Annotated in this window: 48 protein-coding genes, 1 tRNA gene and 2 pseudogenes (2 of these 51 cut by a window edge); 28 read left to right on the forward strand and 23 right to left on the reverse strand. The window is 71.8% G+C overall.

The genetic code is table 11. The features are described from left to right. Positions 1–133, forward strand: the end of a protein-coding gene (locus tag ACZ4Z2_RS25665) for a sugar phosphate isomerase/epimerase family protein (RefSeq protein ID WP_468079005.1). 908 nt of this gene lie to the left of the window's left edge; the window shows 133 of its 1041 coding nt (coding positions 909–1041); the start codon falls outside the window, past its left edge; it ends in the stop codon at positions 131–133. Between the two features lie 258 nt (positions 134–391). Continuing rightward, a tRNA-Leu gene (locus ACZ4Z2_RS25670) sits at positions 392–479 on the forward strand. A 57-nt stretch (positions 480–536) separates the two neighbouring features. Here the strand turns inward: ACZ4Z2_RS25670 and ACZ4Z2_RS25675 are convergent. Then, on the reverse strand, positions 537–1523 hold the full coding sequence (locus ACZ4Z2_RS25675) for a phosphotransferase family protein (protein ID WP_468079006.1): 987 nt from the start codon (positions 1521–1523) through the stop codon (positions 537–539). 193 nt (positions 1524–1716) lie between these two features. On the opposite strand from ACZ4Z2_RS25675, the gene ACZ4Z2_RS25680 reads away from it, so the two are divergent. Beyond that, complete coding sequence (locus tag ACZ4Z2_RS25680; protein ID WP_468079007.1) at positions 1717–2970, forward strand: MupA/Atu3671 family FMN-dependent luciferase-like monooxygenase; 1254 nt, start codon at positions 1717–1719, stop codon at positions 2968–2970. A 3-nt stretch (positions 2971–2973) separates the two neighbouring features. On the opposite strand, the gene ACZ4Z2_RS25685 is transcribed toward ACZ4Z2_RS25680, so the two are convergent. The 5 genes from ACZ4Z2_RS25685 to ACZ4Z2_RS25705 all read right to left on the reverse strand — a co-directional run bounded on the left by ACZ4Z2_RS25685 (position 2974) and on the right by ACZ4Z2_RS25705 (position 8074). Further along, the gene (locus ACZ4Z2_RS25685; RefSeq protein WP_468079009.1) at positions 2974–4041 is read right to left on the reverse strand and encodes a hypothetical protein; all 1068 of its coding nucleotides are present in this window, start codon (positions 4039–4041) and stop codon (positions 2974–2976) included. Between the two features lie 114 nt (positions 4042–4155). Then, entirely contained in the window at positions 4156–5244 is a 1089-nt protein-coding gene (locus tag ACZ4Z2_RS25690; RefSeq protein ID WP_468079010.1) for an SPASM domain-containing protein, read from the reverse strand. A gap of 39 nt (positions 5245–5283) precedes the next feature. After that, positions 5284–6612, reverse strand: a complete 1329-nt coding sequence (locus tag ACZ4Z2_RS25695) for a hypothetical protein (RefSeq protein WP_468079011.1) — start codon at positions 6610–6612, stop codon at positions 5284–5286. Between the two features lie 23 nt (positions 6613–6635). Beyond that, on the reverse strand, positions 6636–6872 hold the full coding sequence (locus tag ACZ4Z2_RS25700) for an acyl carrier protein (protein WP_468079013.1): 237 nt from the start codon (positions 6870–6872) through the stop codon (positions 6636–6638). 2 nt (positions 6873–6874) lie between these two features. Next, positions 6875–8074, reverse strand: coding sequence for a radical SAM protein (locus tag ACZ4Z2_RS25705; RefSeq protein ID WP_468079015.1), 1200 nt, complete (start codon positions 8072–8074; stop codon positions 6875–6877). 279 nt (positions 8075–8353) lie between these two features. Here ACZ4Z2_RS25705 and ACZ4Z2_RS25710 point away from each other — a divergent pair, with 279 nt between their 5' ends. Then, positions 8354–9763 (forward strand): MATE family efflux transporter, encoded by a 1410-nt coding sequence (locus ACZ4Z2_RS25710; RefSeq protein ID WP_468079017.1) that lies wholly within the window; start codon positions 8354–8356, stop codon positions 9761–9763. Between the two features lie 59 nt (positions 9764–9822). Here the strand turns inward: ACZ4Z2_RS25710 and ACZ4Z2_RS25715 are convergent, their stop codons facing one another. Then, positions 9823–10803 carry a ParB/RepB/Spo0J family partition protein gene (locus ACZ4Z2_RS25715; RefSeq protein WP_468079019.1) on the reverse strand — a complete coding sequence of 327 codons (981 nt, stop codon included), beginning with the start codon at positions 10801–10803 and terminating at the stop codon, positions 9823–9825. Positions 10804–11223: 420 nt separating this feature from the next. On the opposite strand from ACZ4Z2_RS25715, the gene ACZ4Z2_RS25720 reads away from it, so the two are divergent. Further along, positions 11224–12537 carry a condensation domain-containing protein gene (locus ACZ4Z2_RS25720; protein ID WP_468079020.1) on the forward strand — a complete coding sequence of 438 codons (1314 nt, stop codon included), beginning with the start codon at positions 11224–11226 and terminating at the stop codon, positions 12535–12537. A 39-nt stretch (positions 12538–12576) separates the two neighbouring features. On the opposite strand, the gene ACZ4Z2_RS25725 is transcribed toward ACZ4Z2_RS25720, so the two are convergent. After that, a complete protein-coding gene (locus tag ACZ4Z2_RS25725) occupies positions 12577–13365 on the reverse strand; it encodes an SDR family NAD(P)-dependent oxidoreductase (protein ID WP_468079022.1) in 789 nt (262 codons plus the stop codon). Between the two features lie 558 nt (positions 13366–13923). Between ACZ4Z2_RS25725 and fusA the strand changes: the two genes are divergently transcribed. After that, positions 13924–16005, forward strand: a complete 2082-nt coding sequence (fusA, locus tag ACZ4Z2_RS25730) for an elongation factor G (RefSeq protein ID WP_468079024.1) — start codon at positions 13924–13926, stop codon at positions 16003–16005. Positions 16006–16076: 71 nt separating this feature from the next. Here fusA and ACZ4Z2_RS25735 read toward each other — a convergent pair whose 3' ends face one another. Next, complete coding sequence (locus tag ACZ4Z2_RS25735; protein WP_468079025.1) at positions 16077–17429, reverse strand: glycoside hydrolase family 43 protein; 1353 nt, start codon at positions 17427–17429, stop codon at positions 16077–16079. A 373-nt stretch (positions 17430–17802) separates the two neighbouring features. Between ACZ4Z2_RS25735 and ACZ4Z2_RS25740 the strand changes: the two genes are divergently transcribed. The 6 genes from ACZ4Z2_RS25740 to ACZ4Z2_RS25765 all read left to right on the forward strand — a co-directional run bounded on the left by ACZ4Z2_RS25740 (position 17803) and on the right by ACZ4Z2_RS25765 (position 25266). Next, on the forward strand, positions 17803–18177 hold the full coding sequence (locus ACZ4Z2_RS25740; protein ID WP_468079026.1) for a hypothetical protein: 375 nt from the start codon (positions 17803–17805) through the stop codon (positions 18175–18177). Between the two features lie 181 nt (positions 18178–18358). After that, the gene (locus ACZ4Z2_RS25745; RefSeq protein ID WP_468079027.1) at positions 18359–22279 is read left to right on the forward strand and encodes an nSTAND1 domain-containing NTPase; all 3921 of its coding nucleotides are present in this window, start codon (positions 18359–18361) and stop codon (positions 22277–22279) included. Between the two features lie 189 nt (positions 22280–22468). Next, positions 22469–23350, forward strand: a complete 882-nt coding sequence (locus tag ACZ4Z2_RS25750; RefSeq protein WP_468079028.1) for a C40 family peptidase — start codon at positions 22469–22471, stop codon at positions 23348–23350. 181 nt (positions 23351–23531) lie between these two features. Then, positions 23532–23990, forward strand: a complete 459-nt coding sequence (locus ACZ4Z2_RS25755; protein WP_468079029.1) for a MarR family transcriptional regulator — start codon at positions 23532–23534, stop codon at positions 23988–23990. Between the two features lie 194 nt (positions 23991–24184). Next, complete coding sequence (locus tag ACZ4Z2_RS25760; RefSeq protein ID WP_468079031.1) at positions 24185–25075, forward strand: helix-turn-helix domain-containing protein; 891 nt, start codon at positions 24185–24187, stop codon at positions 25073–25075. Beyond that, positions 25072–25266, forward strand: a complete 195-nt coding sequence (locus tag ACZ4Z2_RS25765; protein ID WP_468079033.1) for a DUF397 domain-containing protein — start codon at positions 25072–25074, stop codon at positions 25264–25266. Before ACZ4Z2_RS25760 ends, ACZ4Z2_RS25765 begins: the two co-directional genes overlap by 4 nt. Before the next feature lie 107 nt (positions 25267–25373). Here the strand turns inward: ACZ4Z2_RS25765 and ACZ4Z2_RS25770 are convergent, their stop codons facing one another. After that, complete coding sequence (locus tag ACZ4Z2_RS25770; protein ID WP_468079034.1) at positions 25374–25664, reverse strand: hypothetical protein; 291 nt, start codon at positions 25662–25664, stop codon at positions 25374–25376. A gap of 249 nt (positions 25665–25913) precedes the next feature. On the opposite strand from ACZ4Z2_RS25770, the gene ACZ4Z2_RS25775 reads away from it, so the two are divergent. Both ACZ4Z2_RS25775 and ACZ4Z2_RS25780 read left to right on the forward strand, forming a co-directional pair. Next, entirely contained in the window at positions 25914–26732 is an 819-nt protein-coding gene (locus ACZ4Z2_RS25775) for a phytanoyl-CoA dioxygenase family protein (RefSeq protein ID WP_468079036.1), read from the forward strand. Next, positions 26729–27004: a hypothetical protein gene (locus tag ACZ4Z2_RS25780; RefSeq protein WP_468079037.1), complete on the forward strand. Its 276-nt coding sequence runs from the start codon at positions 26729–26731 to the stop codon at positions 27002–27004. The genes ACZ4Z2_RS25775 and ACZ4Z2_RS25780 overlap by 4 nt, the downstream gene beginning before the upstream one ends. 57 nt (positions 27005–27061) lie before the next feature. Here the strand turns inward: ACZ4Z2_RS25780 and ACZ4Z2_RS25785 are convergent, their stop codons facing one another. After that, positions 27062–28027 (reverse strand): glycoside hydrolase family 6 protein, encoded by a 966-nt coding sequence (locus ACZ4Z2_RS25785; protein WP_468079039.1) that lies wholly within the window; start codon positions 28025–28027, stop codon positions 27062–27064. A 321-nt stretch (positions 28028–28348) separates the two neighbouring features. On the opposite strand from ACZ4Z2_RS25785, the gene ACZ4Z2_RS25790 reads away from it, so the two are divergent. Continuing rightward, entirely contained in the window at positions 28349–29362 is a 1014-nt protein-coding gene (locus ACZ4Z2_RS25790; RefSeq protein WP_468079040.1) for a LacI family DNA-binding transcriptional regulator, read from the forward strand. A 148-nt stretch (positions 29363–29510) separates the two neighbouring features. Here ACZ4Z2_RS25790 and ACZ4Z2_RS25795 read toward each other — a convergent pair whose 3' ends face one another. After that, positions 29511–30959, reverse strand: a complete 1449-nt coding sequence (locus ACZ4Z2_RS25795) for an MFS transporter (protein WP_468079041.1) — start codon at positions 30957–30959, stop codon at positions 29511–29513. Positions 30960–31200: 241 nt separating this feature from the next. Here ACZ4Z2_RS25795 and ACZ4Z2_RS25800 point away from each other — a divergent pair, with 241 nt between their 5' ends. Further along, complete coding sequence (locus ACZ4Z2_RS25800) at positions 31201–32085, forward strand: helix-turn-helix transcriptional regulator (protein ID WP_468079043.1); 885 nt, start codon at positions 31201–31203, stop codon at positions 32083–32085. A 99-nt stretch (positions 32086–32184) separates the two neighbouring features. Here ACZ4Z2_RS25800 and ACZ4Z2_RS25805 read toward each other — a convergent pair whose 3' ends face one another. Beyond that, positions 32185–33195 carry a Gfo/Idh/MocA family protein gene (locus ACZ4Z2_RS25805; RefSeq protein WP_468079044.1) on the reverse strand — a complete coding sequence of 337 codons (1011 nt, stop codon included), beginning with the start codon at positions 33193–33195 and terminating at the stop codon, positions 32185–32187. Between the two features lie 344 nt (positions 33196–33539). Between ACZ4Z2_RS25805 and ACZ4Z2_RS25810 the strand changes: the two genes are divergently transcribed. After that, positions 33540–34568 (forward strand): LacI family DNA-binding transcriptional regulator, encoded by a 1029-nt coding sequence (locus ACZ4Z2_RS25810; protein WP_468079046.1) that lies wholly within the window; start codon positions 33540–33542, stop codon positions 34566–34568. Between the two features lie 32 nt (positions 34569–34600). On the opposite strand, the gene ACZ4Z2_RS25815 is transcribed toward ACZ4Z2_RS25810, so the two are convergent. Next, complete coding sequence (locus ACZ4Z2_RS25815) at positions 34601–35563, reverse strand: GlxA family transcriptional regulator (protein WP_468079048.1); 963 nt, start codon at positions 35561–35563, stop codon at positions 34601–34603. A 125-nt stretch (positions 35564–35688) separates the two neighbouring features. On the opposite strand from ACZ4Z2_RS25815, the gene ACZ4Z2_RS25820 reads away from it, so the two are divergent. Further along, positions 35689–36621: an NADP-dependent oxidoreductase gene (locus tag ACZ4Z2_RS25820; protein WP_468079161.1), complete on the forward strand. Its 933-nt coding sequence runs from the start codon at positions 35689–35691 to the stop codon at positions 36619–36621. Positions 36622–36646: 25 nt separating this feature from the next. On the opposite strand, the gene ACZ4Z2_RS25825 is transcribed toward ACZ4Z2_RS25820, so the two are convergent. Next, positions 36647–37465, reverse strand: a complete 819-nt coding sequence (locus ACZ4Z2_RS25825) for a CDP-alcohol phosphatidyltransferase family protein (protein WP_468079050.1) — start codon at positions 37463–37465, stop codon at positions 36647–36649. A 108-nt stretch (positions 37466–37573) separates the two neighbouring features. On the opposite strand from ACZ4Z2_RS25825, the gene ACZ4Z2_RS25830 reads away from it, so the two are divergent. The 5 genes from ACZ4Z2_RS25830 (at position 37574) to ACZ4Z2_RS25850 (ending at position 42989) form a co-directional block, all read left to right on the forward strand. Continuing rightward, positions 37574–38554, forward strand: coding sequence for a zinc-dependent alcohol dehydrogenase (locus ACZ4Z2_RS25830; protein WP_468079052.1), 981 nt, complete (start codon positions 37574–37576; stop codon positions 38552–38554). Positions 38555–38720: 166 nt separating this feature from the next. Continuing rightward, positions 38721–39119 carry a 6-pyruvoyl trahydropterin synthase family protein gene (locus ACZ4Z2_RS25835; RefSeq protein ID WP_055519615.1) on the forward strand — a complete coding sequence of 133 codons (399 nt, stop codon included), beginning with the start codon at positions 38721–38723 and terminating at the stop codon, positions 39117–39119. Beyond that, positions 39116–40357 carry a glycosyltransferase family 4 protein gene (locus ACZ4Z2_RS25840; protein ID WP_468079054.1) on the forward strand — a complete coding sequence of 414 codons (1242 nt, stop codon included), beginning with the start codon at positions 39116–39118 and terminating at the stop codon, positions 40355–40357. Before ACZ4Z2_RS25835 ends, ACZ4Z2_RS25840 begins: the two co-directional genes overlap by 4 nt. Positions 40358–40536: 179 nt before the next feature. Continuing rightward, on the forward strand, positions 40537–41403 hold the full coding sequence (locus ACZ4Z2_RS25845) for a class I SAM-dependent methyltransferase (RefSeq protein ID WP_468079162.1): 867 nt from the start codon (positions 40537–40539) through the stop codon (positions 41401–41403). Between the two features lie 230 nt (positions 41404–41633). After that, positions 41634–42989, forward strand: a complete 1356-nt coding sequence (locus tag ACZ4Z2_RS25850; protein ID WP_468079056.1) for a lysylphosphatidylglycerol synthase transmembrane domain-containing protein — start codon at positions 41634–41636, stop codon at positions 42987–42989. Here the strand turns inward: ACZ4Z2_RS25850 and ACZ4Z2_RS25855 are convergent. Further along, a complete protein-coding gene (locus ACZ4Z2_RS25855) occupies positions 42872–43654 on the reverse strand; it encodes a creatininase family protein (protein ID WP_468079058.1) in 783 nt (260 codons plus the stop codon). The genes ACZ4Z2_RS25850 and ACZ4Z2_RS25855 overlap by 118 nt on opposite strands. Positions 43655–43732: 78 nt before the next feature. On the opposite strand from ACZ4Z2_RS25855, the gene ribA reads away from it, so the two are divergent. The 4 genes and pseudogenes from ribA to ACZ4Z2_RS25875 all read left to right on the forward strand — a co-directional run bounded on the left by ribA (position 43733) and on the right by ACZ4Z2_RS25875 (position 47964). Then, positions 43733–44392, forward strand: coding sequence for a GTP cyclohydrolase II (gene ribA / locus ACZ4Z2_RS25860; protein WP_468079060.1), 660 nt, complete (start codon positions 43733–43735; stop codon positions 44390–44392). 206 nt (positions 44393–44598) lie between these two features. Next, a pseudogene (locus ACZ4Z2_RS25865) lies at positions 44599–45762 on the forward strand (NAD(P)/FAD-dependent oxidoreductase); the annotation flags it as partial. Beyond that, positions 45759–46802 carry a saccharopine dehydrogenase gene (locus ACZ4Z2_RS25870; protein ID WP_468079062.1) on the forward strand — a complete coding sequence of 348 codons (1044 nt, stop codon included), beginning with the start codon at positions 45759–45761 and terminating at the stop codon, positions 46800–46802. The pseudogene ACZ4Z2_RS25865 and the gene ACZ4Z2_RS25870, both read left to right, overlap by 4 nt. A 4-nt stretch (positions 46803–46806) precedes the next feature. Continuing rightward, a complete protein-coding gene (locus ACZ4Z2_RS25875; RefSeq protein WP_468079064.1) occupies positions 46807–47964 on the forward strand; it encodes a saccharopine dehydrogenase family protein in 1158 nt (385 codons plus the stop codon). An 89-nt stretch (positions 47965–48053) separates the two neighbouring features. On the opposite strand, the gene ACZ4Z2_RS25880 is transcribed toward ACZ4Z2_RS25875, so the two are convergent. The 3 genes from ACZ4Z2_RS25880 to ACZ4Z2_RS25890 are packed head-to-tail and all read right to left on the reverse strand — an operon-like array spanning position 48054 to position 51314. Continuing rightward, on the reverse strand, positions 48054–49280 hold the full coding sequence (locus ACZ4Z2_RS25880) for a serine hydrolase domain-containing protein (protein ID WP_468079066.1): 1227 nt from the start codon (positions 49278–49280) through the stop codon (positions 48054–48056). A 25-nt stretch (positions 49281–49305) separates the two neighbouring features. Then, positions 49306–50739: an MFS transporter gene (locus ACZ4Z2_RS25885; RefSeq protein ID WP_468079068.1), complete on the reverse strand. Its 1434-nt coding sequence runs from the start codon at positions 50737–50739 to the stop codon at positions 49306–49308. After that, positions 50736–51314, reverse strand: a complete 579-nt coding sequence (locus ACZ4Z2_RS25890; protein WP_468079070.1) for a TetR/AcrR family transcriptional regulator — start codon at positions 51312–51314, stop codon at positions 50736–50738. The genes ACZ4Z2_RS25885 and ACZ4Z2_RS25890 overlap by 4 nt, the downstream gene beginning before the upstream one ends. 183 nt (positions 51315–51497) lie before the next feature. On the opposite strand from ACZ4Z2_RS25890, the gene ACZ4Z2_RS25895 reads away from it, so the two are divergent. Further along, the gene (locus ACZ4Z2_RS25895) at positions 51498–51929 is read left to right on the forward strand and encodes a TIGR03618 family F420-dependent PPOX class oxidoreductase (RefSeq protein ID WP_468079072.1); all 432 of its coding nucleotides are present in this window, start codon (positions 51498–51500) and stop codon (positions 51927–51929) included. Between the two features lie 4 nt (positions 51930–51933). Here the strand turns inward: ACZ4Z2_RS25895 and ACZ4Z2_RS25900 are convergent, their stop codons facing one another. The 4 genes and pseudogenes from ACZ4Z2_RS25900 to ACZ4Z2_RS25915 form a co-directional block, all read right to left on the reverse strand. Next, positions 51934–52476, reverse strand: a complete 543-nt coding sequence (locus ACZ4Z2_RS25900) for a hypothetical protein (protein WP_468079074.1) — start codon at positions 52474–52476, stop codon at positions 51934–51936. 88 nt (positions 52477–52564) lie between these two features. Beyond that, positions 52565–52714, reverse strand: a pseudogene (locus ACZ4Z2_RS25905) (TetR/AcrR family transcriptional regulator); the annotation flags it as partial. A gap of 231 nt (positions 52715–52945) precedes the next feature. Continuing rightward, positions 52946–54445: a hypothetical protein gene (locus ACZ4Z2_RS25910; protein ID WP_468079076.1), complete on the reverse strand. Its 1500-nt coding sequence runs from the start codon at positions 54443–54445 to the stop codon at positions 52946–52948. A gap of 67 nt (positions 54446–54512) precedes the next feature. Then, a protein-coding gene (locus tag ACZ4Z2_RS25915; RefSeq protein ID WP_468079078.1) for a peroxidase family protein crosses the window boundary here: on the reverse strand, positions 54513–56093 show its 3' portion. 1308 nt of this gene lie beyond the right edge of the window; only the last 1581 of its 2889 coding nucleotides appear in the window; the start codon falls outside the window, past its right edge; its stop codon occupies positions 54513–54515.

The following is a 56093-nucleotide window of genomic DNA, read 5'->3' on the forward strand; positions in this document are numbered from 1 at the left end:
CTCGGCCGTCACCCGGCTCAAGGGCCACCGCCTCGCCCACCACTGGCAGGCCGAGCACGACAACCCGACCGAGTCGTTCACCTTCGCCCGCCGCTCCAGCGAGCACCTGCACGCGCTGCGGGAGAAGTGCTGACCCGGACGGACACGACAACGGCAGCAGGCGGCCGCCCCGTGGTGCGGGACCACGGGGCGGCCGAGTACCAGGTCATGGGGGTGACCATCCGACCGTGACCGCCCGATCACTCCTGGTGAGAGCGGTGCGGGGCCTGCTCGGCGAGGCCCGCCCGACCTCCCCCGGGGCCCGGATATGCAGGTGAGAGCCACTGCGAAACCTTGGTATTGTTGTCCATGTCGCCGCGGGGAACACCCCCGGCCAGGCGGCAGACACCTGGTCCGGGTGGCGGAATGGCAGACGCGCTAGCTTGAGGTGCTAGTGCCCTTTATCGGGCGTGGGGGTTCAAGTCCCCCCTCGGACACCAGCAGGGGCGATCATGTGATCGCCCCTGATTCGTTTGTCGAGGACGCCGCCCCCGCCGTCAGCGCGGGGGCTCGGCGAAACGGGCCACCGTCTCCCGCAGCCGCTCGCACGCCCAGTCGTACTGCTCGGTGCCGGTGTGGGCCCGGAAGGTCGTCTCGATGATCTGGACCAGGGCGAGGTGGAGGTTGTACAGCCGCCGGCGGGTCCGCTCGGTGCCCGTGAGCGGGCGGTGCCCGTAGCCGCGGACGAAGGCCGTGGCGTCCCTGAAGGCGCCCGACTCGATCCCGGTGAAGCCGAACTCCATCAGCGGATCACCGTAGAACGCCCGCTCGTGGTCGACGACCGCCACGATCCGCCCGTCGCGCACCATGCAGTTGCCCGGCCACAGGTCCCACTCGACGAACCGGGGCTCGGTCACCTCGTCCAGCGCGTCGGCGTGGGCGGCCACGAGCTCGCGGACCGCGTCGTAGCCGTGGGGGAGGGCGACGCCACGTCGCTCGCCGTCGGCCAGCAGCTCCTCGACCATCCGCAGGAAGGCCGCGCGCCACGTGCTGTCGCCCGGCCCGGCCAGCGGACCGAAGGCGGTGCCCGGGATGGTGTTGAGTTCGCGGGTGATCGCGCCGAGCGCCTCGTCGTACGCGCCGGTCTCCGCGTCCGTCAGGGTGTCCCTGATGACGTGGAGGTTGTCCGCGTCGATGTACGTCATGAAGAAGTAGTCGGCGTCGCACACCTCGTGCGTCCGGTCCGCGAAGTGGACTTCCGGCACCGGCACCTTCGTGTGCTCCCGGATCAGCCGCAGCGCCTCCAGCTCGGTGGCCATGGCTCCCCGCTCGTAGGTCATGACCTCGACCTCCGGCGGCGGCGCGATCTTCAGGACCACCTGCGGGCCGGAGCGCAGCCGGATCCGGTAGGCCACGTTGAACCATCCGTCGCTCAGCTCGCTGACCCAGTCCTCGCCGGGGCACACCTCCTCCGGGCCGTAGGCGCGGGCGACCATGGTGCGCAGCGCCTCGACGGGCTGCCGGTTCTTCGTGATGCTCTCCATCAATCCTCCGCCCCAAGCATGATCGGACCGTAGCACCAAGGGGAGTTGTGCACTCGGGGCCCGTGGGACGCCTTGTCACCGCTGGTCTGCCGGCGGCGTCGATTGCTACGGTGACGAGGAAGCGGGCGCACCTTATATGTGATTTGTCCAAGCCTTGGCGAGCCTTGGCGTCAGAGCGCTGACGGGGGAGACCGTGGACTTCAGCCTGTTCTACTTCGCCGACGACGGGGAAGCCGAGGGCGATCGCTACCGCCTGCTGATGGAGGGGGCCCGCTTCGCGGACGAGCACGGGCTCACCGCCGTCTGGACACCGGAGCGGCACTTCCACCGCTTCGGCGGCCTGTTCCCGAACCCGTCGGTGACGGCCGCGGCGGTGGCGGCCGTGACGTCGCGGGTGGGAGTGCGGGCGGGCAGCGTGGTGCTGCCGCTGCACCATCCGGTGCGGGTGGCCGAGGAGTGGGCCATGGTGGACAACCTCTCGCACGGCAGGGCCGGCGTCGCCCTCGCCTCCGGCTGGAACCCCCGGGACTTCCTCTTCGCCCCCGACGCGTACGCCGACCGCCGGGAGCGCACCGCCGCCGCCGTGGACACCCTGCGCCGGCTGTGGCGGGGCGAGGCGGTCGACGCCGGACCGGAGTGCCGGGTCTACCCGCCGCCGGTGCAGACGGAGATCCCGCTGTGGCTCACCAGCAGCGGCAACCCGGACACCTTCGAGACCGCGGGGCACGTCGGCGCCGGTGTGCTGACCAACCTGCTCACCCAGAACATGGAGACGCTGGCGCGGAACGTCGCGGCCTACCGGCGCGCCTACGCCGACTCCGGCCGCGACGGCCGCGGACACGTCGTCCTGATGCTGCACACCTGCCTCGGCACGGACCTCGCCTCGGTGGAGCGCGTCGTGCGCGAGCCGCTGCGGCGCTATCTGATGTCAGCGCTGGACCTCAACCTCCGCTCGACCGGGTCCTCCACGGGCGACACGACCGTCACGGGCGACGGGCCTTCCGCAGGCAACGGGTCCTCGGCGGGCGACAGGTCCTCCACGGGCACCGGGTCCTCCACGGGCGACACGACCGTCACGGGCGACGGGCCTTCCGCAGGCAACGGATCCTCCGCAGGCAACGGGTCCTCCGCGGTCGACGCGACCGCCACGAGGCGGCCGTCCGCGGAGGAGCGGGCCCGGGCCTGGGCCAGGAAGACGTTCGCCCCGGCGGCGGTAGACGGCGCCTACCGGCGCTACCTCACCTCGGACGGCCTGTTCGGCGCGGTCGCGGACGTGCTTCCCGTCGTGCGGCGCGTCCAGGAGGCCGGCGTCGACGAGATCGCGTGCCTCATCGACTTCGGGGTGCCCGCCGAGGCGGCGCTGGACGGGCTGGCGCACCTCGACCAACTGCGCGCCGCGGTGGACGGCCGGGAGGCTCAGCGGTCGGTCGAGGCGAGCACCCGGTAGGCATCAGCGGCCGCGCCGCCCGAACCCCCGGGAGACCATGCGCTCCGGATAGGAGGCGGCTCCGTCGCGGGCGGCGCGCAGGCGCTCGTGCATGGCCTTGAGCAGCGCCGGATCACGCTCGTCCAGCCACTCCGACAGCCGCATCCCGAACCCGAGCGCGCACCACACCTCCTCGTTGGCGAGTTCCCACCCGCCCAGCGCCTCCGTGAACAGCACCGGTGTCGCGGCGTTGAACGAGTCGAGGAGCGTGCCCGCGCCCGGCTTGCTGACCACCGCCCGGCTGCGCCGGGTCAGCTCGAAGGTGTCGGCCCAGTGCTCCCGGGCGTCGAACGGGGGCGCTTGCGTGCCCGCACCCGGGAGCAGGCGCGGAAAGCCCCTGTCCCGACCGGGTTCCCAGCCGGGGTCCTGGTGGTAGGCGCTCAGCCCGGCCGGCGGATCGCTCCAGGGCTCCGGCAGGATCAGGCTCACCGCCTCCCCCTCCTCGACGAGCCGCGCGGCGGCGGCCGTATGGGTACCCATCCCCCAGCCGCCGCCGTGGGCGAGGAAGGTGATGGTCCGCGCCTCCCAGGGGAGCCGCGCGCCGGCCCTCGTCACCGGGATCGTCTCGTTCACCGTGTTCGTCCGCGCGTCGAGCAGCCATGTGTGGGTGCTCCCGGCGATCTCCGACGCGTGGCGGTGGGACGGCGAGGGCACCGCGTCGACATGGCACACGTCGACGAGGACGTCCGGACGCCGCTCGGCGTAGGCCGCGACGATCTCCGTCCAGAACCCGGAGAAGACGGTGATCGAACCCACGCCGGCCGCGTCCCACTCGTCGTGGAGCGCGGCGAGCGTCTCCGGGGCGATCAGCTCCGCGTGGTCGGTGGCCAGCGCGTGGGCCGCCTTCGCCAGCCGGTAGTCACGGCTGTACCGGCCCTTGGCGATCCGGATGCGCTGTCTGACCTCGTCGGGGAAGTACCTCTCCAGCACGTACACCCTGCTCGCCAACCCCCGGGCCGACAGGGCCCGGTCGAGCAGCAGCCCGGGTATGTGCGTTCCCAGTGCCACTCCGGACGTCAATGCGATGTTCATGGCCCTCGTCGCTTCACCCTCGTCGCTTCACCCTCGTGGATTCGCCCTCGTCGCCTGCCCGTCGCCTCGCCCTCGTCGCCTGCCCGTCGCCTCGCTCTCGCCGTGTCGCCCTGGTCAGACCGGGTGGGTCTCCAGCGAGTAGTACCGCGTGCAGGTGGGGCAGATCGGCCACAGCGAGGAGCGCAGATGCTTGCGGATCTTGGTGGCCTGCTCGCCCTGCCAGATGTCCAGCAGCGAGGTCTCGTTGATGTTCCCGAGCGGGATGTCGTAGAACGTGTGGCAGGTCGTGACCTCGCCGCGCGCCGAGATCTCCGCGTAGCGCCACGGGACGGCGCAGCGCTCGTGGAAGTCCTTCATCGCGGTCCAGTCGGCCCGCAGATAGGCCCCGACGGTCTCCACCTCCAGCGCCGCCGGCCGGGAGAAGAACTTCACGCCGGCCTGCTCGCAGGCGTCCCGTGCCTCGGTCATCTGCCGGACGAGATCCTCCACGTCGATCGACTCGAAGAACTGGGGGCTGCGGATGTACGGCGCCGAGTGCCGCACCGCCGGGATGCCGAAGCTGTCGCGGGCCACGCGTCCGTAGTGCCGGTGCATCTCGGCCGTCGCGAAGCTCTGCAACTCCAGGCTCACCGCGCCGAGTTTGCCGAGGTCGATCTCCTTGAAGAACTCCGTGATGTGCGCGGCGTTGTCCGGCGTGACGAGATAGGTGATGCCGATCTCCGGGAACCGCACGCCGCGGCGGCGCTTGAGGCTGTCGATCGCGTCGATCCCGGCCATGGCCTTGTCGTAGACCCCGGCGCCGCGCTGCACGTCGTTGACCTCGCGGGGCCCGTCCACGGACACCCACACCCTGATGTGACGGTCGGCCACCAGCCGGTCCGCGTGGCTGCGCAGCGTCGTCCCGTTGGTGGGGAAGACGAGCTGGCTCCCGCCGGCGTGGATCGCGTCGATGACCTGCCAGACCCCCTTGTAGAGCAGCGGCTCCCCGCCGAACAGCTCGACGTACGGCCGGATCGGCCGGCACTCCTCAAGGGTGCGCAGGACCACGTCGAGGTCCAGCTCGGCCAGTTCGGGCAGGATGTGGAAGGACCCTCCGTCGCCCCACTCGTAGCACATGTGGCAGCGCAGGTTGCAGCGTTCGAGCAGTTGCAGCACCAGCCAGGACGGGCCTGCTTTGGGGGAGCGCGCGATCGTCTGGGACATGGGTTCTTCTCTCCAAGTGGGGTGGGCGGCCTGGGGCCGTCATCGCTCCGGGGCGTCGGCGGGCCGTGCGTGGCAGGGGTGGCGCTGATCCTCCGGGTGGATTCCGCACGCGCAAGCGACCCCGACGGCCCCGCGCAGTACGTCCGCCGCACCGCCGGGCGGGTGGAACACACCGAGGACGAGGCGGCCGCGCTCACCCCGGGTGAGCGTGTTGGCCGTGATGGGCACGACCCCCGGTCCGCGGCGCCGGTACAGCAGGCCCGCGTCGTCCAGCCGGTCCACCAGCGAAGGGAAGGGGCGGGCTTCGGCGTCCAGTCGCACGTTGACGAACTCGAGGGTCGCGTGCAGGCCCTGCCGTGCGGCATGGCGGGTCAGGGCCAGCGCGACGGTGCCCATCGAGACACGGGCGTTGACCTCCAGACACGGCACGACCGTGCCGTCCGCCGCGATGAGCCCGTCGATGTCCACCGGGCCGAAATATCCGGCGGCGAAGAGTTCCTTGCACAGCGTCCTGCCCGCCGTGTCGATGTGCTCCAGGTCCTCCTGGCGGAAGGAGGCAGGGTCCACGAGGGACGAGCCCCGGTAGCGGAAGCCCTCGACGTCGTTCTCCAGGAGACCGGCGCTCCGTACGGAGCCGTCCGGGCCGATGTGCCAGTGCGACGAGAAGTCCCGGTGCTTGTCGAACAGGGGCTGGACGAGCAGTTCGAGCCGCTTGCCGCGGTCGACCTGCCGGGCGAGGTGCCGGGCCACGGAGCGGAACGCGGTCGGTGAGCGGATCGCCAGGGTTCCCTGGCCGGACACGCCGTACGGGTCCTTCAGCAGGGCCACGGCGCCGGCCTGCGCGACCCTGCGCTCCAGGTCGGCGAGCGACGTGACGGGCCACGCCGCCCCGTTCCACCCGTACGCCCGGACCACGTCGTTGGACCACGTCTTGGAGTTGACCCGCCTCGCGCACTCCGCGGAGGGCGCCGGGTAGGCCAGCTCCAGCGCGGCGGCGAGATCCTCGTACTCCGGGCGGGCGGCGTACGGCCGCAGGGTCATCCCGGCGACCCGGGGACGGACCGCGTCCGCCCGGGCCAGCGTCCGCGCGACGACGTCACCGCCGCCGCCCTCGGCGGGAGGCAGGGGCACGGGGTCCACCGGGAAGCCCGCCGCCCGCATCGCCTCGACGAAGCCGTGCGGCAGCTCGAACGCCGTGATCAACCGGTCCCCCTCCTCGCTCAGCGCGGAGAGGACCTCGTCCAGGGCCCGCGCGATGGCGGAGCCGTGGGCGGACCCGAAGCGGGGCAGCACGGCGAGGTCGGCGGGCCGCCAGGCATCCTCCACCCCCACCGGGCCGATGTGCAGGGAACTCGTCCGCGGTTCCACGGCTCGCATCCGATCCCCGACCCTCAGCCCCTGCTGGCCACGAAGCGGCAGAACGCGTCCACGGACTCCAGGCAGTCCATGTCCATGCTCTCGAAGTCCAACTCCACCTGGAGGGCGTCCTCGACGGTGAGCAGGAACTCGATCATCTGCAGGGAGTCGAGGCCGAGATCGGAGATGATGCTCGTCTCCGGCTCGATTGGCACCTCGCGCGCCAGGACCTTGTGCAGGCACGTCACTACGGTGCTGAAGATCGTGTCCACGCCTAGACTCCATTCAGATACAGAAGTACGCACTTGGAACACACCGGCATGAGGCCCCTGCTCCGCAGAATTTCCCGCACCCGTCGGAAACGCTCGCTGTGCCAGAGTTCGAGGACATCCGTCTCGTGCAGATTTCCCACCACGAACTCGGGAAAGAACTTGCAGGAGCTGACGTTTCCGTCGGCGTGGACCTCCATGCGGTTCGACACCGCGAGACAGCGCCGCCGCCCCTGGGCCGGTTTCGAGGTGCCCCGGACGAAGTCGTCCACCTCGTCCATGCCCACCTGCGGCTGATATCGGATCCGCGACTTCCAGCGCCGCCCCGCCAGTTTCGTCATCGAGTCCAGCAGGGTCGGAATGGCCTCGGGCTGAAGGCGGTACGTGTACGAGTGCCAGGTCGCGGGCTTTCCCGGTTCGGGCGGATTGAGCCAGGAGAACTCCTCCCGGTACAGGTCGTCCATCTCGGCGGCGACGTCCTCGTTGATGTACCAGGGGAACTGGAAATAGACGCTGTCCACGCCCAGTTCCTCGGCCCATTCCATGAACTCGTACATCTGCCCCACGGTCTCGTTGCTGACCATGCAGGAAAGCGAGATGGTGCCGTCGAAGCGACCGGAGCGCTGAAGGTCGATCATGTGCTGGATGTTGCGCATCGTCCGGCCGAAGCTGCGCGGCCCGCGCAGCGCCTCGTGGTGGTCCTTGAGCCCGTCGAGGCTGATCAGAAGGCTGAGGTTCTTCCCGATGCGCATCAGGTCGTCCGCGTGGCGCTGCATGAGCAGGCCGTTGGTGCACATCGTCACCGGGCGCGGATCGGCGGCCAGCGCGTCGGCGAACTCACCGAACTTGGAGTACATGAGCGGCTCGCCGCCCCAGACGAACAGCTTCGACTTCCGCTCGGACGTCGCCGCGAGCACCCGCCGCACGATGTCGATGCCGAGTTCGGTCTTCTGCTCGGCGGCGCTGAACTCGTGGAAGAAACCCTGTTCGCTCCACTGATAGCAGTGCAGACAGCGGAGATTGCATTTGTAGGTGAGCTGGAGGCTCACCTCGTCCGGTACGTCCGAGGCGTACCTGGGATCTTCCTCAAGGGCGTGAAGTGTCTTCGACCGCACCGCGACCGTCCGGCGCAGATCGAGGAACTCGCGGTTGTCGAAATTGCGCGAAGTCTGGGGTCCGGACGCCCCCGTGCCGGTTTCTGCCATGCCGCGACCTACTCTTTCCCTGCGCTATTGACCGCCGCCGCGCGCATGCATTCCCCGGCGGCGACGCCGAATGGACTGGGATGTGCTGTGCCTGGATTGAGCCTTGGCCGAGAGAAGTACGGGATCTCCACTGTGGCCGACGCCCCGCCGGGCGTCAAACAGGTCCAAGCGGGGGGTGTGGAGCACGAGTTGTGCGCGGTCAGCGGTCCCGTTCCGGCCGTTCAGACGCTCGGGGCCCACGGAATGTGAACCGGTCGCGCCCGTGGTTTCCTGCTGGGCGTGAAGAGCCCCGCCAAGCGCTCGAAAACGCCGGAGACCGCGCCCGCCGCGGCCGAGGACGCCGTGGGCCGTATGGCGACCCGCCCCGTGGGCAGGCTGCTGTGGGAGAACTGCGTACAGACCATCGCGTCCGTCGGCATGTTCGGCTTCTACGCCCTGACCAACGCCTGGTTCGTCAGCCACGGGGTCGGCGATCAGGCGATGGCCGCCGTCAACCTCGTCGCCCCGTTGCTGCTCCTGCTCGGGGCCGTCTCCACCACCGTGGGCGCCGGCGGCGCCGCGCTGGTGTCCCGGGCGCTGGGCGCCGGCGATCAGCGCGCGGCCTCCCGCGCGGCGGGCAACGCCTTCACGCTGTTCTGGGTCACCGCCGCCGTCACCACCGTGGCCGGGCTCGTCCTCGTCGACCCGCTGCTCGACGCGCTCGGCGCCACCGGCGCACTGCACGGGTACGCCCGGGAGTACGCGGTGATCCTGCTGTGCGGGTCACTGTCGTACACCGGGTTCTCCAGCCTGGTGCGCGCCGAGGGTCGGGTCGGGTTCTCCACGCGGATGTGGATCGGCGCCATCGTGGTGCAGATCGTCCTCGACCCGCTGCTGATCTTCGGCTTCGACCTGGGCGTGAGCGGGGCCGCCCTGGGCACCGTCGGCGGGCAGACCGTGTCCGCCGTGATGGCCTGGTGGTTCTTCTTCGCCCGGCGCGACCGGCCGTACCGCGTCCGCCTCGCCGACCTGCGCCCCCATGCAGTCACCCTGCGCACCCTGGTGGGCATCGGACTGCCCTCCTTCCTGGCCAACATCGGCCTCACCCTGCTCGCCGTGCTGGTCAACGCCACCCTCGCGGCGACCGGGGGAGCGGTGGCGCTGACCGCGTACGTCGTCTGCTCCCGGCTGCAGACCTTCGCCGTGATGCCGCACACCGGTATCAGTCAGGGTCTGCAACCCATCGTCGGCTACAACGCCGGGCGCGGCCTGGACGCCCGGGTGGCGCGGACGCGGACGCTCGCGCTGCGGGCCTCGTTCGTCTACGGCGCGGCCACCGCGATCCTGCTGACGGTGTTCGCCGAACCCCTCGTCGGCATCTTCGTCAGCGGCGGCGAGGCCGCCGGGGAGGCCCGGTTCGCGCTGTGCGTCATAGCGGTCGGCGGGATCGTCATCGGTGTCGCCCCGCTGAGCGCGGCCTACTTCCAGGCCCTGGGACGCCCGTCGCCCGCGTACGTCCTGACCATCGGGTCGCTGGTGCTGCTGAAGGCGCCCCTCGTGGTGGTGTGCGGCCTGGTCTGGGACACCCGCGGCGTGTGGTTCGGCCTCGCCGCCGGGGAGTTGGCCACCGCGGCGAGCGCCCTGCTGCTGTTGCGCCGCTACGGCCGGCGCACGCCGTCCCCGGCGCCGGTGTCCCCCGCCGCCTCCTGAGTGAGCCGCCGGATCGCCGGGCGGACGGACGCCGTCCGCGGGGCGCCCGTGGCCTCCGCTCAGCCCGGGCTGTCGACCGGGTCGCCCTCCGGCCCTTCCAGTCGCTGTGCGAACTGCCCCCACGCCTGGGCGCACTCCCGGGCCAGCAGCGCGACGTTCCGCGAGCAGTGACTCGGCACCGCCTGTGCCATCTGCGCGACGGAGGAGTGGGCTCTGAGCAGGCGCAGTAACTGTCGTCCGTGACTGGTGTACCGCAGTGAGGGATCGCGGGTGAGCTGCCGCCAGGAGGCGGTCACATCGACGCGGGGGGCGGCCGCGTCCCCGGCGTCCGCTTCGGGCAGGTTCACCGTGACCGCGTGCCCCGACTGGCCGGCCGGGACCGGGGAGTCGCCGCGCAGCACTCGGCGGCGCACGTCCGCGACGGTGCCGAGCGAGAGCCCCGTCTCCTTCGCGACCTCACGCAGGGTCGCGTCGGGCCGTGCCGCCATGATCTCCGCGGCCTTGCGGCGCCCGTCGGCGGTACTCACCGGCCGTACCCGACCGTCCCTGCCCACGCGGCTGTTCAACTGCGCAGTCTGCTCAGTTGAACAGCGCACGGCGGCGACGGTGCGGGCCGAGACGCCCACGATCGCGGCGATCGCGCGGTCCGACGACTCGGGACGCAGCGCGAGCAGCCGGCCCGCCGCCGCGCGCCGGTCCGCGGCGGTGAGCGGCAGGCCGTGCGCGTTGTTGGCTGTCACCGAGAGGATGAACGCGGCTTCCGGGCTGCCGTGGAAGAACGTGACCCGGATGCTCTTGTCGCCCCTGAGGGTCGCCGCCCGCAACCGGTGCATACCGTCGATCACCCGCATCGTGGCCTTGTGCACGACGATGGGCGGCATGCACAGTTCGGAATCGGCGATGAGGGCGACGTGCTCCTCGCTGATGCCGTCGAGTCGGATCAGGTCGGCGGGGAGAAGCTGATCGATTTCCACTGTGGTGACCCGGCCGATGAACTCGTCCCCGGAGACCAGGTCGTTCTCGCTGGAAACGGAAAGCACTGACACCATCGCACCTCTCGACTCCGTGATGGCACGTGACAGCGTGTTTGAAATGTCGAACATTAGCGCCGTTGTCAATGCAAACAAGTATGCGCTTTCTCTCAAGGGATCAATAGGGGGTATGGCTGATACACGCACCTTGCGCGGACGCGTCTTTCCGTGGTCGAGGCGGGCATCGGCTCCCAGGTGACTCGGTACTCACCAGGGGCGGGTGAGGGCGCCGGGATGATCTGCGGGTCAGTCCCCAACGCCCTTTGCCCGTCCGCCGCTTGGCCGATTCTGGTCGCCCTCGGATGACGTGGGTGACCGGGTGTTGACGGTGCGACAGAAAGCGCATACTGTGCGCGCCCCGGGAGGGTCCCGAGTGATGCGTTGCGCTGGTGAACGAACGAGTATCTCAACGTCAGCGGGAGTCAGTGAATGGACCAGTGCACGTTCGATTTCTCCGGGAGCCGCTCCGCCTCGGGGCCCCTGACGTGGGGCCAGCAGGAGCAATGGATCACCATTCGGAAAAACGCCCCCAAGGACGCGAGGTTCAATCTCCCGTTCCTCTGGCCGGTAGCGAGCGGGTATTCCGTGCGGGGCGTCGTCGAAGCCCTGAGAGGGCTCGTCGAGCGGCATGAGGCGCTGCGGACCACGATCAGCTCCGAGACCGTCGAGCGGCCGTCCCAGATCGTCCACCGGACCGGTGCGGTGACCGTCTCCGTGCGCGACGCGGGCGAGGAGGACGAACCCCCCTCCCTGACCTCGGCACGTGTGCGGGAACTCGCCGGCCGCAGGTTCGAGTCGGCCGAGGAGTGGCCCGTACGGTTCCGGATCCTGACGGGGCGGGCGAACCGGCCCCTGTGGGTGTGCGGTGCCGTGTCCCACATCGCGGCGGACGCCACCGCCGTGACGATCATGGAGCGCGACTGGAACGTCCTGCTGGGCGCCGACAGCCGGACCGCGCTCGTACCGCATCCGCTCCAGCCGCTGGACCGTGCCGCATACGAGAACTCGGCAGCCGGCCGGGAGGCGCTGGACACGGCGGTGGCGCACTGGCGGGAGACCCTGCACGGGGTGCCGCGGCTGGAGTTCGCCGAACGCGCCCTCCCCGAGGGCGACATCAGGTTTCCGAGGATGACCCTCCACGCCAAGTCGCTCGGCGACATCGCCCGCGAGGTGGCGAACGACCTGGGCGTCTGGGAATCGGCCGTCCTCATGTCCGGTGCCGCCCGCGCCTTCCTGGAGATGACGGGACAAGACGCGTTCCCGTTGGTCGTCACGTGCTCGAACAGACAGGGGCGCACGGCCCGTGAGTACGTCGGGACCATCGCTCAGCAAGGAGTCGTGCCCGTCACCGCCGGCATGCCGTTCCCCCGGGCGGTCAAACGGCTCTGGGCGGCCCTGGTCAGGATGCCGCGGCACAGCATGTACGACCCGGACCCCGTCCAGGACGTGGTCGAGAAGTCCAGCGCCGGCGAGTTGTCCTGGCTCGATCACTTCGTCAACCATCTCGGACTCCCGCTCACGGCGGACGTCGTGAAGGCGTCCGAGGGGATCGAGGGCCTGCGCGGCTTCCTTCCCGAGACCCAGGTGGAGTCCAGCTTCCTGCGCTTCGGCCTCATGCTCCGCACATACGGGCCGGACGCCCAGTTCAAGCTCTTCGCCGACAACCGTCACATCTCACGGGAATCGATGAGGACCGCGCTCCTGCGCATGGACGACCTGATCCGTGAGCAAGGGGACCGGTGACCCCGGGTCATGCTGATCGGCGCCCGATATGCCCGATAATCACCGGCTGACCGCCTGCGACGCCTGCTGCTTCGCCCTGAGCAGTGACATCGTCGCGTCGACCACGTTCGCCCGGCCCGGGATGCACAGTTCCGCCCCGCGGTCCAGGGCGTCCACCGCGACCGCGGCGACATCGTCGGCGGACTTCCACATGATCGACGGGACGGCCGCGATCTCGTCGGCGGTGAACCCCGCGCGCCGGTCGAAGTCGGTGCGCACCGGACCGGGGCACAGCGCGGTCACGGTCACCGCCGTCTCCCGCAGTTCGCGCCTCAGCGTGCGTGTGAAGGACAGCACGAACGCCTTCGAGGCCGCGTACGCGCCCTGTCCGTCCATCGGCTTGAAAGCCGCCGTCGAGGCGATGTTGAGGATCGCGCCGGAGTTCCGGTCGGTCATCCCGGCGACGAACGTGCGGCACAGATCCACGACGCTGACCACGTTCAGCTCCAGGTGCCCGAGCTCCACGTCCAGGTCGCACTCCGCGATGCCGCCGCGGGTGGCCGCGCCGGCGCCGTTGACCAGGACGTCTACGGTCAGTCCGGTCCGCTCGACGCGGGCCTTGAGGTCCGCCCGGTCCGTCCGGCTGGTGAGGTCGGCCTCGATGGTCTCGACACGGGTACCGTGCGCGCGCAACTCGTCCGCGGTGCGTCGCAGTACCTCCCCGTCGCGGGCCACCAAGGTGGTGCCGTACCCGCGTGAGGCGAGCGCGCGTGCCATGGCCGCGCCGATGCCCGAGGAGGCTCCGGTGATCAGCGCGGTCCCCCGCGGAGACGGTGGCGGAAGTGACATGACACCAACCCATCCTGACTGCCCGACGTGCATTCCGGATTCGTGACCGCGACCGGCCGGCGGGGAGAACCCGCCTGACCGGTCCGGTCATCGTAACCGCGTCGGGCGGGGGAACCAGCCGGGCCACTTGTTCAATTGGGCCCGCGCGACGGACCGTTGGGCGGACGTGTGCCGGGGCCGTCCGGGGAGAAAATGCCGTGCCCCTCCCGCGTCGCCTTGCTTAGACTCGCTCCGCACCACGCGCCGCCCGCATCGCGGCGCGTGCCGTGCGACGAGTGAAGAGTGACGTAGGACGACAGAGGGGAGCCCGGCCGTGTGTGACCGCACCGCTGTCGTCGTCCCCTCTTCCCTGTACGAGGTGATCCTCGTGTCCTCGTCCGTCCGGTGCCCGCTGCGCGGCCGGTACCGGATGCCCGTGACACGGGCCTGACGTCGACTCCACGCGCCGAGCCGCGGGACAGCCCTGTCCCCGCCCGGTCCTCGGCATGCCCTCGTCGTTCCCCGCCCGGCACGGGAATCGCGCTGCCCTGATACAGCTCAGCTGAAAGGCCACGGGCCATGCGCACCTTCGACACCACCGCTCTGACCGCCGTCCGCAACCTGGGCATCCTCGCCCATGTCGACGCCGGCAAGACCACCGTCACCGAGCGGATCCTCTACGCCACCGGGACCACGCACAAGCGGGGCGAGGTCCACGACGGGACCACCGTCACCGACTTCGACCCGCAGGAACGCGACCGCGGCATCACGATCTTCTCGGCGGCCGTGAGCTGCGCCTGGGACGGCCATCGGATCAACCTGATCGACACCCCGGGCCACGTCGACTTCGCCGACGAGGTGGAGCGCTCGCTCCGGGTGCTCGACGGCGCGATCGCCGTGTTCGACGCCGTCGCGGGGGTGGAGCCGCAGAGCGAGTCGGTGTGGCGGCAGGCCGACCGGCACGGCGTACCGAGGATCGCGTTCGTCAACAAACTCGACCGCGCCGGAGCCGACCTCGACAGCGCGGTCGACTCCATCCGGCGGCGGCTGCACCCCGCGCCGCTGGTCGTGCAGCTGCCCATCGGCACGGAGGACGGCTTCACCGGCGTGGTGGACCTCCTCCGCATGCGGGCGCTGACCTGGGCCGACGGCAGTGACGAGATGCGGGAAGGGCCCGTGCCCGACGCCCTGCGCGACGAGGCGCGGCGCCGACGGCGCATGCTGGAGGAAGCCGTGGCGGAACTCCACCCCACCGCCCTCGACGAGTTCTGCGCCGAGTCCACGCTCTCCGCGCCGACGCTCGCCGCGGCGCTGCGCGACCTGACCGCCACCGGTGACGGCGTGGTCGTCCTGTGCGGCTCCGCCTACCGCGACCGTGGCATCGAACCGCTGCTCGACGCGGCCGTGGCGTATCTGCCCTCACCGCTGGACGTACCGCCCGTACGCGGCACGCACGACGGCAGGGAGCAGGAACGCGCCGCCGATCCGCAGGCACCTCTCGTCGCGCTGGCGTTCAAGGTCAGCGCGACGGCCACCGGGCGGCTGACCTACCTGCGGCTGTACGCGGGAACGATCCGCAAGGGGGACACGGTCATGGACGCGGGCACCGGGCGCACCGAGCGGATCGGCCGGATCCTGCGCGTGCGGGCCGACCGGCACGCCGAGCTGGACCGCGCGTCGGCCGGTGACATCGTCGCCGTGATCGGCCTCAAGGCGGCCCGGGCGGGCACGACCCTGTGCGCGCCGGCCGCTCCGCTGCTCCTCGAACCGCCGTCCGTCGCCGACCCCGTGGTGGCGGTGGCCGTCGAGGCCCGCCGGAGCACGGACACCGACCGGCTCGCGTCGGCGCTGGCCCGGCTGGCGGAGGAGGACCCGTCGCTGGTGGTGCGGACCGACCCGGAGACCGGGCAGACCGTGCTGTCCGGGATGGGGGAACTGCATCTGGAGGTGGCGGTGGAGAAGATCCGGCAGACGTCCGGCGTGGAGGTCACGGTCGGTCGGCCGCGGGTGGCGTATCGCGAGACGGTCGTCCGGGGCGTGTCCGGGCTGGTGTTCCGGCACGTCAAACAGGACGGCGGCGCCGGGCAGTTCGCCCATGTCGTCCTCGACGTGGCACCGCTGGAGGCGGCGGACGGCGGCCCGGCCGGCGCCGTGACCGGCTTCGCCTTCCGTTCGACGGTCGTCGGCGGGCGGGTGCCGCAGGAGTTCGTGCGCGCGGTCGAGGCCGGGTGCCGGGACGCCCTGGCGGAGGGGCCGCTCGGCGGTCATCCGGTGACCGGGCTGAGCGTCACCCTCACCGACGGGGCGACCCACTCCAAGGACTCCTCGGAGATGGCGTTCCGTACGGCCGGGCGGCTCGGGCTGCGCGAGGCGCTGCGGGGCAGCGCCATGGCGCTGCTCGAACCGGTCGCCGAGGTCACCGTGACGGTGCCCGCGGACGCGGTCGGCGGGGTCCTCGGGGACCTCGCGGCGCGGCGCGGGCGGGTGTCGGACTCGGTGGCGCGGGCGGGGTCGGTGCTGGTCACCGCCACCGTGCCGCTGGCCGAGCTGTTCGGGTACGCCACGCGGCTGCGCAGCCGTACCCAGGGGAGGGGGACGTTCACGACCCGGCCCGCCGGCTACGCGGTCGCGCCGGCCGCCGTGGCGGTGAGTGAGCGGTAGGGCGTCCCTTTCTGCCCTGAAATGCGGGATTCCCCGCGCCCCTGTCGGAGGGCGCGGGGAATCGGCCTGGATCAGGCCCAGGGGGTCACCGCGGTGAAGGAGCTGTCGGCCTTGAAGGTGGCCGTGTCCTGGAAGGGGTCGATGCGGAGTGCGTAGTTGTAGTGGCGGAGGAAGCGGCCGGGGTAGTTGTACGACTCCAGGCTGACCGAGCCGGACGCGCTGCCCTGGCGGGCGCAGAAGGTGGCGTCCTTGTTGAAGACGTCGGTGCCGTTGCTGGCGTCGAAGCGGATCCGGTAGTCCCAGTGGCGCATGTAGCGGCCGGCGGAGTCACGGAAGGAGTAGCAGGTGGCGTCGGCGAGGCCGGGCACGATCGTGAAGGTCGCGCTCTGCTTGACGGCGGCGGTGCTGGAGCCGCTCACCGGGTCGATGTAGCCGAGGCTGTCGGAGCGGACCACGGCGTAGCGGTCCGGGAAGTTGACGGACTGCAGCGACCGGGTGGTGTTGGTCGGCAGGGTCGCGCTGGGCACCCGCTCCTTCAGGACGGTCATGTGGCGGACGAAGCCGCTGAGGCCCGGCAGTTCCTTCCGAGGTGTCCAGGTGGCGAAGTTGTCGTAGCTGTCGCTGTACCAGTACTTCCCGTCACGGTAGGCGTCGAAGTAGATGCGCCAGCCTCCGTCGTCGAGCTGCACCAGGGCCGGGCCCTCGTTCCAGGATCCCCAGCCCGCCCAGTCACCGGTCTTCTTGATGGTGTACGGGCCGGTGAGGCTGGAGGCGGTGGCGTACTCGAGGTACTTCGTCGTCTCGTTCTTGATGATCGCGTGGTAGGTGGAGCCGATCTTGACGACGAAGGTGTCGATGTAGTTCGGGCCGATGCCGGCGAGCTGCGTGGGCGCGGACCAGCTGGTCAGCGAGGAGTCGGTCGCCGTGATCTTCCAGGGGGTGAAGTGGGTGGCGGTGCTCGCCGACGTCAGGGTCACGATGATGTTGACGCTGCCGTCGGTGTCGATGAACCACTCGGGGGCCCAGGTGCGGGTGATCCCGCTGATCGGGACCGTGTAGTTGTACAGGAACGTCCAGTTCAGACGGTCGGCGCTGCGGGCGATGCCGATCGTGTTGCCCGTCCAGTTGGTGGTGTACGTCAGGTAGTAGAAGCCGTCGGTGTGCTTGAAGACGCTGGGGTCACGGATGAGGCCGGACGGCGGGGTGTACGCCGGGCCCTTGCGCAGGGTGTACGTGGTGGCGTCCGGCGAGTCGTAGACGTACATGTTCGACTCGCTGGTGTTGGTGAAGGCGGTCATCGTGTACCGCGTCACCTCCGCCGGCGGGGTGTCGGCTCCGGCCGGACCGGCGAAGGCGGTGGTGAGGCCCAGTAGGGCCGCCACCGAGGTGAGCAGGGCGAGGACTGCCCTGAGGGTTCTGTTCAACGCTCGTCCCATTTCTGCGCGAACTGCCCTGAGGCGTAAGTGCTGTTCGATATGCCGCACATCGTGCGGAACTTCGATCAGAAGATAAGAGGGGTATATGTGTGCGTCAATGCATTGTGCGGACTTTCTGTGAGAGGTCATTCCGCTTGTGGCAGTTGTGACCCCGCCGTGATCTCCCGGTGGTGGCCCCGGGTCCGGGTACCGCTCCCGTGTTGCCTCCGCTCCCGCGTCACCCCTGGTCACGCCTTGTTTCCCGGTCGCCCGGTCCACGGGCAACAGGAAACCCGTGGATCACGACCATCGGGAGGGGGACGCTGAGGCCGTCAGCAGCAGTGCCTGCACGACCATGCAGGAAGACCCGCAAGGGGGAAACATGCGCAAGATGTTCCGCAGCGCCGCCGCGCTCCTGACCTCCGCGGCGGCCGTCGTGGCGCTCGGCGGTGCGGCCGAGGCGAAGCCGGCGGCACCCGCCGACGACTGGGCCGGCTGTCCGTCCGGGGCGGTGTGCATCTACCCGCAGGGCGAGGACCCGGCCGTCAGGCCGTCCAACATCTACTGGGCCTACGGCCCGCACAACCTCAGGAACCAGGTCGGCTGGCACTGGGTCCTCAACAACCAGACCGGCGGCGCGACCGCCGACCTCTGCCTCGGCTTCAACGGCCAGAACTGCAACTACAACATCAGGGCGCAGGGCGGCGTATGGGCGGACCTGACCCCGGTCAACTCCATCCGCCTCAACCGTCCCTAGCGCTCGCCCGGCGAGGACTGACCGACCTCGCCCGCGGGGGAACACGCCCGGAACCGCATCTGCCCGCGGTTCCGGGCGTCCCTGTTTTCGCCACTCCGGGTGAAAGGCTTGGCCGCCCCCGACAACCCGGCAGTAACCTGGGCATCCGCCGTCTCACGGCCGCACTGCCTTGGGGGAGACCTTGGGGGACCCGCAGCACGGACAGCATCCAGACCCTCATCACGGCCGGGACCGGGACGCGCTGACCACGCTGTCCTTCCCGGCGCAACTCAGACGGCTGAGACAGGAACGCGGGCTGTCCCTCACCGACCTCGCCCGCCGGACCCACTACAGCAAGGGCTACCTCAGCAAGATCGAGACCGGCACCAAGCGCCCCACCGTCGACGTCGCCCGGCTCTGCGACCAAGTCCTCGGCGCGGAAGGTCAGTTGCTGCGGCTGGTGCGGCAGGCGCCGCCCCGTGCCGGCGACCTCCGCACCGACACCGGCACCGACGGCGGGGCTGGTGGCGGCACCGGTGGGCGGCCGTCCGACGAGGCCTGCCCCTACCGCGGTCTGGCGCCGTTCACCCCCCAGGACGCGGAGATGTTCTTCGGCCGGGACCGGGCGACGGCCGCACTGGTGGAGCGGATCTTCGAACGGATCGGCAGCGGACCGGTGATGCTCGTCGCACCGTCCGGAGCGGGCAAGTCGTCGCTGCTCAACGCCGGTCTCGTCCCCGCGCTGCGACGCGGCGACCTCCCCATGCCGGGCGCCGACCGCTGGCCGGTGGTGCTGCTCACCCCCACCTCTCGCCCCCTCGACGAACTGCTGGAACGCGTCGCGAAGGCCCTGGGCAGCGACCTCGGCGTCACCGTCGACGAGGTGCGGGACAACCCGGGCGCCCTCCTCGGCGCCGTACGGGCCCGCTCGGACGACCCGCCGCCGGCCGACGGGACGCGGCGGCCCCCGCCGCCCCGGCCGGTGCTCATCGTCGACCAGTTCGAGGAGCTGTTCACGCTCTGCCCCGACGAGGACGAACGCCGCGCGTACGTCCGCGTGCTGTGCGCCCTCGCGACCTCACGGCCCGCCGAGCAACTGCACCCGGCCGCTGTCGTGGTCCTCGGTGTGCGCGCCGACTTCACCGGCCGCTGTCTGGACCTGCCCGAGCTGGCCCCGGTCTTCACCGACGGGCTGTTCGTCCTGTCGCCGATGACCGTCGCGGAACTCCGGGAGTCCATCACCCGCCCCGCCGAACTCGCCGGCGTCACCCTCGAACCCGGCCTGGTCCCCCTCCTGCTGCGGGACGCGGGCCTCCGCGACGACCCCGACACCGGCTCCCGGGCCCCGGCGACCGGCTCGGACGAGACACCCTCCGGCGCGCTCCCCCTGGTCTCCCACGCGCTGCTCGCCACCTGGCAGCGGCGCCGCGACTCCGCCCTGACCGTCGAGGGGTACGAACGGGCCGGCGGAATCCGGGGAGCGGTCGCCCGCACCGCCGAAACCGTGTTCGCGGGGCTGTATCCCGCGGAGCAGAGGACGATCCGCCGCGTCCTGTCCCGGCTGGTCCTCGTCATGGACGGGGCCGGGGCGACCCGCCGCCGGATGAGCAGGGACGCCCTCATGGCGCGGCTCGGCGACGCGGACGGGGCCGCCGCCGCGCTCGACGCCTTCGTCCGCGCCCGGCTCATCACCATGGACAGCGACACCGTCGAGATCGCCCACGAGGCCCTGCTGCACGCCTGGCCCCGCCTGCGCGACTGGATCCACGCCGACCGGGCCGGCCTGCTGCTGCACCAGCAACTCGCCCACGCCGCCGGTGAATGGGAGCGCGAGAACCGCGACCCGTCCGCGCTCTACCGGGGTACCCGCCTCGACACCGTACGGACATGGGCCGACGAGTCCGACGGCTGGAGCAGGCTCGCCCCCGACGAGGAGGCGTTCCTGCGGGCCAGCCAGACCGAGGAGGACGGCCGCCGCGCCCAGGCCCGACGGCAGGTACGGCTGCGGCAGTCCCTGCTCGCCACGCTCGCCGTGCTGCTGGGCCTCGCCGTCACCGCCGGAGGGCTCGCCTACCAGCAGCGCGAGGCCGCCCTCGACCAGGAGCGCGTGGCCCGCTCCCAGGCCCTCGCCGCGCGGTCCGCCTCCCTGGCCGGGGGCCGGCCCGAGGCGTCGATGCTCCTCGCGGAGGACGCCTACCGGACCGCGACCACCCCCGAGGCCCGCGGCGCCCTGCTCAGCACCCAGTCGCAGCCGTTCTCCGCCCGGCTCGACGGACACCGCGGACCGGTCAACGCGGTGGCGTTCGCCCCCGGCGACCGCATCCTCGCGACGGCCAGCTCCGACGGCACGGTGATCCTGCGCGGCATGACCGAGGGCCATCCCGTCCTCGCCCGGTTCACCGTGCCCGGACGGGTCCGCTCGGTCGCCTTCAGCCCCGACGGGCGTACGGTCGCGGTGACCTCGACCGACGGGCCGGTGACCCTGTGGAGCACCACCGGCCACCGCAGGACGGGCGTGCTCTCCGACGCCACCAAGGGCGCCCGGTCGGTCGCTTTCGACCCGCGCGGGGGCAGGCTCGCCGTCGGGGCCGCCGACGGGACCGTCAGGGTGTGGGGCACCGGGCCCCGCCCCCGGTCGGTCGCCACCCTCCCCGGACACAAGGGCCACGTCAACGCGCTGGCGTACGCCCCTGACGGGCGGATGCTCGTCTCCGCAGGCACGGACCGCGCGGTACGGCTCTGGGACACCGAACGGAACGACTTCGTCGACGCCCTCGAAGGGCACACCGACGAGGTACTGGGCGTCGCCTTCTCCCCGGACGGGAGCACGGTGGCCTCCGCCGGGGTCGACCGGACGGTACGGCTGTGGGACGCGGACGACAGACGGCCGACCGCCACCTTCACCGGGAGCAGCGACGACATCAACGCCGTCGCCTTCACCCCGGACGGGACGACGGTCGTCGGCGCCGCCGGCGACGGGACGGCCCGGTTGTGGGACGTGCGCGGCGGCCGGCAGACCGCGGTGCTCGCCGGACACACCGACTACGTCCTCGGGGCGGCCGTGACGTCCGACGGCGCCCTGCTGGCCACGGCCGGTTTCGACCAGACCGTCGTCCTGTGGGACCTGGCCGGACCGGTCCTGACGTCCCGTCCGTTCACCGAGGTCTGGCAGACCGCGTACAGCCACGACGGCAAGCTGCTGGCCACCGCCGACGCCGACCACGCCGTACGGCTGTGGGACGCGCGGACGCACACTCTCGTGGCGGCCCTGGAGGGGCACACCGAGACCGTGTTCTCGGTGGCCTTCTCGCCCGACGGGCGCACCCTCGCGTCGGCGGGCTCCGACGGCACGGTCCGGCTGTGGGACATCGCCGGGCGCAGGGAACTGAAGAAGCTGACCGGGCACACCGGGCAGGTCTTCGCCGTGGCCTTCGCCCCCGACGGGCGGACCCTGGCGTCGGCGGGCGCCGACCACACCGTGCGTCTGTGGGACGTGGCGAAGCGCCGCCAACTCACCGTGCTCAAGGGCCACAAGGACTTCGTCAACGACGTCGCCTTCAGCCCCGACGGCCGCACCCTGGCCGGCGCAGGCGACGACCTGGCCGTACGGCTCTGGGACGTCGCCTCGCACCGCGGGCTGGGCGCGCTCACCGGCCACTCGGGCGCCGTGCGGGGCGTGGCGTTCAGCCCCGACGGCCGTACCCTCGCCAGCAGCGGCAACGACGGCACCGTACGCCTGTGGGACGTCCGCCGGCGTCGCTTCGAGGCCGCTCTGTCCGGCCACTCGGGCGCGGTACGCGGTGTGGCGTTCAGCCCGGACGGCCGCACCCTCGCCAGCAGCGGCAACGACCGCACGGTCCGCCTGTGGGACGTCGTCGGCCGGCGGCCGTGGGCGACGCTCACCGGCCACACGAACGCGGTGTGGGGCGTCGACTTCGCCCCCGACGGGCGGACGGTGGCCAGCAGCAGCACCGACGGCACCGTACGGCTGTGGGACCTCGACCCCGCGAAACGGCTGGCCGACATCTGCCGGCTGCGCGCCGGGATCGGCCCCGAGGAGCGCGCCACACTGCTGCCGGGCGTGCCCGTCCCGACCGACTCGGGGGGCTGCCGGGGGCGTTGAGGTGACCGCCGGGACGATACGGTGCCGGTCGGCGACAGCCCTGCTCGGAGGGTGTTTCCCAGGTGTTTCCCGTTGCCCGATGGGATGGGGCGACGCCCGGCTCTCGACGCGCCGCGCCCGGGACGAGCAGGCTGGCGCCCGACCACCACCACCAGTTCATCGAGACCAACAGGAAACGGGGGTTCCGGCATGGTGAGCCGGACCAATGTCCTTCGCACACTGATCGCACTCATGGCCCTGCTGCTCTGCGCGCCGCTGTCCACGGCCTCGGCCGCCCCGGCCGCGCCCACCGCCGGCTGCGGGGTCCTCGCGCCGGGCGCCTCGGCCGCCGCCGAGCGGGCGATCGCCGCGGCCTGTGCCGAGGTCGCCGCGGGCACCTGGTACACGTGGGGCGGCGGCCACGGCCCCCAGCCCGGCGCCACCTACGGGCAGGTGGACCCCACCGACCCGGCCAGTGAACACGACCCGGAGCGGCGGGGCTTCGACTGCTCCGGTCTCGTCCGGTACGCGTACGCCCGGGCCGCCGGCTCCGACATCCTCGACGGCGTCGCCAGCCAGCAGTACTACACGCACCGCGCCGCCGCCCGCTTCACCGCCGCCCAGGGCCTCGCCCCGCTGGTGCCGGGCGACCTGCTGGCCTACGGCAACAAGAGGAACCTGCACCACATCGCCATCTACCTCGGCGCTGGCAAGATGGTCGAGGCCAAGCAGTCCGGCACCAAGCTGATGGTCAGTGACGTCCGCCTCGGCGGCGACTACTTCGGCGCCGTCCGCGTCAACACCGGCCAGGTCACCGGCAACATCCACCAGACGTGGGGCACCGACGTGTGGACGAAGGCCGAGCCCCGCCTCGCGGCCGAGCGCGTCTACGCCTTCCCGTACTCGACCACCATCCGCGTGTACTGCCAGAAGCACTCGGACAAGGTCAACGCGGAGGGCTACGAGAACGACGCCTGGTCCTACCTGCCGGACTACAAGGCATGGGTCACCAACATCTACATCAAGGGCCCGGCCTGGCTCGCAGGCGTCCCCAACTGCGACGACGTGCCCTTCCCGCCGCCCGGCCAGTGACCCCGCGCGGGTAACGCATCGTGCCGGTGACCGTCGGGGGGCGGTCACCGGCGCGAGCCGTTCCCGACTCTCCCGGACGGCTCCGACGCCTCCCTGTCCCGCTCCACCCCGACCTCCAGCGGGACTCGAGTGGTTCACGGTGATCTCGCCCTGTCGATCGCGAGAAGAAGGAGGACATGGCGTGACTCTGAAGGATTACTCGCGGGAGGAGCTGGCCGCTCAGCCCATCGGCTCCTGGACCGGTGAGGCGTACCGGCGGGTGGTCGGTGCCCTCCGTGCGCAGTTGGCGGTGGAGGGCCTCACGCAGCCGCACTGGTGGACGCTCAACCACGTCGCCGGGGACCCGGGCAGGTGGACCCGCGCGACACTGGTCGAGCGGCTGGCGAAGTACGAGGATCTCGGGATCGACTTCGACGGTGTCTTCGACGATCTCGTCGCCCGCGGTTGGCTGACGGAGGACGCGGGGTTCATGACCTTGACCGAGGCTGGTGAGGACGGGCGCCTCCGGGCCAGGGAACGCAATGCGCGTGTGCATCGGCAGATGCACGAAGGCGTGGACACGGCCGACTTCGTCACCACCATCAACGTCCTGCGTCGCATGGTCGCCAACCTGGGTGGGGACGGCAATCTGCCGGACTGACGGGTGCCTTGGGGCCGGTGGGGGACGGGACGTGCGGAGTTCGGGTTCCCTGCCGCCGCACACCACCCCGGCTGTTCCCGTACGCTGCGTCAGCGTACGGGCACTTTCTGTGGACAGTACGCAGATCTTCCCGTCAGTCTTGGTGCCGTCGGGGCATGGGGGCCACAGCGCACGAAGACCGGAGGTGGCCGCGGATGACGGGCGGCGGCAATGTCAACGACTACGACGAGGCACAGGCCGACGAGGGGACGGTGGTGGACCGCGAACCGGACCCCTCGGACAGTCTGCGGACGTGGGGCGCCGTGACCCAGGCGCTGCGCGAGCACGCGGGCTACAGCCGGGCCGAGTTCGCGGATCTCGTCCGCTTCTCCAAGCACACGGTCGAATCGGTGGAGCAGGGGCGCCGGATGCCGGATGTGACCTATGTGGAGCGGGCCGACGAACTGCTCGGGAACACGGGGGCGTTGCGGAAGTCGTCCCAGTACGTCACCCGGGGTCGGGGAGACGTGGGGCTGGCCGCCTGGTTCCGCCAGTGGGCCCGGCTGGAGCGGGTCGCGGTGAGCCTGTGCACCTATGAATGCAGGCTGGTGCCGGGGCTGCTGCAGTCCAGGGAGTACGCGCGGGCGGTCTTCGAGGGGACCGTCCCGGTGACGCCGGACGACCAGCTGGAGAGCTTCATGGACCGGCGGATGGAACGGCAGCGGATGCTGTCCGAGCGGCCGACGACCCCCTTCAGCTTCATCGTCGAGGAGCATGTCTTCCGGCGCCGGTTCGGCGACGACACCCGGATGCGGGGGCTGTTCGACCATGTGCTGGAGCTGAGCGCGCCACGCAACGTCACGCTCCAGATCGTGCCCCTGGAGGCCGGGTTGCACGCCTGCCTCGACGGCCCGGTGCAGTTGCTGGAGACCCCGAAGGGCCAGCGGCTCGCCTACGCCGAAGGGCAGCAGAACGGGCGCCTCATCTCCGACGCGAAAGAGGTGAGCCTGCTCCACCAGCGCTATGACACACTGCGCTCGCAGGCCCTGAATGCCAAGGATTCCCGGGCGCTGCTGGAGCGACTCCGAGGGGAACTAGACCTATGAGCACGACGGAACTGGCGTGGTTCAAGTCCAGCTACAGCGGCAGTCAGGGTGACAGCTGCGTGGAAGTCGCCGTCACCCAGCGGGTCGTGTGCGTACGGGACTCCAAGGACCTGGCCGTTCCTCACGTCGCGGTCGGACGCGAGGAGTGGGCGCGGTTCGTGGGGTTCGTGGGGCACGAGGGGCGCCGATAGACGGGCCTCACCGCGTGGACCACGGCGGTGGGCGCCTCGTTCGGGGGCGCCCACCGGCATCGCTCACCAACACGTCGAGTGCCGCCACCCTGACCTGACGCCCCGCGTCAGTTGGCGAGTGGGAGGCGTTCGACGTGGGCGACCCGCAGGGAGTCGATGTCGGCCAGGGTGTGGTCGCCCGCCAGTTTCACGTACTTGTCGAAGTCGCCCTTGTCGGCGTCGGTCTCGCCCGGTTCGAGGTGGGTGGCCCTGACGTACGCCTGACCCATGAAGTCGCCGTCGTCGTCGAAGCCGTTCACGATCACGGTGTAGTTGGCGGGTTCACCACCCCTGTTGGTGATCTCGTAGTCGAAACGGTACGCCGTGCCCGCGTCGCAGTCGTTGTACTCCGGCCACACCGGCAGCGACGAGGGCGCCCCGCCTCCCCGGCCGGGGCGGGGCGGTGTACGGGGGATGCGTGGGCGTGATCTGGTCGGTCATGGCGCTGCTCCTCGGCGGGATGGTTGTCCGTTCACCGTCATTTACATCGCCGACGCGGGAAAGGTTCCGGCGGGCGTCCCCCGGCTGCCGCGCCGATCACGGAAAATGACCACCACACGACGATTTCAGCCCACTACAGGGACGGTCGGCGCCCGTACGTTCGTCGTATGCCAACCAGCAAGCACCTCCTGACATCGGTTCAGGTGGCCCGCTTCGTCGCGCAGGGATTTCTGCGCCTGGACGGGGTGGTGCCGCAGGAAATCAACGAACGGGCCGTCGCCGCGCTCGCCGAGGGCCTGCCGGGAGTGCCGTACGGCACCCCCCTGAGCGAGGCGTTCCCGGCCGGCACCTTCGTCCGTGAGCTGCTCGAACTGCCGGTCGTCGCCGGAGCGGTGGAGAGTCTCGTCGGACCCGGGCCGACCGTCGACCACCATGCCGTGCATGTCCGCGAGCCCCACGAGGGACACGCGCAGGACCTCCACGCGGACGCGATCATCGACGTACGGCCGGACGCCTTCGACATCCAGCTCATGTACTACCCGCACGAGGTGACCGCCGAGATGGGCGGCACCCTCAGTGTGCCCGGCAGCCATCTGCGCCGGATCAACGAGACGGACATCGGCCGCGTCCAGAACCTGCGGGGGCAGACCCGCCTGACCTGCCCGGCCGGCACGGTCGTCCTCGTGCACCACGGGATCTGGCACGGCGGCCGCCGCAACGACACCGACCGTCGCCGCTACATGTACAAGCTGCGCCTCAACCCGACCGTGCCGCAGGTGCGCCTGTGGGACACGGCCGACCTCCACGACCCGGCCGTCACCGCGGAGCTGGGCACCCATTTCCCGTGGTACGAACAGGCCGCCGGCCGACTGGAGATACACAACAGGGCCCTGCTGTGGCGGGCCCTGACCGGTGACGACTCGTTCGACGTCGAGTACTGGGTCACCCGCGTCAGCAACCGGCCCGCCCTGAGGAGTCACGCATGAGGCAACAGGTCCTGGTCCTCTACCTGTCGACCTCGGCGCTCGACTCCCCGGTCGTCGGCTGGTCCCGCTACGACGGCACCGGCCGCACCCGCCCCACGGCCGGTGACAGCGACGAACCGCCCTACGCCACGGGCCTCGACGCGCTGCTCGACGGGTGGCGCCTCTTCCAGGCGTCGCAACTGCTGCCGCCCCAGGCCGGTCACGAGTACGACGTCTCCTTCCTGAAGCACGAGTTCTTCTTCGAGAAGTTGGAGGAGACCCCGCCCCGCTGACGACGAGACCCGTGACCCGGTCGCGGGGCGAGCGAACCGGGTCACGGGAGTCCTGCGTCAGTAGCCGTAGATCATCTTGTAGGCGACCTCGGGCAGGAACTGACCGGCCGTGGAGCCCGCGCCCACCCCGCAGTTGCCGTCCGACTCACCCGGCGCCTTGATCCACAGCAGCATCTCGGCGCCGCCGCCCATCTGGGTGGGAGTGCCGATACGGCGGCCCGACGGGTTGCACCACTGGCCGTTGGAGCCGTTGCCGTTGCGGCTGGTGTCCACGACGAACGGCTTGGTGTAGCCGTAGCGGGCGCTGAGGTGGCTGTTCACCGCGTTGCCGTAGGCGGTGTTCTCGCCCGTGGTGAGGTAGTTGGAGATGTTCAGCGAGAAGCCGTGGGCCTGCCGCAGACCCGCCTCGTGGAGCCGCTTCGCCATGGTCGCGGCGTCCGTCCAGGCGGGGTTGCCGGCGTCCATGTAGACCCAGGTGTTGGGGGCCTGGCGGCTGAACTGGGAGACGGCGCCGCTGAGCATGCTCTGGCGCTCGGCTATCTGCGCCTGGTTCATGCAGCCGTAGTCCCCGAGGGAGTCCGGCTCCAGGATCACCAGGGCCGGACGGTTGCCGATACCGCCGGCGAACTGGGATATCCAGCTCGCGTAGGCGGACGGCGAGGAGGCGCCGCCCGCCGAGTGCCCGCCGCAGTAGTCGCGGTTGTAGACGTTGTACGCGACGAGGATGGGCAGCTTGTCCCGGCTGTCCGCGGCGCCCGTGAACGAGCTCGTGGCGGAGCCGATCGAGCCGCTCCACGAGCCGAACCAGCGGGCCATCGGGGTGTTGGCGAGCGAGTTGTTGATCGCCGGCGCCCGGCCGTCACGGGGGTTGGCCGCGACCCACCGCTTGGCGCTGGAGTCGGGGTCCACGTAGAACCCGCTGGTCATGCTGGTCGGGTCGGCGGCATGGGCGGACGGAGCGGCGGCGAGCGCGAGGGGCAGAGCGCAGAGCGCTGCCATCAGGGTGCGGAACCTGCGGCGCATGACATCACCTCGGATATCTGGCAGATGTGCGTCGCCCGCTCTCGTCCGGAGCGGGCGGCGCGATGGGGGGAAGTGCAGTGGGGAAGTGCGGTGGTGAAGTGCCGTGTGGGGAGATGGGAGCGCTCCCATTGGAAGCGCTTCCAGTGGTGCGAATGGTGCCGAGAACCTTTGGGGGTGTGGTCGGTATCGTGTGGCTGGCTGGTAGAACTGTCAAGAGTCGAAGCGTGAAACTCCCTCTTGTCCAGCGTGAGTTCAAGGGCCTACGGTCCTTCTGACCGGAAGCGCTCCCAGTTTTCGGCCAGGGGGGAGAGACGGATGGTCATGGCAGAGGATCCGCCGCGTCGGCAGCCCACGCTCGACGCGGTGGCCCGACTCGCGGGGGTCTCCCGCTCGGTGGCCTCCCGCGTCCTCAACAAAGCGCCGCATGTCAGCCCGGGGAAACGCGAGGCCGTCGAGCGGGCCGTCCGGGAACTCGGCTACGTGCCCAATCCGACCGCCCGCGCGCTGGCCACCCGGCAGACGGGCGCGGCCGCTCTGGTCGTCTCCGGCGAGGACCCGTCGATCTTCGCGGATCCGTTCTTCTCGCAGGTGATCGTGGGAGCGTCGGCGGCGCTGGAGGAGGCCGACCTGCATCTGATGCTGTGTCTGGCCGCGACCGACCGGGGCCGCAAGAGGGTCGAGGAACTGCTGCGTGGCAAGGGCGCGGACGGCGTCATGCTGATGGCGTTGCGCGAGAACGATCCGCTGGCGCGGACGGCCGAGGAGGCGGAGATGCCGGTGGTGTTCGGCGGCCGTCCCGTCGGCTCGGCTCCCCGCTGGTACGTGGACGTCGACAACACCGGCGGGGCGCGCGAGGCGACGGAGTACCTGCTCTCCCGGGGCCGGACCCGGGTGGCCGTGATCTGCGGGCGGCTGGACACCGAGGTGGGCCGTGCGCGGTACCGCGGCTACCAGGACGCGATGCTGGCCGCCGGCCTCCGACCGTTCCCGCCGAACGAGGGGGACTTCACGGAGCCCAGTGGGGCCGCCGTCATGGCCGCGCTGCTGCTGCGACACCCCGACCTGGACGCGGTGTTCGCCGCCAACGACAACATGGCGGCGGGGGCGCTGCGCACCCTGCGGGAGGCCGGGCGGCGTGTCCCCGCCGACGTCGCCGTGGTCGGCTTCGACGACCTGGCCGTCGCCCGGATCGCGGATCCGCCGCTCACCACCGTCCACCAGCCGATAACGGCGCTCGGCCGCGAGATGGCCCGCGTGCTCGTCGCCCTCCTCAACGGCGAGGATCCCACGCCACTGATCCTCCCCACCCGCCTGGTCACCCGCACCAGCGCGTGACCCTGACGGGGTCGGCCGTCGCGCGCCCCGGACCCTCGGTGCCTGCACCTCCCAGTCGGCCTCCTCGCGCTGCGGGTCGCCGAGACGTACGGAGGTGGGGGCCGGCAGGTCGGCGTCCGGCGGCCCGTACGGCCCGTACGGCCCGTCGTCAGTGCGTACTCGAACGGGCGCCGCGCAAGAACAGGGCGCTGGTGAGGGTGCCGAGGAGCACGATGGCGGCGTTCACCGCGATCGCGACCTTCAGACCGCCGAGGACGGCCGAGGCTCCGGCGCCGGTCATGGCGGCGGTGGCGACGGCGCTCATGATCGGCGTGCCCATGGTGATGCCGACCTGCTGGGTCATCGTGGCGAGGCCGGTGGCCAGGCCCTGTTCGTGATCGGCGAGCCCCGAGGTGGCGGTGACCATGAAGCCCACGATGACGAGCATGTTGCCGACCCCGCCCGCGAAGGTGCCGATCAGCAGCAGCCACATCCACGAGCGGTCGTCGCCGAGGCCGAGCAGCGCGGCCGTGCAGACGGTCTGCAGAAGGCCGCCGGTGATCAGTGTGGACTTGCTGCCGACGCGTCCGATGACCTTCGGGGCGATGGTGCCGCCCACGACGGTTCCGATGCCGAGCACGCCGAAGGACAGACCGGCGGCGAGCGCGGAGAGACCGAGCACTTCCTGGAGGTAGAGGGTCAGCAGGAAGACCAGGGACGTCTCGGTGAGGAACGCGATCAGGCCGGCGATGTTGCCCCAGGCCACCGACCGCTTGCCGAGCACACCGAGCGGCACGAGTGGCGCGGACACCTCGCGCTCGACGGCGTAGAACACCAGAAGCAGGGCCACACCCACGGCCAGCGACACCAGGGCCTCGGACGACCCCCACCCCTTCTCGCCCGCCTGGGTCAGCCCGAAGACGATGGCCAGCAGGCCGAGCGTGACGCTGACGGCGCCGGGCAGATCCAGCTTGGGACGCTCGTCCGGGCGGGACTCCTTGATGACCGTCGGGGCGATGAACAGCACGGCGAGGGCGACAGGCACATTGATGAAGAACGCCCACCGCCACGACAGCAGGTCGGTCAGCAGGCCGCCGAGGACGGCGCCGGTGGTGAACCCGGCCGACATCAGCGCCCCATTGAGGCCGAGCGCCTTCTCGCGCAGCGGCCCCTCCGGGAACGAGGTCGTCAGCAGCGACAGTCCCGCCGGGGTGACGGCGGCGGTGGCCAGGCCCTGGAAGACGCGGGCCGCGATCAGTACCTCGGGGTTCTGCGCCAGGCCGCCCACGAGCGAGGCCGCGCCCAGGACGACGAGGCCGCCGAGGAACAGCCGGCGGCGGCCGAACAGGTCCGCGACGCGGCCGAACAGCAGGGTGAAGCCCGCCGCGCACAGTGCGAACGACGTGGCGATCCACTGCAGATGCGCCAGTGAGAAGCCCAGACCCTCACCGATCACCGGCAGCGCCACGTTCAGGATGGAGAAGTCCACGGCCAGCATGAACTGGGCCGCGAGCAACAGCACCAGCACCAACCGAAGCCGGGGGGTGAGCGCGGCCGGGGCTGTATCGGTGGCGGTGCCGGAGACGGTACCGGCCGCCTCCGCATCAGTGACAGACATGACGTCGAGTCCCTTTCCTCACGTTTCCTGACACCCGGCGCGCACTCGGTCGCGTCACGCGCGGTTACGGAAGAAGAGGCTCGTCGACCCCCGGATTCCCAGCCAGCACCCTGTCCCGCACAGCCGGCGCGAGGGTAGTCATCACATGACCACCCTTACGGCCTCCGGCCGCCGGGACGGCCGGGCATGATGGGAAGTCAGTGGCCACGGCCTGTCGCACACCGCCGACCTGGAGGCATGGATGGACGGCCCGTCCGAGCTGGGAGACTTCCTCAAGTCGCGCCGCGCCGCGCTGCGCCCCGAGGACGTCGGCATCAACCCGCACCCGGCTCGCCGCCGCGTCAGTGGTCTGCGCCGCGAGGAGTTGGCGACGCTCGCCGGCGTGAGCATCACCCACTACACCCGTCTTGAACAGGGCCGTGCCACCAACGCCTCCGACGGCGTGCTGGAGGCGATCGCGCGTACGCTGCGCCTCTCCGACGACGAGACGGCCCATCTGAAGGACCTCGCCCGCCCCGCCGCCGCTTCGTCCCGGCCGGCTCCGCCCCGACTCGCCCATGCCGGCGCCTCGACCCGGCAGTTGCTGGCGGCCATGAGTGACGTGCCGGCCCTCGTCCTGGACCGGCGCAACGACGTTCTCGCCTGGAACCGGATGGGGCACGCGCTGCTCGCCGGACACCTGGCGCCCGAGAGCCCCGACACTCCGGCCACCCGTCCCAACCTGACCCGGATGCTCTTCCTGGACGAGCAGTACCAGGAGTTGTTCACGAACTGGAACGAGGAGGCCCAACTCGGTGTCGCCTCCCTGCGCCTGGTCGCCGGCCGCCACCCCCACGACCGCGGTCTCGCGGAACTCGTCGGCCGGCTCACCATGAACAGCGACGAGTTCGCCTCCCGCTGGGCACGGCACCCGGTACGCACCTGCACCTCAGGGGTGAAACACCTGCGTCATCCGCAAGTCGGCGCGATGGACCTCAGCTTCGAGAACCTTGTCATCCCCGGCGCTTCCGGCCAACGCCTCATCGCCTACACGGCGGAGCCCGGCTCGCCGTCGGAGGCGGCGCTGCGGCTCCTCGGTAGCGTGACGGCCCCGGTGGCACCGGACCCGACGGCCGCACGGAGCTGAAGCGCCGCCGGACCCGCCGCCGGGCGGATGCCCGCCTCCCTCAGGCGCTGCGCGCTCAGCCTGCCCCTACCAGGCCCTTCCCCCGCCGGGCCCGGCGTGTCACGAGGCGTTCTTGCGGACCTCCTCCAGCTGGATCGGGCGGCCTTCGGCGACCGACAGGGTGCATGCCTCGGCGATCCAGCTGGCCTCGATCGCGTCGGCAACCGTGCAGGGGGAGGGGCGGGTGCCCGCGACGACCTCGGTGAACGCGGTCAGTTCGGCGCGGTACGCCGGGGCGAAGCGGTCCATGAAGAAGTTGTGCGGCGGACCGGCGGGGAAGGTCACGCCCGGCTCCGCCGAGCGCAGCGGGAGCTGGCCGTCGAGGCCCGCCGCGATGCTGTCCTTCATGCCGTGCACCTCCAGGCGCACGTCGTACCCGCGGGCGTTGTGGCGGGTGTTGGAGATGACGCCGATCGTGCCGTCGTCGAACGTGAGCAGCGAGGACGCCGTGTCGACGTCACCCGCCTCCTTGATGTACTCCGCGCCCTTGTTGCCGCCCGTCGCGTACACCTCCACGACCTCGCGGCCCGTCACCCAGCGCACGATGTCGAAGTCGTGCACCGCGCAGTCCCGGAAGATGCCGCCCGACACCGCCACGTACGCCGCCGGCGGCGGGGCCGGGTCCAGCGTCGTCGACCGTACGGTGTGCAGCGCGCCCAGTTCACCGCTGAGCACCGCCTCACGGGCGGTCACACAGCCCGCGTCGAAGCGGCGGTTGTAGCCGATCTGGACCTCGATGCCGCTGTCCCGGACGGCGCGCAGCACGGTGAGGCTGTCCTCGACCGTCTTCGCCACCGGCTTCTCGCAGAACACCGGGATGCCCGCCTCGACGGCGGCGAGGATCAGTCCGGGGTGCGCGTCCGTCGCCGCCGTGATCACGACTCCGTCGATCCCGGAGGCGAACACCGCCTCCGGGGAGTCGGCGACCGTGGCGCCGAACTTCTCCGCCGCCGCGGTCGCCGCCGCGGCCACCGGGTCGGAGACCACCAGCTCCTCCACGACGTCCAGCCCGGCCAGTGTGCCGGCGTGGAAGGCGCCGATGCGGCCCAGTCCCAGGATGCCAATGCGCATGATCGAGTGTCCCTTTCGGAGGTGCGGGGAGATGAGGGAGAAGGGGAGGAGAAGGCATAGGGGAGGAGAAGGGTACGTGCGGGTCAGTGGGTCGGTCCGTGGCGCCCACCACGTTCTGGTCCCAGCCGATCCGTGAACCGGTGACCACACCGCTGTGAGGGCGACGACACCGGGACCGTCGAGCCCGCGGCGGTGAGGGCCATGCCGGGTCCTTTCCCTGATCCGGTCCGGTCGGGCGGGCCTTTCGTCGCGCCGCCGTCTCTGTCAGTCTTGGGCCCGGACCACCCTCATTCAACCCTCAGCAGCCCCTCAAAAACCCCTCATTCACAGCCGGGAAAGCAGCCATGGGACACCCCTACACGATCCGTGAGATCGCCCGTCAGGCCGGGCTGAGCCTGGCCACGGTCGACCGGGTCCTCAACGGCCGCGGCGGGGTGCGGGAGAGCACCGCCCGCGAGGTCGAGCAGGCGATCAAGGACCTGGACCGGCAGCGGACGCAGGTGCGGATCGGCGGCCGTACGTTCATGGTCGACATCGTGATGCAGTCGCCGGACCGGTTCTCGACGGCCGTCCGGGAAGCCCTGGAGGCCGAACTGCCGTCCCTGCACCCGGCGGTCGTACGCTCCCGCTTCCACTTCCGGGAGACCGGGCCCGCCTCGGAGATGGTCCGGATGCTCGACCGGATCGGGCGGCGCGGCTCGCAGGGCGTGATCCTCAAGGCCCCCGACGTCCCCGAGGTCACCGCCGCCATCGAACGGCTGGTCGCGGCCGGCGTCCCCGTGGTCACCCTGGCGACGGACCTGCCGAGCAGCCCGCGCAGCGCCTACGTCGGCATCGACAACCGGGCCGCCGGGGCGACCGCCGCGTATCTGGTCCGGCAGTGGCTCGGCGACCGGCCCGGCGCCGTCCTGGTGACGATCAGCCGGGGCTTCTACCGCAACGAGGAGGAGCGCGAGATGGGGTTCCGGGCGGCGATGCGGGCCGTGGAACCGGCCCGGCGGCTCGTCGAGGTCACCGACAGCGACGGTCTCGACGCCACCCAGCGGGACCTGGTCCGTGACGCCCTGGAGCGGGAGCCGGACCTCGCCGCCGTCTACTCCATCGGCGGCGGCAACACCGCGACGCTCGACGCGTTCGCCGCCGCGGGCCGGGAGCCGCACGTCTTCGTGGCGCACGACCTGGACCACGACAACACCCGGCTGCTGCGGGCCGGCCGGCTGTCCGCCGTGCTCCACCACGACCTCCGCCAGGACCTGCGCCGCGCGTGCCAGACCATCATGCGCGCCCACCAGGCCCTCCCGGACGAGGGCCCGTCCCTGCCCTCGGCGATCCAGGTGGTCACCCCGTACAACATGCCGCCGGGCAACGGATAGCCGACGGGGCCGGGCAGATCCGGGCGGGGCCCTCAGACGCCGGTCCGGAACGTGCGCCGGTACGCCAGCGGGGACACCCCGATCGCCGCGTGCAGATGCTGACGCAGGGACGTGCCGGTGGCGAAGCCGACATGGCCGGCGATCTCGTCGACCGGCAGGTCCGTGGACTCCAGGAGGTGCCGGGCGCGGGCGATCCGCTGCTGGACGAGCCAGCGGCCGGGGCTCATGCCGACCTCGTCGTTGAAGCGGCGGGCGAAGGTGCGCAGGCTCATCCGGGCGTGCTGGGCGAGGTCCGTCAGCGTGAGCGGGGAGTCGAGGCGTTCGAGCGCCCAGGCGCGGGTGGCGGCCGTACCGCTCGCCGGGTCCTGGGGGAGCGGCTGCTCGATGTACTGGGCCTGGCCGCCCTCCCGCCACGGCGGCACCACGCACCGCCGGGCCACCCGGTTGGCGACCTCGCTGCCGTGGTCCTTGCGCACCAGGTGCAGACACATGTCGATGCCGGACGCGGCGCCCGCCGAGGTGAGGATGTCGCCGTCGTCCACGAACAGCACGTCCGGGTCCAGGTCGACCTTCGGGAAGTGCTGACGGAACGTCTCCGCGAGCGCCCAGTGCGTGGTCGCGGGCCGGCCGTCCAGCAGCCCGGCCGCCGCGAGCACGAAGGCGCCGGTGCAGATCGACACCAGCCGGGTGCCGGGGCGGATCCGCCCGAGCGCCGCCGCCAACGGGTCGGGAAGCTCGGACGACAGCAGTCCGAGGGCCGCGGGGAACGGCCCGAACGAGGCGATGATCACGGTGTCGGCGGTGTCCAGCACCTCGGGGCCGTGGTCCACGGAGATCGTGAAGTCGGCGGCCGACCGCACCGGCCGGCCGTCGGCGGTGCAGGTCAGGACCTCGTACAGGCCGTCGGTCGAGCCGAAGATACGGCTCGGCATGCCGAGTTCGAAGGGGTAGACCCGGTCGGGCGCCAGGACCACCACACGGTGCGGGGACGTCATACGGCCCAGTCTGCCACGACGCATGGCACGATCCCATCGAATGATGACCATCGTGCCATTGCCGGGGCGTCCGCCTCCCACGGAGGCTGGACGCCATGACGGAAACGAACGCGAACCACGGCACCATGCGTGCCGTCAGCCAGGACGACTTCGGCGGGCCGGAGGTACTGAAGGAGGTCGCACGGCCGCGCCCCGTGCCGGGCCTCAGCGAGATCCTCGTCCGCGTCCACGCGGCCGGTGTGAACCCGACCGACTGGAAGAACCGCGCCCAGGGGCTGTGGGTGCCGGACCCCCTGCCCGTACTGGGCTGGGACGTCTCCGGGGTGGTCGAGGCGGTGGGACTCGGGGTCACCCTGTTCAAGCCGGGCGACGAGGTCTTCGGCATGCTGCCCTACCCGCACGGGGCGGGCGCCTACGCCGAGTACGTCACGGGACCGGCCCGGGCCTTCGCCCTCAAGCCGGCGAACATCGACCATGTCGAGGGCGGCGCGCTGCCGCTGGCCGCGCTCACCGCGTACCAGGCGCTCGTGGACACCGCCGGTGTGCGACCCGGTCAGCGGGTGCTGATCCACGCGGCCGCCGGGGGAGTGGGGCACCTCGCCGTGCAGATCGCCAAGGCCAGGGGCGCGTACGTCATCGGTACGGCCAGCGCCGGCAAGCACGACCTGCTGCGCGAACTGGGCGCCGACGAACTGATCGACTACCGGACCGAGGACTTCGCCGAGCGGGTGAAGGACGTCGACGTGGTCCTGGACACCCTGGCCGGGGACGTCCGCACCCGTTCCCTGGACGTCCTGCGTCCGGGGGGCACGCTCGTCACCATCCTGCCGGTCGGTTTCGAGGACGACGCGAGGAAGGCCGCCGAGCTGGGGGTGCGACTCGCAGTACTGCTGGTCGAGGCCGACCGGGCGGGGATGCGGGCCATCGCCGACCTCGTCGCGGAGGGGAAGCTGCGCGCCCGAGTCGACGCCACCTTCCCGCTCGCCGAGGCGGGCAAGGCGCACGCCCACGGGGAGACCGGCCGGACCACCGGGAAGATCGTCCTCACGGTGGACTGAGCCCGGTCGCCGGGCGCACCCGGCGTCAGCTCGACACCAGCTCGGCCGCGCGGCGCTGCGCGGCGGCCTCCACGGTCACGGCCACGGTCACCGGCTCCGGCACGGTCACCGTGGCCGTCGCCGTGCGCCCGCCCTCGCGGTTGCGGTACAGCCAGGCGATGTCCCGCCCGAACGACCAGACCAGCGAACCCAGCGCCACCGCGGCGACGGCGAAGTTCCCCGCGTAGGGCAGCAGTCCGGAGGCGGCGACCAGCAGGAAGACACCCTGGACCGCGGCGACCGTCTTGCGGGCCATGCTGTGCGGGAGAGCACCGTTCAGCCACGGCAGGGCCCGGGCGGCGGCGACGAAGCCGTACCGCATCAGGCCGATCAGCAGCACCCACGGGCCGAGCGACATCGACACGTACACGCTCAGCACGAGGATCAGGAACGCGTCGACCTCCATGTCGAAGCGGGCGCCCAGTTCGGTCGACGTGCCGGTGCGGCGGGCCACCTTGCCGTCGACGCCGTCGAGTATCAGGGCCACGGCGGTCAGACCGACGAACAGCGAGACCGGCGGCGAGCTCTGGAAGGAGTCGGCGACCAGCGCGGTGACGGCGCCGACCAGGACGGCCCGGCCGAGCGTGACCCGGTTCGCGGGGCCGAAGGAGCGGGGCCGGGTGCGCAGCAGCGCGCGGTTGAGCACCGCCCACGTGGCGAACGCGAACGCCAGCCCGGTCAGCCAGCCCGCGGGGCCCAGTCCGATCGCCGTACCCAGGAAGGCGAGGAGCAGCAGCTGGGCGCCCGCGCCCACCGCAGTCTCAGAGAGCACCAGCCGGCCGTCGTAAGTGTTGTTCAGGGCCACCGCAAACCTTCCGAACGTGTGTGGAAGAGTCGATCATCGCCGCGTACCGTTCCGCGACGTCCACCGCTGCGTACGTGGAGAACCGCCCGACCGTTCACGGAGACCCATATGAAACACACAGCCCGCGCCTTCTGGCTCAGCGCCCCGGGACAGGGCGAGATCCGCGAGGAGCGCCTCGCCGCCCCGGCCGAGGGCGAGGTGCTCGTCCGCGCGCTGTACACGGGGGTCAGCCGGGGCACGGAGACGCTCGTGTTCAGCGGTCGCGTACCCGAGAACCAGCACGCGACCATGCGCGCGCCCTTCCAGGAAGGAGACTTCCCGGCACCGGTGAAGTACGGCTACCTCAGCGTCGGCCGGGTCGAAGAAGGGCCGGACGCACTGGTCGGCAGGAACGTGTTCTGCCTGTATCCGCACCAGAGCCGCTACGTCGTCCCGACCCATGCCGTCACCGTCGTGCCGGAGTCCGTTCCCGCGGCCCGTGCCGTCCTCGCCGGAACCGTCGAGACCGCCGTCAACGCGCTGTGGGACGCCGCGCCCCTCGTCGGCGACCGCATCGCCGTCGTCGGCGGCGGCATGGTCGGCTGCTCGGTCGCCGCCCTCCTCGCCCGCTACCCCGGCGTACGGGTCCAGCTCGTCGACGCCGACCCCGCGCGCGCCGACATCGCCCGCGCCCTCGGCGTGGACTTCGCGCTGCCCGGCGACGCGCTCGGGGAGTGCGACCTCGTCGTGCACGCCAGCGCCAGCGAACAGGGCCTCGTCACCTCGCTCGGGCTGCTCGCCGCCGAGGGCACCGTCATCGAACTCAGCTGGTACGGCGACCGCCGGATCGCCCTGCCGCTCGGCGAGGCGTTCCACTCACGCCGGCTCACCATCCGCAGCAGCCAGGTCGGCACCGTCTCCCCGGCCGGGCGCCCCGGCCGTACCTACGCCGACCGGTTGGCGCTCGCCCTCGAACTCCTCGCCGACGCGCGCTTCGACGCGCTCGTCACGGGGGAGTGTGCCTTCGACGAACTCCCGGACGTGCTGCCGCGGCTCGCGAGCGGAGAGCTGCCGGGGCTCTGCCATCGGGTACGGTACGCCGCCGAGTGACCCGCTGACCGGTCAGCGCAGCCGCCCCACCCGCCCCTGAACTGCCCCGACGGAACGCTGACCTCCAAGAAACCGGAAAACTCGGCTGAACAACGGGTAGGGAGCAGCCGTACTACACGGCATGCCCCGGCCCGGGGGCAGACGTACCGCACTGGAGGGTCGTCCGTTGTTCAGCATCACCGTCCGCGATCACATCATGATCGCCCACAGCTTCCGCGGGGAGGTCTTCGGACCCGCGCAGCGCCTGCACGGCGCCACCTTCCTCGTGGACGCCACCTTCCGGCGCGCCGAGCTGGACGACGACAACATCGTCGTAGACATCGGGCTGGCCACGCAGGAGCTGGGCGCCGTGGTGAGCGAGTTGAACTACCGCAACCTCGACAACGAGCCCGACTTCGCGAACACCAACACCTCGACGGAGTTCCTCGCCAAGGTGATCGCGGACCGGCTCGCCGAGCGGATCCACAAGGGCGCCATGGGCGAGAACGCCAAGGGCATCGCGGGCATCACGGTCACCCTGCACGAATCGCACATCGCCTGGGCGAGTTACGAGCGTGCCCTGTGACCGACACGACCATCGAACGGGCGGACCTCGGCACCGCCCCCCAGGCGGGCGGTGCCGCCCAGGCGAACGGGGGAGAGCAAGTGAGGCTCGACTACGTGCCCGTGCAGAACGCGGCCCTGAAGAACGCCGCGATCGTGCCCATGTCGCTGCGCTCCGTGCACTTCGTGATGCCGGGCGGCGTCGACGACCTGGCCCGCCCCAGCGGCGGCAACGCCTACGACCGCCGGATCTGCCTCGATCTGCCCGGCTTCGGCTGGCAGGTGCACCAGCACGCGCTGCACGGCAGCTGGCCGCGCCCCGGCGCCGAGGCCCGCGCCGAACTCGCGCGCACCCTGCGCGAGTTCCCCGACGGCACGGTCGTCCTCCTGGACGGCCTCGTCGCCTGCGGTGTCCCCGAGATCGTCCTCCCCGAGGCCGAACGCCTCTGCCTGGCCGTCCTGGTGCATCTGCCGCTCGGCGACGAGACCGGCCTGGAGCCCGATGTGGCCGCCGACCTCGACGCCAAGGAGCGCACGACCCTGCGGGGCGTGTCCGCAGTGATCGCCACCAGTGACTGGGCGGTCCGCCGGCTGGTCTCCCACCACGGCCTCGCCCCCGAGCGGGTCCATGTCGCCGCCCCCGGCGCCGACATCGCCCCCCTCGCCTCCGGCACCGACGGCGTCTCCCGGCTGCTGTGCGTCGCCGCGGTCACCCCCCGCAAGGGGCAGCACCGGCTGGTCGAGGCCCTCGCGACCGTCACCGACCTGCCGTGGAGCTGCGTCCTGGTCGGCGGCATCGACCAGGACCCCGAGTACGTCGACCACATCCGGGGCCTCGTCGCCAAGTTCGGCCTGGAGGACCGGCTGCACCTCGCCGGACCGCAGGCGGGCGCCGAACTCGACGCCAGCTACGCCTCCGCCGACCTGATGGTCCTCACCTCGTACGCCGAGACCTACGGCATGGCGGTCACCGAGGCCCTCGCCAGAGGGATCCCCGTACTGGCCACGGACGTCGGCGGCCTCCCGGAGGCCGTCGGCCGCGCCCCCGACGGCGGCGTGCCCGGCATCCTCGTCCCGCCGGAGAACCCCGCGGCCATCGCGTCGGAGCTGCGCGGCTGGTTCGGGGAGGCCGACGTACGGCGCCGGCTGAAGGCCGCGGCACGCGGGCGCCGCGCCGCGCTCGACGGCTGGGCGACCACGGCCCGCAGCCTCGCCCACGTCCTGGGACGACTGCGCCACGAACCCCGGAGGGCCGCATGACCACGTCAGCCTCAGCCGAAACGGCCACCACGACGACGGCGCCGGGGGGTTCCGCGGGCCCGGGCTCGGCCTCGGGCGCCACGCTCTCCGCCGGTACGCCGGCCCCCGCGGGCGGTGCGGCCGCCGCGGAGGCCGCGTCCGTGCTCGCCGCGGCCTCGGCCTCCGGCGCGGCGCTCAGCATGGCGGGGCGGGGCGGGGACACTCCGGCAGCCGAGGGGCACCAGTACGCGCCCCAGTGGCTGGAGTTGCGGGAGAGCGCCGATGCCGCCGCGCGTGCGGTGGATCTCCTCGACCCGCTGCGCATACGTCTCGCGAACCTGCCCCGCCGGGCCACCGGGCTGGTCGTCCACGACCTCGGCTGCGGCACCGGCTCGATGGGCCGCTGGCTCGCGCCCCGGCTCGACGGCGCCCAGCAGTGGGTCCTGCACGACCAGGACCCCGCCCTGCTGCGGCTGGCCATCGAGCGGGCCCCTCGCGCGGCCGCCGACGGCAGCCCCGTCACCGTCACCACCCGGCGCGGTGACATCGGGCGGCTCACGGCCGCCGACCTGGCGGGCGCCTGCCTCGTCACCGCCTCCGCGCTGCTCGACGTCCTCACCCGCGAGGAGATCGAGACGCTCGCCGGGGCCTGCGCGGACGCCGGGGTCCCCGCGCTGCTGACCCTCTCCGTCGTCGGCCGCGCCGACCTCGTACCGGCCCACCCCATGGACCAGGAGATCGCCGAGGCGTTCAACGCCCACCAGCGCGCGAGCGAGCTGCTCGGCCCCGACGCGATCACCGTGGCCTGCGAGGCGTTCGCCCAGCGGGGTGCCACGGTCCGGGTCCACCCGAGCCCCTGGCAGCTCGACGACCGGCACATCGCCCTCACCGAGGAGTGGCTGCGCGGCTGGGTCGGCGCTGCCTGCGAACAGCGCCCCGAACTCACCGGGCGCGCCGACGCCTACCTCCGCGACCGTCTGGCGGCCTGCGCGGCGGGCGACTTGCGCGTCACCCTCCACCACAGCGACCTCCTGGCGCTGCCCCGGCCGACGGGCGGCACCTCATGACGGCGCCGGCGGACACGTACCCGCAGGGGGGCGAGCGACGGGTCCGCGTACGGCCGAAGGGCGTGCGGGTGCGGGTGCGGGCGAGCGCTCCCTCGCCTCGGGCGCGCATGCGCACGACGGCGCCCCTCACGCTCCCGCGCCAGCGCCAGTCGGCCGAGCCCCGCCCGTCGGCGTCGCCGATCGCCGCCGACCCGGAAACACACCGGCCCACCCCACACACCGGCCCGGCGATGACCCAGCCGGCGCCGGCCTCGACGGTGTCCGGCCCGGCCGTGTCGGCCCCGACCGCCCGTCGCCCCTCGGTGGCCCCGGTGCGGGCTCCCCGTGCCTCTTCGGCGCCGCTGTTGGGCCACGCCCTCGCGACACGGGCGCCCGCCGAACCGTTCGACGGCCACCGGGCCGAGGCCGACCACCGGGCCGAGACCGACCACCGGGCCGAGGCTGACGTCCCACCCCGCGTCACGGCATCGCGCGCGCTGCCGGGCGGCGGCGTCCCGGCCGATTCCCACCCCCGGCTCGCCGGCAAGGCGCTCCGCGCCCTGCGGGCCCACTTCGGCAGCATCGCCGGAACGGTCATTCTCGTGGTCGTCGTCTGGCGGCTCGGGACCGGCGTGTTCGTGGACGGGCTGCGGCGGATCGACGGCGGGACGCTCGCCGCGGCCGTGGGGATCGGCGCGCTGACGACCGTGTTCAGCGCCTGGCGCTGGTGCGCGGTGACGAGCGCGCTGGGCATCCGGCTGCCGCTCGGCCCGGCCGTCGCGGACTACTACCGGGCACTGTTCCTCAACGCGGCGCTCCCGGGCGGTGTCCTGGGCGATGTGCACCGGGCCGTCCGGCACGGGCAGAGCTCCGGGGACATGGGGCGCGGCGTACGCGCGGTGGTGATCGAGCGGACGGCGGGTCAGCTGGTGCTGGCCGCCGTGGGGGTGGCGGTCCTGCTGACCATGCCCTCCCCGGTGCTGGAGCAGACCCGTCACGCGGTGGGCGTGCTGACGCTCGTCACCCTGGGCGCGGCCGCCGTCTGGGCGGCGCTGCGGATGGGCCGCAGCCCGCGTCCCGAGCGCGGCCGGTCCGGGCGGGTGCGCGCCGCCCTCACCGAGGCGCGCGGCGCGCTGCTGAACCGCGGCAGCGGCCCGGCGGTGCTCATCTCCTCGGTGGTGGTGCTGGCCGGGTACGTGGCGATGTTCCTGCTCTCCGCGCGCGTGGCGGGCTCCGCGGCGTCCTGGGCGGACCTGGTGCCGCTCGCGCTGCTGGCCCTGATCGCCATGAGCCTGCCGCTGAACGTCGGCGGCTGGGGCCCCCGGGAGGGCGTCACCGCCTGGTCGTTCGGCGCGGCCGGTCTGGGCGCCTCCCAGGGCCTGACCGTGGCCGTCGTCTACGGCGTGCTCAGCTTCGCGGCGGCACTGCCGGGAGCCCTCGTCCTCGGAGGACGCTGGTACGGCTCGCTGAGGGCGCGCCGCCGGCGCCGTCAGTCCGTGACCACGGAGAAGTACGCACCGAAGGACTCGACGAACCCCTCCAGCAACTCCTTCCCCTTCGTGGCGGACGCCAACGAAGGACGGCCGATCACACCGGAATCGGTGTAGGCCGACATACCGAGGGAGAGGAGATGACGGCGGTCGTCGGCAAGGAAATCGGTGGTCTCGTGACCGGGCCGGACCAATTCCGGATGGCAGTGCAGAAGTATGGAGGTCTCAATTTCTCCCGCATGCATATCACTGAGCAACGAGGTCTCGACACCCGCCCGTTCACGGGCGGCCTCCCAGTCCTCCATCGCCGGGAAAAGCGCCATTCGATGTCCCAACGCGGTCGATTCCTGGACGACATTGCCCAGAACATAATTCCCGCCGTGACCGTTCACCACGACCAGTGCCTCGACGCCCGACCGGCGCAGGGATTCGGCGATATCGCGGATCACGGCGTGCAGGGTCGTCGCGGAAATGCTCACCGTGCCCGGCCAGCCGGCGTGCTCGTGGGAGCAGGCGATGGTCACGGGCGGCAGGAGGTGCACCGGATAGGCGGCGGCTATCTCCCGCGCTATGGCGCACGCCACCAGCGTGTCCGTGGCCAGCGGCAGATACGGGCCGTGCTGCTCGAAGCTGCCGACCGGAAGCACCGCCACCTGCCGGCCGGCGCCCGCGCCGCGCTCCCGGACGTCCGCGGTGGTGTCGGCGGGCAGCAGACCGTATACCGTCGACTGCTGTCCCCGTCCCTCCTGCCGCGCACCGGTCTCCGCTCCCGAACTGCTCATCTTTTCCCGGCCTTTCGTCTCTGCTGATGCTCCGTCATTTTCGCATGACGTCAGGACTCACCAGATAGGAACCAGATCATGACAGAAAATGTTGGCGTACTCGGCGCTCAGGCCCAGTCCTCCGGTGCCGTCCGCGTGGTCAATGCACCGCTGCCCACGACGTACGGCGACTTCGAGGCCGTAGGCTATCTCGACCAGGATCGCGGCGAGGAACAAGTGGCGCTGGTGTACGGCGACATCAGCGGCGGCGAGAAGATACTCATCCGGCTGCACTCCGAGTGCCTGACCGGTGACGCGTTCGGCTCCCAGCACTGCGAATGCGGTGAGCAGCTCGACAGCGCACTGCGCGCCATCGTCGCCGAGGGCCGCGGTATTCTCGTCTACCTCCGCGGCCACGAGGGCCGCGGCATCGGACTGCTCGCCAAACTCCAGGCCATGAAGCTCCAGGCCGAGGGCCTGGACACCGTCGAGGCGAACATCGCCCTCGGCCTGCCGGTGGACGCCCGCGACTACCGGGTGGCCGCCGAGATGCTGCACGACCTCGGGGTACGGTCCGTGCGGCTGATGTCGAACAACCCGCGCAAGCGGGAGGCGCTGCTGCGCCACGGCATCCAGGTCGCCGAGCAGGTGCCCCTGCTGATCACGCCCTGCGAGGACAACATCACCTACCTGCGCACCAAGCGGGAGCGGCTGGACCACTACCTGCCCCACCTGGACGCCGCGGTCCGCTCCTCCTGAGCGCGTCCCACGCGCGTTCCCGCAGGTCGCACGGGGTCGCGCGGCGGCCGTCACCGGTTCGTCCGACACCGGCCGCCGCGCCCGCCGTAACGTTCCGGCGGTCCGGTGCGCACGAGGCGCCCCGCGGCCGACTCCGCTGCCGTACCGCATGAACGTTCGCCTGTGGTGGAAGACCTGACTCCGTCGGGCGTACCGACCACGACCGGACGAAGGGAGCCGCGTACGTGATCCGCAGCGCACGGGTCGTCGTCATAGGCGGCGGTGTCATCGGCACGAGCATCGCCTACCATCTGGCCGCCGCCGGAGTGGAGGACGTCGTCCTCGTCGAACGCGACGAACTCGCCTCCGGTTCCACCGCACGGGCCGCCGGCGGCGTACGCGCACAGTTCTCCGACGAACTGAACATCCAGCTCGGTGCCCGCAGCCTGGAGGCGTTCGGCCGCTTCGGACAGGACCTGGGCCATGACATCGGCCTGCACCGGGTCGGTTACCTCTTCCTGCTGTCCACCCCCGACGAGGTCGCCCAGTTCGAAGCCGGCGTCCAACTGCAGAACGACCTGGGCGTGCCCAGCCGCCTGATCGACCCCGCCGAGGCCCAGCGGCTCTCCCCGCTGATCACCACCGACGGCCTGCTCGCCGCCGCGTTCTCGCCCGACGACGGGCACTGCACCCCCGAGTCCGTGGTCCACGGCTACGCGGCGGGCGCCCGCCGCCACGGCGCGACCGTGCTGCGCAACTGCGAGGTCCTCGGCATCGAGACCTGGCGGGACACCATCACCGCCGTGGTCACGAGCAAGGGCCGCATCGTCACCGACACCGTGGTGTGCGCGGCCGGCGCCTGGTCCCGGTCCGTGGGCGCCATGGTCGGCGTGGACCTCCCGGTGGAGCCGCTGCGCCGCCAGATCGCCGTCACCGAACCCGTGCCCGGCCTGCCGCCCGGCCTGCCCATGACGATCGACTTCACCAGCAGCCTCTACTTCCACAGCGAGGGCCCCGGCCTCCTCGTCGGCATGTCCGACCCCGACGAGCGGCCTGGCTTCGCCACCGCCACGCACGACCGCTGGATCCCCCGCCTCCACGCCGCCATGGAACACCGGGCGCCCGCCCTGCTCGACCTGCGCCGCACGGGCGGCTGGGCGGGCCTGTACGAGATCACACCGGACCACAACGCCCTGATCGGCGAGGCCGGTTCATGCTCCCGCTTCCTCTACGCCACCGGGTTCTCCGGCCACGGATTCCTCCAGGGCCCGGCGGTCGGCGAGGTGGTCCGCGACCTGTACCTCGGCCGCGTACCCTTCGTCGACATCAGCCCCTTGAGCGTCGACCGCTTCACGGCCGACGCGTTGCGCCCGGAGGCCAACCTCGTATGACCGCTCGCCACTTGTGGCTTCGCCACGAGACCCGTACCACCGAACGCCGCACCCCGATCGTCCCGTCCGACGCCCGGCGGCTCGTCGAGAGCGGCGTACGGATCACCGTCGAGGACTCCCCGCAGCGGATCTTCCCGACGGAGGCGTACGAGGAGGCCGGCTGCCGGGTCGCCGCCCCGGGCAGCTGGCCGTCGGCCCCCTCCGACGCGGTGATCGTGGGCCTGAAGGAACTCCCCGACGAGCCCGCGGAACTGACCCACCGGCACGTCTTCTTCGGGCACGCCTACAAGGGACAGCCCGGCGCCGAGGCGTTGCTGCGCAGGTTCGCCGCCGGGGGCGGGGCTCTGCTCGACCTGGAGTACCTGGTCGACGACCAGGGCCGCAGGCTCGCCGCGTTCGGCTTCTGGGCGGGCTACCTCGGCGCGGCCCTCGCGGTGCTGCACCACCGGGGCGGGCTCGAGACGCCGCTGGTGCCCCTGGCCAAGGAGGAGATGGAGGCCCGGCTGCGCGCTTCCGAGGGCGACCTCACCGCGCTGGTGATCGGCGCCCTGGGCCGCAGCGGGCGCGGGGCGCGGGCCGCGCTCGACGAGGCCGGGGTGAAGCCCACCTGCTGGGACGTGGCCGAGACCCGCGACCTCGACAAGGACGCCCTCCTCGCCCACGACCTGATGGTCAACACCGTGCTGACGACGAGCCCGGTGCCGCCGTTCCTCACGGACAAGGACCTCGACGAACCGGACCGCCGGCTGCGCACCCTCGCCGATGTCACCGTCGACGTCGGCTCCCCCATGAACGTCCTGCCGGTCTACGACACCACCACCGACTGGGACCACCCGGTCCGGCGCCTGCGCGAGCGCCCGCCGCTCGACCTGATCGCGATCGACAACCTGCCCTCCCTGCTGCCCCGGGAGGCGAGCACCGACTTCTCCGCCGCGCTGCTGCCGCAGCTGCTGGACTTCGGCACCGGCGGCGCGTGGGGCCGCTGCCTGGACCGGTTCCGCCGGGCGTCCCACGAACTCGGCCTGACGACAAGGGAGTAGCCGGATGACTGATGACGCGGTCGCCGCGAGCGGCACCGTCCACTGGGTCGGTGCCGGCCTCTCCACGGGCAGCGGCCTGGCGAAGGTGTGCGACACCGCCGCCCGGGTCCGGCTGTGGCACCGCACCGAGGAGCGCGCCGAGGGGGCCCTGGCCGCCCTCGGTCTCACGGGCCGCGCCGAGCCCCGCGCGTACACGCTCGCGGCGCTCGCGGCCGAGCTGGCCCCCGGCGACGTGGTCGTCTCGATGCTCCCGGCCCCGGAGCACGCGCCGCTGCTCGGGGCCTGCGTCGAGGCACGGGCCCACTTCGCCTGCTCCAGCTATGTGTCGGACGCGGTCCTGGAGCTGGCGCCGGCCGCCGGGGCGGCGGGGGTCACCGTCCTCACCGAGGCGGGCCTCGACCCGGGCATCGACCACCTCTTCGCGCACAGCCTGATCGCCCGGGCGACCGAGGCGATCGGGCCGGAGACGGCAGCCTCGTACACCCTGACCTCGTACTGTGGTGGTGTCCCGGCGGTGCCGAACGACTTCCGGTACCGCTTCAGCTGGGCGCCCGCCGGTGTGCTGAACGCCCTGCGCGCACCGGCCCGCTCCATCGAGGACGGCACGGAGACGACGGTCGAGCGCCCCTGGCGGGCGACCCGTCCGTATGTCGTCGACGGTGAGACCTTCGAGGCGTACCCCAATCGCGACAGCGTGCCCTTCGTCGCCCAGTACGGTCTCCCGCCGGCGTGGAAACCGCGCACGTTCGTCCGCGGCACGCTCCGCCTCGACGGCTGGCTCACCGCGTGGGCCCCGGTCTTCGCGGAACTGGAACGCGGCGACGACGCCCGCATCGCCGCCCTGGCCGGTGAACTCGCCGCCCGGTACCCAATGAGGGAGGCCGACCGGGACCGTGTCGTCCTGGCCGTCACCCTCGACGTCGACGCCGGTTCCGGTGACCGCTGGTCGGGCCGCTACCTCCTCGACGTGACCGGCACGGCGGAGGAGAGCGCCATGGCCCGCTGCGTCTCCCGCCCCCTGGCCCTCGGAGTCACCCACCTCCTCGACGCCTCGCTGCCCCCGGGCCTCCTCCGCGCGGCGGAGACGGCGGAACGCTCGGAGTCATGGCTCAGAGAACTGGCGCAGGACGGGGTGGAGTTCGCGTTGCGGGTGGGGAACTGAGGGGTGGGGGCGGTGTCATGGCCGCCCCCGGTGGGTGGATCAGGCGGCGGCCGCCGCGCGATGTGCGCGCGACGACAGGGGGCGCCGGCTCAGTCCACCACGGCCTCGTGGACCAGTCGCTTCAGCTCCGGATAGACGGAGAACGACGAGCGGCGGCGGACCTGGGTCATGAACTGGACGGTCAGATCGCGCCGGGGGTCCACCCAGAAGATCGTGGTGGCTGCGCCGGTCCAGCCGAACGTGCCCAGGGAGGAGGGGCTCTCGGTGGCCGCCGGGTCGATGACGACGGAGACACCGAGGCCGAAGCCGACGCCCACGTTCCCGGGCTGCCGGTGGAAGGGGCTGCCGTAGGTGTGGATGTCGACACCGCCCGGCAGTTGGTTGGCGGCCATCATGCCGACGGACTCCGGGGACAGCAGGCGGACCCCGTCGAGTTCGCCGCGGCGGCGCAGGAACTCGGCGAAGCGGTGGTAGTCGCGGGCGGTGGCGACCATGCCGCCGCTGCCGGACAGGAAGCGGGGCCGGCCGTGCAGGGGCAGACCCGGCACCGGGGCGATCGAGCCGTCCTCCTGCTCGCCGTAGAGCTGGGCCAGCCGCCCGGCCTGGTCGGGGGAGACCTGGAAACCGGCGTCGGTCATCCCCAGCGGGCCGAGGATCCGCTCGGCGAGGAACTCGTCCAGCGCCTGCCCCGACACCACCTCGATGATCCGGCCGAGGACATTGGTGGCGACGGAGTAGTTCCATTGCGTGCCCGGCTCGAACTGCAGGGGCAGGCGCGCGTACTCCGCGCACGTCCGGGCAAGGTCGGCGCCCGGCCGGACCGAGTGCTCCAGGCCCGCTTCCCGGTAGAGCGCGTCCACCGGGTGGTCGTAGTAGAAGCCGAACGTCAGACCCGAGGTGTGGGTCATCAGATGCCGGACGAGGATCGGCTGCCGCGCCGGGCGGGTCCGGGTGGCGGCACCCTCCCCGGACTCGTACACCCGGGGCTCGGCGAACTCCGGCAGATGGCGGGAGACCGGGTCCGTGAGGGACAGCCGCCCCTCCTCGACCAGTATCAGCGCGGCCACCGACGTGACCGGCTTCGTCATCGAGTACACCCGCCACAACGTGTCCGTCTCCACGGGCAGCCCGGCCTCCAGGTCACGCCGGCCGTAGGTGGTGAGGTGGGCGACACGGCCGTGCCGGGCGAGGGAGAGCAGATAGCCGGGCAGCCGGCCGTCGTCGACCTGGTGGGCGAGGTACTCGTCGAGGCGGGCCAGTGTCTTGGGGTCGAGGCCGGCCTCGCGCGGCTCGCTCTCTCGGCTCAGTCGTTCCATGGTGGTTCTCCTCCGGTGGCCCGGGTCACGGCTCACAGACGTCCTTGTCTTCATCGTTCCGTACGGATCGCGATCCATCCCTCGGAGAACGGGCGGGTCGGGGCATTCGTCCGGCGAGGGGCGCCCCCAGCACCGACAGGGCCGCCAGCAGCAGGAACGCCGGTCCCGAGGCGAGGGGGAGCAGGGTCGCCGCGGCGGCCACGCCGAGCGTCGGGCCGACGTTCATCGCGGTCTGCTGGAGCCCGCCCACCACCCCCGCCGACTCCGGCGGAGCGTCCCGTACGACGACGGCGGTCGCCGTCACCATCACCGCGCCGAACCCGGCACCCAGCAGAAGGAAGCCACCGCTGATCACCGTCGTCGGGGAGCCCCGGCCCACCGTCGACAGCGCCAGCACCCCGGCTGTGAGCAGCAGCGTCCCGGTCAGGGCGGTCGGACGGGCGCCCCACCTGCGCAGCAGCACCGCGGAGAGCGGGGCGCCGACGATCATCATCACACCGCCGGGCAGTGCCACGAGGCTCGTGCGCAGCGGGTCCATGCCGAGTACGTCCTGCAGCAGGTGGCTGCCGACGAACAGCGCGCCCATCATCGCCGCCGAGGCGGTCACCAGCACGCCGAGCGCCGCGCCCCCCGTCACCGACCCGAGCACGGCGGGCGGCAGCAGCGGGTCGGGCGCCCGCCGTTCCTGCCGTACGAGGGCACCGGTCGCGGCGGCGGCCACGAGCAGACCGAGCGCCCCGGTCACCGTCCAGCCGTGCCCCGGTATCCCGACCAGGGTGTGCACGAGCGCCGCGAGGGCCACGGCGAGCAGGGCCGCGCCCCGGGTGTCGAGGTGTCCGACCGAGCCGCTCCCGGCCTTCGGCGCCCGTACCACCAGCGCCAGCAGGCCCATGACCAGCGCCGGGATCACGTTCAGGAAGAACACCGCCCGCCAGCCCAGCTCCGTCACCAGCGCCCCGCCGACCAGCGGGCCGGCCGCGGCGGCCACCCCGATGGCGCTGGTCCGCACCGCGACGGGCATCCCGAGCCGGTCGGGCGGGAACGCGGCACGCAGCATCCCGAGCGTGGCCGGCTGCAACAGCGCCCCGAACACGCCCTGCACGACCCGTAACGCGATCACCCAGCCCACACCGGACGCGAAGCCGATGCCCGCCGATGCCGCGCCGAATCCCAACACCCCCCAGGCGAAGACCCGTTGGTGCCCGAAGCGGTCGCCGAGCCGCCCCGCGAAGACCAACAGGCTCGCCACCGCGATCAGATAACCGGTGCTGGTCCACTGCACCTCGGCGAAGGAGGCGTCCAGGTCCTGACGCAGGGCGGGCTGGGCGATCGTCAGCACGGTCCCGTCGAGGGCGACGACCACCGCGCCGAGCACGCTGTTCGCCAGCGTCAGACGGCGGTGCGGGACGGACACGGCCGACCGCGCGCCCGCGCCGGCCTCCCCCGTGTCAGCCGTCATCGGTCCTCACTCCCGAGGTGCGCGTCGAGGGCCGCGTCGAGCAGAGGCGTGAAGTCGTCTGCTCCGGTCGTGAGTTGGAGGCTGCCCCAGGTCCACAGCTGGGCGATGCCGTACAGGTTCGCCAGGAGCGCACCGGCGACGAGCCGCGCGTCGACGTCCGGCCGGGCCCGGCCGACCAGGTCCACCAGCAGCCCGAACACCGGCAGGCTGGCGTCCCGCAGCCCCAACGTGTTGCTCTCCAGCAAGTCGTGACGGAACATCAGCTCGTGCATGCCCCGGTGGGTGAGCGCGAAGTCGAGATACACCCGGCCCAGCGTCGCCACCTGCCACCGAGGGCTCGCCGTGCCGTCGCCGAGCGCCGCCGCACCCCTGGCCGCGAGGTCCTCGAAGCCCCGGCGCGCGATGGCCGACAGCAGCTCCAGATGCGTCGGGAAGTACCGGCGCGGCGCCCCGTGCGACACCCCCGCCCGTCGCGCGATCTCCCGCAACGACAGCGCTTGCACGCCCTCGGCCGTCACCAGCTCGACCCCGACATCGACGAGCCGGGTCCTGAGCCCGGCGTTCCGCTCACTCATAGACACTGTCTACCGCATGGGAGTAGACAGTGTCTACCGGTGGGGTGGGGTGGCGGTGCCGACCCGCCGTCGGGCCATCGGGGATCGCGGGCCGGGTCATCGGGGAATCGCGGGCCGGGTCATGTGGGGAATCGCGGGCCGCCGGCGAGGCGTTGACCTGTCATGGCCTCGGACACACATGACATGAACGCAGTCCAGAACGCCCTGCTCGGTCTGGTGGCCGAGCTGGACGGCGGAGTGCTGGTCACGCTCAAGGCGGACGGCCGTCCCCAGCTCTCGAACGTCAACCACGCCTACGATCCCGACGAGCGGACGATCCGCGTGTCGGTCACCGACGACCGCGCCAAGACCCGCAACATGCGCCGCGACCCCCGCGTCTCGTACCACGTGACCAGCGCCGACCGCTGGGCGTACACGGTCGTCGAGGGGACGGCCGACCTCACCCCGGTGGCTGAGGACCCGTACGACGAGACCGTCGAGGAACTGGTCCGGCTCTACCGTGTCGTGCGGGGCGAGCACCCCGACTGGGACGACTACCGCGCGGCGATGGTCCGCGACCGCCGGCTCGTGCTGCGGCTGCGCGTGGAGCGGGCGTACGGCATCCCGAGGCGCTGAGGCATCAGCCGGAGACCGCCCGGTCGACCTTGTCCAGCACGCACAGGTCGCCGAGGTCGGGGTCGCCGACGTACATCCACAGGACGGCCTTCTCGGACGTTCCCCGCGCCTCGTACCGCGTCCGCACCTCGCCCGGCGTGAAGGTGAGGTGGACCTCCGACATGGGGGTGTCGGTCTCGTACTCCTCCGACTCGCGGTGCTCCCACGTACCGGTGCCGGGATCGGGCGCGTCGGCCTGGCCGGGAGCGTCGGCGGTGGGGTCGCCGAGGTCGTCGGCGGTGAAGTCGCCGCAGATGCCGTCCGAGGTGAACGTCCCGTCCTCGCGCAGTACCAGTCGGCCGCCGGAGTCGTCCCGCCAGGTGCCGACGATCTGCTCCTGGCGCAGGACGAGCGCCTCGCCGTCCGGGATCGGGATCGGACTCAGCACCTGGCCGACGAACATCACCCCGATCGCCGCGACGATCAGCAGGACGGGCGCCACGAGCAGGCACCCCACCCCGGCCGTCACACCGATCAGCACACCCTTGCGGGACTTCCTCGTCGTCATCCCCCACCCCCGCTCACCCCGCGTGATCGCGGCGCCGCCGTCATCATCCCTCCGACCTGCGCGGACCGTCGCGCCGGGGGCGGCGCCGTCAGTCCGTCGCGCGGTCGGCGGTCGGATACGCGATCACCATGTCGCCGAGCATCTTGCGGTAGAGCTCGCGCTGGTCGGGGGCGACCAGGTCGCGGCCGAAGAGGGCGCCGAAGGTGTGCCGGTTGGAGACCCGGTAGAAGCAGAAGGCGTGTACGACGCTGTCGACCGTCGCGTACTTCAGGTCCAGCGTGCCGGTGATCCGTGCCCCCTCGATCTTGGGCGCGGCGACCTCCCCTTCCTCCTGGGGCGCGGTGAGGAGCAGTGTCCGCAGGACCGCCGCCCGCACCGTCCTTCCGGGACTCCCGCCGGCCCCGTCCCCGGCCCCGGACCCGTCGTCGGCGGTGCCGAGTGTACCTGTCGACCACTCCATTTCGGCCGGTCAGTGGCGCCAGGCACGGTCGTGGGAGCGGTGCGCGTCCGTGAGGCCGTTGACGAAGAACCGGTCGTAGTACTCGTTCTCCACGTGATGGACCTGGAGCCACACGCCCGGTACGTGAAGGGCGTCGGTGTGCGCCGGGAAGCGGCCGTGGGTGCGCAGCACGTACGCGCAGACGTCACGGGCGCACTCCACGACCCGGTCGTCGTACTCGCTGGCCTCCGTGAGGTACCGCTGCCCGTAGTCCTCCCGGTAGATCCGGGCGAAGACGTCCCGGTCGGTGTAGACGCCGCCCTTGCCGAACTTCGCGTCGATCACCGCCCGTACGGCCTCTTCCATGGACGGGAACGCGGGCGGGCAGGCCGCCGCGATCAGCTGCTCGCCGTCGGGGGAGCGCAAGCCGACGGGGTGCGAGCGCACGTTCGCGTACTTGGGCAGGGGGACGTGCCAGCGCCAGATGTCGGCGGGGCGCCAGCGCGGGGTGACGAAGTCGAAGCCGAGCATCCTGCCGTACGCCCGCGAGAACTTGGGGTCGCCGAGGGCGATCTGCGGGTTGATGGACGCGTGGATCCAGGCGCCCAGCCCCATCGCCTCGGCGGTGAGCATCAGGTTCTGCAGCAGCAGATCGGCCTCGATCTGGGTGCGCATGGGGCCGAGGGCGCCGAGCGGCAGCTTCAGATCGCCGTTCAGGAAACCGCTCCTGACCCACTTCCGCACACCGGCCGGGCGGTAGAGGTTGCGGTCGTCGACGAAGGTGGGGCGGGCCCCGTCCGGCTGCGTCAGCAGATACATCAGGGCGTTGACGTACTGATGGGAGAGATCCACCACCGGGAACAGCAGAGTCGTGCCCGGCAGGTTCGACAGGAAGCGGTTCGAGTCGAGGTACGCGGGGAAGTCCCGCTTGCCCGGCGCGACGTCGAGCCGGTGGTCCAGGACCTTCACCTTTGCCTGACGCGCCCGCGCCACCAGGGTCTCGGCGTCGAACGGCTCGTCCGGCGCGGGCGGCAGTCGGCGCAGGAAGTAGGTGCCCGTGTCGTTGACCAGGAAGAAGTGGGTGCCCTGGGCGTTGTCGGGGCTCCCGGCGGTACGGCCCGCCATCGTCAGGTTGGGCTTGGACATGATGGGCGTGCCGCTGTCCGGGTCCTCGAAGGGCCGGTCGGGCATGGTCAGCCCCGTGGTGCCGGTGATCGCGACCAGCACCGCCTCCTCCAGCTCCGTCAGCGGACACACGGCGTGGGGGGAGGTGTAGGTCATGGTCCCGGCGGACACCGTGGCGCCCCGGCTGACCCGGTGCGTACGGCGCCGCCAGACGGTGTTCAGCAGCGGACGCCGGAAGAGGTCGGCGAGGCCGGGATGGGTTGTACCGGACGCGGTGCCGGAAGTGGTGCCGGGCGGGGTGAGGCCGGAAGTGGTGCCGGGCGCGGTGAGGCCGGAAGTGGTGCCGGGCGCGCCGAAGTGGTCGCCCGATCCGGGCAGCCCGGACGGGTTGTCGGTGAAGGTCATGCTGTTCCCCCGTGGTGTGGTTCAGGGCCCGGGGCCGTACCGCACCCCTGGGCCGTGGGTCACGGCGTCATGGTGAACCGCCGTCGCTCGTGGTGCCGTTGTCCGCCGGCCGCGCCGTCCGCCATGGCGCGAACGCGCTCGCCCCTCGGGGGAGCAGCGGCGCCAGTTCCGGGCAGTGGCGCAGGACGACGGAGTTCATGCCGTTCTTCTCGACCCAGTCGATGCCGAGCGGGGTGTAGACCTCCGGCCGGTAGTCGACCGTCAGGAAGCGGTCGCTCTGGAGCCGTCGGCTGGCCATCAGGATGAAGATCCGGAACGCGGTGTCGCTGAACCCGAAGCCCTCCGGCGGGTTCTCCGCGAACAGCCCCACCACGGTGTCGATCTCGTCGACGTCGCGGTACACGTCCTTCAGCCGGGCCAGGGTCTCCGCGTTCTCCGTCAGCTCCTCGAACGAACGGATCCGCGGCTTGTGCAGCCCGGCCCGGAAGTCGTTGTAGCGCGGCACCCCGCGCCGCCGGGTGCGCACCAGGTCGACGACCGACAGATCGATGATCTCCCCGTCGCGCTCGAACCGCTGGAGCGAGCGCGGGAAGTTGTGCAGGGTGATCGCCCCCGGGTGGGCGATGCCGAACGAGTACAGGGAGTTCGCCAGGCCCGTCTTGCGGATCCGGGTCTCGGCGGCGCCGCCCTGGATGTCGAGGAAGCCCACCGTCTCCAGCCGCCGCCCGAACTGGTGCTCGCACAGCTCGTAGTCGTCCGGGATCAGCGGATGCATGCGGTAGACGGTGACGAAGTCCTCCGTCAGCGAGTACGGCGCCGTGTGGTGGTCCGGCAGGGTCTTCGGGATGCCGGTCAGCGAGTGCGCCTCGAACAACCACAGACCCAGCTGGTTGAGCCAGTTCCTCGGCGGCCCGGACCAGTTGGTGTGCAGGGCGACGTCGATCGCCTCCGTGGCGAGGATCGCCGGGGTCCACTCCACCGTGTGGATCTTCGCGATCAGCGCCGACACCACCAGCCGTGCCGTGTGGTGGATGCGCTCCTCGCTCATCGTCGGGTACTCGGCGCGCAGCGCCGCGCAGACCGTGTTGTGCTCGCGGGCGAACAGCGTGTGCATGGCGCTGAGCCCCATCCACCAGCTCTCGTTGAACCCGGTGAGCGGAATGCCGTTGCCGCTCATCGGCAAGTGGCCCTCCTCCAGCCGGAGTTCGGCACGCCCGTCGGCCTCCCGCAGGAACCGCGCGGTCCGCTCGTCCGCCCCGTACACCTCGGAGCCGTCCCACCAGTGGGAGGCGCTGTTGGCGAACAGGATCGGCGGCTGCCCCGGCCGCTCGACGCCCTCGTTCTCCGCGAACCGCATCACGTTCTCGGCCGGCCCGTCCGGGGTGTTGTGCCACTCGCCGTACCCGGGCGGCAGCGGCACCTCCACACTGCGGTCGCCGGGCTTGTGGCGGCGGTGGTTGACCCAGTCGTGCACCTGGAACTGGATCCACGCCGCGGCCAGCACATTGAGCGAGGTCGCGGGCACGAAGCTCTCGCGGTGCAGCAACTGCCGGCTGACCGTGACCGGGTTCGGGACGTCGAAGAGGTCCGGCCGGTGAACCGGCTCCAGATTGCGGCCGAAGGCGGCGCCGACCGCGCCCATCCTCGG

The organism is Streptomyces sp. NPDC030183 (genome assembly GCF_055573455.1).

What these genes read in the sequence shown, in the direction of transcription:
- ACZ4Z2_RS25675 (WP_468079006.1), bottom strand. Translation starts at nt 1,523, where the DNA reads ATGGAGAGCATCACGAAGAACCGGCAGCCCGTCGAGGCGCTGCGCACC.
- ACZ4Z2_RS25685 (WP_468079009.1), bottom strand. Translation starts at nt 4,041, where the DNA reads ATGAACATCGCATTGACGTCCGGAGTGGCACTGGGAACGCACATACCC.
- ACZ4Z2_RS25690 (WP_468079010.1), bottom strand. Translation starts at nt 5,244, where the DNA reads ATGTCCCAGACGATCGCGCGCTCCCCCAAAGCAGGCCCGTCCTGGCTG.
- ACZ4Z2_RS25705 (WP_468079015.1), bottom strand. Translation starts at nt 8,074, where the DNA reads ATGGCAGAAACCGGCACGGGGGCGTCCGGACCCCAGACTTCGCGCAAT.
- ACZ4Z2_RS25720 (WP_468079020.1), top strand. Translation starts at nt 11,224, where the DNA reads ATGGACCAGTGCACGTTCGATTTCTCCGGGAGCCGCTCCGCCTCGGGG.
- ACZ4Z2_RS25725 (WP_468079022.1), bottom strand. Translation starts at nt 13,365, where the DNA reads ATGTCACTTCCGCCACCGTCTCCGCGGGGGACCGCGCTGATCACCGGA.
- fusA (WP_468079024.1), top strand. Translation starts at nt 13,924, where the DNA reads ATGCGCACCTTCGACACCACCGCTCTGACCGCCGTCCGCAACCTGGGC.
- ACZ4Z2_RS25740 (WP_468079026.1), top strand. Translation starts at nt 17,803, where the DNA reads ATGCGCAAGATGTTCCGCAGCGCCGCCGCGCTCCTGACCTCCGCGGCG.
- ACZ4Z2_RS25750 (WP_468079028.1), top strand. Translation starts at nt 22,469, where the DNA reads ATGGTGAGCCGGACCAATGTCCTTCGCACACTGATCGCACTCATGGCC.
- ACZ4Z2_RS25760 (WP_468079031.1), top strand. Translation starts at nt 24,185, where the DNA reads ATGACGGGCGGCGGCAATGTCAACGACTACGACGAGGCACAGGCCGAC.
- ACZ4Z2_RS25765 (WP_468079033.1), top strand. Translation starts at nt 25,072, where the DNA reads ATGAGCACGACGGAACTGGCGTGGTTCAAGTCCAGCTACAGCGGCAGT.
- ACZ4Z2_RS25775 (WP_468079036.1), top strand. Translation starts at nt 25,914, where the DNA reads ATGCCAACCAGCAAGCACCTCCTGACATCGGTTCAGGTGGCCCGCTTC.
- ACZ4Z2_RS25780 (WP_468079037.1), top strand. Translation starts at nt 26,729, where the DNA reads ATGAGGCAACAGGTCCTGGTCCTCTACCTGTCGACCTCGGCGCTCGAC.
- ACZ4Z2_RS25785 (WP_468079039.1), bottom strand. Translation starts at nt 28,027, where the DNA reads ATGCGCCGCAGGTTCCGCACCCTGATGGCAGCGCTCTGCGCTCTGCCC.
- ACZ4Z2_RS25790 (WP_468079040.1), top strand. Translation starts at nt 28,349, where the DNA reads ATGGCAGAGGATCCGCCGCGTCGGCAGCCCACGCTCGACGCGGTGGCC.
- ACZ4Z2_RS25795 (WP_468079041.1), bottom strand. Translation starts at nt 30,959, where the DNA reads ATGTCTGTCACTGATGCGGAGGCGGCCGGTACCGTCTCCGGCACCGCC.
- ACZ4Z2_RS25800 (WP_468079043.1), top strand. Translation starts at nt 31,201, where the DNA reads ATGGACGGCCCGTCCGAGCTGGGAGACTTCCTCAAGTCGCGCCGCGCC.
- ACZ4Z2_RS25805 (WP_468079044.1), bottom strand. Translation starts at nt 33,195, where the DNA reads ATGCGCATTGGCATCCTGGGACTGGGCCGCATCGGCGCCTTCCACGCC.
- ACZ4Z2_RS25810 (WP_468079046.1), top strand. Translation starts at nt 33,540, where the DNA reads ATGGGACACCCCTACACGATCCGTGAGATCGCCCGTCAGGCCGGGCTG.
- ACZ4Z2_RS25815 (WP_468079048.1), bottom strand. Translation starts at nt 35,563, where the DNA reads ATGACGTCCCCGCACCGTGTGGTGGTCCTGGCGCCCGACCGGGTCTAC.
- ACZ4Z2_RS25820 (WP_468079161.1), top strand. Translation starts at nt 35,689, where the DNA reads ATGCGTGCCGTCAGCCAGGACGACTTCGGCGGGCCGGAGGTACTGAAG.
- ACZ4Z2_RS25830 (WP_468079052.1), top strand. Translation starts at nt 37,574, where the DNA reads ATGAAACACACAGCCCGCGCCTTCTGGCTCAGCGCCCCGGGACAGGGC.
- ACZ4Z2_RS25845 (WP_468079162.1), top strand. Translation starts at nt 40,537, where the DNA reads ATGGCGGGGCGGGGCGGGGACACTCCGGCAGCCGAGGGGCACCAGTAC.
- ACZ4Z2_RS25850 (WP_468079056.1), top strand. Translation starts at nt 41,634, where the DNA reads ATGACCCAGCCGGCGCCGGCCTCGACGGTGTCCGGCCCGGCCGTGTCG.
- ACZ4Z2_RS25855 (WP_468079058.1), bottom strand. Translation starts at nt 43,654, where the DNA reads ATGAGCAGTTCGGGAGCGGAGACCGGTGCGCGGCAGGAGGGACGGGGA.
- ribA (WP_468079060.1), top strand. Translation starts at nt 43,733, where the DNA reads ATGACAGAAAATGTTGGCGTACTCGGCGCTCAGGCCCAGTCCTCCGGT.
- ACZ4Z2_RS25870 (WP_468079062.1), top strand. Translation starts at nt 45,759, where the DNA reads ATGACCGCTCGCCACTTGTGGCTTCGCCACGAGACCCGTACCACCGAA.
- ACZ4Z2_RS25875 (WP_468079064.1), top strand. Translation starts at nt 46,807, where the DNA reads ATGACTGATGACGCGGTCGCCGCGAGCGGCACCGTCCACTGGGTCGGT.
- ACZ4Z2_RS25880 (WP_468079066.1), bottom strand. Translation starts at nt 49,280, where the DNA reads ATGGAACGACTGAGCCGAGAGAGCGAGCCGCGCGAGGCCGGCCTCGAC.
- ACZ4Z2_RS25885 (WP_468079068.1), bottom strand. Translation starts at nt 50,739, where the DNA reads ATGACGGCTGACACGGGGGAGGCCGGCGCGGGCGCGCGGTCGGCCGTG.
- ACZ4Z2_RS25890 (WP_468079070.1), bottom strand. Translation starts at nt 51,314, where the DNA reads ATGAGTGAGCGGAACGCCGGGCTCAGGACCCGGCTCGTCGATGTCGGG.
- ACZ4Z2_RS25895 (WP_468079072.1), top strand. Translation starts at nt 51,498, where the DNA reads ATGAACGCAGTCCAGAACGCCCTGCTCGGTCTGGTGGCCGAGCTGGAC.
- ACZ4Z2_RS25900 (WP_468079074.1), bottom strand. Translation starts at nt 52,476, where the DNA reads ATGACGACGAGGAAGTCCCGCAAGGGTGTGCTGATCGGTGTGACGGCC.
- ACZ4Z2_RS25910 (WP_468079076.1), bottom strand. Translation starts at nt 54,445, where the DNA reads ATGACCTTCACCGACAACCCGTCCGGGCTGCCCGGATCGGGCGACCAC.